General features: G+C 38.3%; 53 protein-coding genes, 1 pseudogene and 2 riboswitches (2 of these 56 only partly in view). Of the genes and pseudogenes, 15 read left to right on the plus strand and 39 right to left on the minus strand.

Translation table 11 applies throughout. The features are described from left to right. The 6 genes from RCG22_RS10930 to RCG22_RS10955 all read right to left on the minus strand — a co-directional run. A protein-coding gene (locus RCG22_RS10930) for a VOC family protein (protein WP_308106818.1) crosses the window boundary here: on the minus strand, window positions 1-341 show its 5' portion. 55 nt of this gene lie to the left of the window's left edge; 341 of the gene's 396 nt are visible here — the first part of the coding sequence; it begins with the start codon at window positions 339-341; its stop codon lies off the left edge, out of view. 121 nt (window positions 342-462) lie between these two features. After that, entirely contained in the window at window positions 463-3633 is a 3171-nt protein-coding gene (locus tag RCG22_RS10935) for an ATP-binding cassette domain-containing protein (protein WP_308106819.1), read from the minus strand. A gap of 148 nt (window positions 3634-3781) precedes the next feature. Then, window positions 3782-4348 (minus strand): DUF4256 domain-containing protein, encoded by a 567-nt coding sequence (locus tag RCG22_RS10940; protein ID WP_308106820.1) that lies wholly within the window; start codon window positions 4346-4348, stop codon window positions 3782-3784. 183 nt (window positions 4349-4531) lie between these two features. Next, window positions 4532-5698, minus strand: coding sequence for a D-alanyl-D-alanine carboxypeptidase family protein (locus tag RCG22_RS10945; protein ID WP_308106821.1), 1167 nt, complete (start codon window positions 5696-5698; stop codon window positions 4532-4534). Between the two features lie 113 nt (window positions 5699-5811). After that, window positions 5812-7401 carry an NAD(P)/FAD-dependent oxidoreductase gene (locus tag RCG22_RS10950; RefSeq protein WP_308106822.1) on the minus strand — a complete coding sequence of 530 codons (1590 nt, stop codon included), beginning with the start codon at window positions 7399-7401 and terminating at the stop codon, window positions 5812-5814. A 59-nt stretch (window positions 7402-7460) separates the two neighbouring features. Continuing rightward, a complete protein-coding gene (locus RCG22_RS10955; protein ID WP_308106823.1) occupies window positions 7461-8423 on the minus strand; it encodes a tRNA dihydrouridine synthase in 963 nt (320 codons plus the stop codon). 588 nt (window positions 8424-9011) lie between these two features. Between RCG22_RS10955 and RCG22_RS10960 the strand changes: the two genes are divergently transcribed. After that, a complete protein-coding gene (locus RCG22_RS10960; protein WP_098263527.1) occupies window positions 9012-10565 on the plus strand; it encodes an ABC-F family ATP-binding cassette domain-containing protein in 1554 nt (517 codons plus the stop codon). A gap of 63 nt (window positions 10566-10628) precedes the next feature. On the opposite strand, the gene RCG22_RS10965 is transcribed toward RCG22_RS10960, so the two are convergent. From RCG22_RS10965 to RCG22_RS10980, 4 genes are all read right to left on the minus strand, one after another. Continuing rightward, window positions 10629-11924: an NCS2 family permease gene (locus RCG22_RS10965; RefSeq protein WP_308106824.1), complete on the minus strand. Its 1296-nt coding sequence runs from the start codon at window positions 11922-11924 to the stop codon at window positions 10629-10631. Between the two features lie 278 nt (window positions 11925-12202). Beyond that, window positions 12203-12304: riboswitch (purine riboswitch) on the minus strand. A gap of 334 nt (window positions 12305-12638) precedes the next feature. After that, complete coding sequence (locus tag RCG22_RS10970; protein ID WP_308106825.1) at window positions 12639-13481, minus strand: CPBP family intramembrane glutamic endopeptidase; 843 nt, start codon at window positions 13479-13481, stop codon at window positions 12639-12641. A gap of 486 nt (window positions 13482-13967) precedes the next feature. Next, window positions 13968-14381: an NAD(+)--rifampin ADP-ribosyltransferase gene (gene arr, locus RCG22_RS10975; protein ID WP_308107133.1), complete on the minus strand. Its 414-nt coding sequence runs from the start codon at window positions 14379-14381 to the stop codon at window positions 13968-13970. 433 nt (window positions 14382-14814) lie between these two features. Beyond that, window positions 14815-14976, minus strand: a complete 162-nt coding sequence (locus RCG22_RS10980; protein ID WP_308106826.1) for a hypothetical protein — start codon at window positions 14974-14976, stop codon at window positions 14815-14817. Window positions 14977-15297: 321 nt separating this feature from the next. On the opposite strand from RCG22_RS10980, the gene RCG22_RS10985 reads away from it, so the two are divergent. Beyond that, on the plus strand, window positions 15298-15762 hold the full coding sequence (locus tag RCG22_RS10985) for a VOC family protein (RefSeq protein ID WP_308106827.1): 465 nt from the start codon (window positions 15298-15300) through the stop codon (window positions 15760-15762). Between the two features lie 787 nt (window positions 15763-16549). On the opposite strand, the gene RCG22_RS10990 is transcribed toward RCG22_RS10985, so the two are convergent. From RCG22_RS10990 to cax, 12 genes are all read right to left on the minus strand, one after another. Continuing rightward, a complete protein-coding gene (locus RCG22_RS10990; RefSeq protein WP_308106828.1) occupies window positions 16550-16861 on the minus strand; it encodes a hypothetical protein in 312 nt (103 codons plus the stop codon). Further along, the gene (locus tag RCG22_RS10995; RefSeq protein WP_308106829.1) at window positions 16854-17144 is read right to left on the minus strand and encodes a hypothetical protein; all 291 of its coding nucleotides are present in this window, start codon (window positions 17142-17144) and stop codon (window positions 16854-16856) included. Before RCG22_RS10995 ends, RCG22_RS10990 begins: the two co-directional genes overlap by 8 nt. 561 nt (window positions 17145-17705) lie before the next feature. Next, window positions 17706-19085 (minus strand): 23S rRNA (uracil(1939)-C(5))-methyltransferase RlmD, encoded by a 1380-nt coding sequence (gene rlmD / locus RCG22_RS11000; protein ID WP_308106830.1) that lies wholly within the window; start codon window positions 19083-19085, stop codon window positions 17706-17708. A gap of 111 nt (window positions 19086-19196) precedes the next feature. After that, window positions 19197-19508, minus strand: coding sequence for a hypothetical protein (locus RCG22_RS11005; protein ID WP_308106831.1), 312 nt, complete (start codon window positions 19506-19508; stop codon window positions 19197-19199). A gap of 159 nt (window positions 19509-19667) precedes the next feature. Next, a complete protein-coding gene (locus RCG22_RS11010; RefSeq protein WP_308106832.1) occupies window positions 19668-21035 on the minus strand; it encodes a rhodanese-like domain-containing protein in 1368 nt (455 codons plus the stop codon). 352 nt (window positions 21036-21387) lie between these two features. Further along, window positions 21388-22155, minus strand: coding sequence for a delta-lactam-biosynthetic de-N-acetylase (gene pdaA / locus RCG22_RS11015; RefSeq protein WP_308106833.1), 768 nt, complete (start codon window positions 22153-22155; stop codon window positions 21388-21390). A gap of 62 nt (window positions 22156-22217) precedes the next feature. After that, window positions 22218-23147 (minus strand): nuclease-related domain-containing protein, encoded by a 930-nt coding sequence (locus RCG22_RS11020; protein WP_308106834.1) that lies wholly within the window; start codon window positions 23145-23147, stop codon window positions 22218-22220. A gap of 452 nt (window positions 23148-23599) precedes the next feature. Then, the gene (locus tag RCG22_RS11025; protein ID WP_308106835.1) at window positions 23600-25141 is read right to left on the minus strand and encodes a fumarate hydratase; all 1542 of its coding nucleotides are present in this window, start codon (window positions 25139-25141) and stop codon (window positions 23600-23602) included. A 161-nt stretch (window positions 25142-25302) separates the two neighbouring features. After that, a complete protein-coding gene (locus tag RCG22_RS11030; RefSeq protein WP_308106836.1) occupies window positions 25303-25500 on the minus strand; it encodes an SE1561 family protein in 198 nt (65 codons plus the stop codon). Window positions 25501-25633: 133 nt separating this feature from the next. Then, a complete protein-coding gene (locus RCG22_RS11035; protein ID WP_374049469.1) occupies window positions 25634-26404 on the minus strand; it encodes a YfkD famly protein in 771 nt (256 codons plus the stop codon). Between the two features lie 127 nt (window positions 26405-26531). Then, window positions 26532-27149 (minus strand): YczE/YyaS/YitT family protein, encoded by a 618-nt coding sequence (locus RCG22_RS11040; RefSeq protein ID WP_308106837.1) that lies wholly within the window; start codon window positions 27147-27149, stop codon window positions 26532-26534. A gap of 383 nt (window positions 27150-27532) precedes the next feature. After that, a complete protein-coding gene (cax, locus tag RCG22_RS11045; RefSeq protein WP_308107134.1) occupies window positions 27533-28573 on the minus strand; it encodes a calcium/proton exchanger in 1041 nt (346 codons plus the stop codon). A 212-nt stretch (window positions 28574-28785) separates the two neighbouring features. Between cax and RCG22_RS11050 the strand changes: the two genes are divergently transcribed. Both RCG22_RS11050 and RCG22_RS11055 read left to right on the plus strand, forming a co-directional pair. Next, window positions 28786-29964: an MFS transporter gene (locus RCG22_RS11050; RefSeq protein WP_308106838.1), complete on the plus strand. Its 1179-nt coding sequence runs from the start codon at window positions 28786-28788 to the stop codon at window positions 29962-29964. A 173-nt stretch (window positions 29965-30137) separates the two neighbouring features. Next, window positions 30138-32051 carry a heavy metal translocating P-type ATPase gene (locus tag RCG22_RS11055; RefSeq protein ID WP_308106839.1) on the plus strand — a complete coding sequence of 638 codons (1914 nt, stop codon included), beginning with the start codon at window positions 30138-30140 and terminating at the stop codon, window positions 32049-32051. A gap of 242 nt (window positions 32052-32293) precedes the next feature. Here RCG22_RS11055 and RCG22_RS11060 read toward each other — a convergent pair. Next, window positions 32294-33129: pseudogene (locus RCG22_RS11060) on the minus strand (YihY/virulence factor BrkB family protein). 13 nt (window positions 33130-33142) lie between these two features. After that, window positions 33143-33514: a YtxH domain-containing protein gene (locus RCG22_RS11065; RefSeq protein WP_308106840.1), complete on the minus strand. Its 372-nt coding sequence runs from the start codon at window positions 33512-33514 to the stop codon at window positions 33143-33145. Window positions 33515-33743: 229 nt separating this feature from the next. Here RCG22_RS11065 and RCG22_RS11070 point away from each other — a divergent pair, with 229 nt between their 5' ends. Beyond that, entirely contained in the window at window positions 33744-33968 is a 225-nt protein-coding gene (locus RCG22_RS11070) for a DUF1128 domain-containing protein (protein WP_066251264.1), read from the plus strand. A gap of 36 nt (window positions 33969-34004) precedes the next feature. Here RCG22_RS11070 and map read toward each other — a convergent pair whose 3' ends face one another. Then, window positions 34005-34754: a type I methionyl aminopeptidase gene (map, locus tag RCG22_RS11075; RefSeq protein WP_098263563.1), complete on the minus strand. Its 750-nt coding sequence runs from the start codon at window positions 34752-34754 to the stop codon at window positions 34005-34007. Between the two features lie 292 nt (window positions 34755-35046). Here map and RCG22_RS11080 point away from each other — a divergent pair, with 292 nt between their 5' ends. Beyond that, complete coding sequence (locus RCG22_RS11080) at window positions 35047-35373, plus strand: helix-turn-helix domain-containing protein (protein ID WP_098263564.1); 327 nt, start codon at window positions 35047-35049, stop codon at window positions 35371-35373. A 98-nt stretch (window positions 35374-35471) separates the two neighbouring features. Here RCG22_RS11080 and RCG22_RS11085 read toward each other — a convergent pair whose 3' ends face one another. Then, window positions 35472-35603 (minus strand): anti-repressor SinI family protein, encoded by a 132-nt coding sequence (locus tag RCG22_RS11085; RefSeq protein ID WP_082797573.1) that lies wholly within the window; start codon window positions 35601-35603, stop codon window positions 35472-35474. 30 nt (window positions 35604-35633) lie between these two features. Continuing rightward, a riboswitch (cyclic di-GMP riboswitch) is annotated at window positions 35634-35723 on the minus strand. A gap of 609 nt (window positions 35724-36332) precedes the next feature. On the opposite strand from RCG22_RS11085, the gene RCG22_RS11090 reads away from it, so the two are divergent. Further along, window positions 36333-36536 carry a hypothetical protein gene (locus RCG22_RS11090; protein WP_098263565.1) on the plus strand — a complete coding sequence of 68 codons (204 nt, stop codon included), beginning with the start codon at window positions 36333-36335 and terminating at the stop codon, window positions 36534-36536. 50 nt (window positions 36537-36586) lie between these two features. On the opposite strand, the gene hutH is transcribed toward RCG22_RS11090, so the two are convergent. Next, window positions 36587-38104, minus strand: coding sequence for a histidine ammonia-lyase (gene hutH / locus RCG22_RS11095; RefSeq protein WP_308106841.1), 1518 nt, complete (start codon window positions 38102-38104; stop codon window positions 36587-36589). 310 nt (window positions 38105-38414) lie between these two features. Next, window positions 38415-40604 carry a DNA topoisomerase III gene (locus tag RCG22_RS11100; protein WP_308106842.1) on the minus strand — a complete coding sequence of 730 codons (2190 nt, stop codon included), beginning with the start codon at window positions 40602-40604 and terminating at the stop codon, window positions 38415-38417. 224 nt (window positions 40605-40828) lie between these two features. Here RCG22_RS11100 and RCG22_RS11105 point away from each other — a divergent pair, with 224 nt between their 5' ends. The 4 genes from RCG22_RS11105 to RCG22_RS11120 all read left to right on the plus strand — a co-directional run bounded on the left by RCG22_RS11105 (window position 40829) and on the right by RCG22_RS11120 (window position 44819). After that, window positions 40829-42097, plus strand: coding sequence for an MDR family MFS transporter (locus RCG22_RS11105; protein ID WP_308106843.1), 1269 nt, complete (start codon window positions 40829-40831; stop codon window positions 42095-42097). A gap of 343 nt (window positions 42098-42440) precedes the next feature. Further along, entirely contained in the window at window positions 42441-43673 is a 1233-nt protein-coding gene (locus RCG22_RS11110) for an aminopeptidase (RefSeq protein ID WP_308106844.1), read from the plus strand. 72 nt (window positions 43674-43745) lie between these two features. Beyond that, the gene (gene mscL / locus RCG22_RS11115) at window positions 43746-44135 is read left to right on the plus strand and encodes a large conductance mechanosensitive channel protein MscL (protein WP_308106845.1); all 390 of its coding nucleotides are present in this window, start codon (window positions 43746-43748) and stop codon (window positions 44133-44135) included. A 48-nt stretch (window positions 44136-44183) separates the two neighbouring features. Further along, window positions 44184-44819, plus strand: a complete 636-nt coding sequence (locus RCG22_RS11120) for a Bax inhibitor-1/YccA family protein (protein ID WP_308106846.1) — start codon at window positions 44184-44186, stop codon at window positions 44817-44819. Window positions 44820-44856: 37 nt separating this feature from the next. On the opposite strand, the gene RCG22_RS11125 is transcribed toward RCG22_RS11120, so the two are convergent. From RCG22_RS11125 to RCG22_RS11160, 8 genes are all read right to left on the minus strand, one after another. Further along, window positions 44857-46599 (minus strand): aromatic amino acid hydroxylase, encoded by a 1743-nt coding sequence (locus RCG22_RS11125; RefSeq protein ID WP_308106847.1) that lies wholly within the window; start codon window positions 46597-46599, stop codon window positions 44857-44859. A 41-nt stretch (window positions 46600-46640) separates the two neighbouring features. Further along, the gene (locus RCG22_RS11130; RefSeq protein WP_308106848.1) at window positions 46641-47198 is read right to left on the minus strand and encodes an RNA polymerase sigma factor; all 558 of its coding nucleotides are present in this window, start codon (window positions 47196-47198) and stop codon (window positions 46641-46643) included. A gap of 56 nt (window positions 47199-47254) precedes the next feature. Next, complete coding sequence (locus RCG22_RS11135; RefSeq protein ID WP_308106849.1) at window positions 47255-48589, minus strand: polysaccharide biosynthesis protein; 1335 nt, start codon at window positions 48587-48589, stop codon at window positions 47255-47257. Between the two features lie 119 nt (window positions 48590-48708). Beyond that, window positions 48709-49341, minus strand: a complete 633-nt coding sequence (locus RCG22_RS11140) for a response regulator transcription factor (RefSeq protein ID WP_098263578.1) — start codon at window positions 49339-49341, stop codon at window positions 48709-48711. Continuing rightward, a complete protein-coding gene (locus RCG22_RS11145) occupies window positions 49334-50389 on the minus strand; it encodes a sensor histidine kinase (protein WP_308106850.1) in 1056 nt (351 codons plus the stop codon). The genes RCG22_RS11140 and RCG22_RS11145 overlap by 8 nt, the downstream gene beginning before the upstream one ends. Continuing rightward, complete coding sequence (gene liaF, locus RCG22_RS11150; RefSeq protein ID WP_308106851.1) at window positions 50386-51120, minus strand: cell wall-active antibiotics response protein LiaF; 735 nt, start codon at window positions 51118-51120, stop codon at window positions 50386-50388. Before liaF ends, RCG22_RS11145 begins: the two co-directional genes overlap by 4 nt. 110 nt (window positions 51121-51230) lie before the next feature. Beyond that, window positions 51231-51875 carry a PspA/IM30 family protein gene (locus RCG22_RS11155; protein ID WP_308106852.1) on the minus strand — a complete coding sequence of 215 codons (645 nt, stop codon included), beginning with the start codon at window positions 51873-51875 and terminating at the stop codon, window positions 51231-51233. Between the two features lie 21 nt (window positions 51876-51896). Continuing rightward, window positions 51897-52244, minus strand: coding sequence for a lmo0954 family membrane protein (locus RCG22_RS11160; protein WP_308106853.1), 348 nt, complete (start codon window positions 52242-52244; stop codon window positions 51897-51899). A 184-nt stretch (window positions 52245-52428) separates the two neighbouring features. Between RCG22_RS11160 and RCG22_RS11165 the strand changes: the two genes are divergently transcribed. Next, window positions 52429-53709, plus strand: a complete 1281-nt coding sequence (locus RCG22_RS11165; protein WP_308106854.1) for a transposase — start codon at window positions 52429-52431, stop codon at window positions 53707-53709. A gap of 260 nt (window positions 53710-53969) precedes the next feature. Here RCG22_RS11165 and safA read toward each other — a convergent pair whose 3' ends face one another. Beyond that, entirely contained in the window at window positions 53970-54584 is a 615-nt protein-coding gene (safA, locus tag RCG22_RS11170; RefSeq protein WP_308106855.1) for a SafA/ExsA family spore coat assembly protein, read from the minus strand. A 132-nt stretch (window positions 54585-54716) separates the two neighbouring features. On the opposite strand from safA, the gene RCG22_RS11175 reads away from it, so the two are divergent. From RCG22_RS11175 to RCG22_RS11185, 3 genes are all read left to right on the plus strand, one after another. Next, entirely contained in the window at window positions 54717-55091 is a 375-nt protein-coding gene (locus tag RCG22_RS11175; RefSeq protein ID WP_308106856.1) for a DUF1360 domain-containing protein, read from the plus strand. Window positions 55092-55184: 93 nt separating this feature from the next. Continuing rightward, complete coding sequence (locus RCG22_RS11180; RefSeq protein ID WP_308106857.1) at window positions 55185-55325, plus strand: hypothetical protein; 141 nt, start codon at window positions 55185-55187, stop codon at window positions 55323-55325. 120 nt (window positions 55326-55445) lie between these two features. After that, window positions 55446-56981 (plus strand): FAD-dependent oxidoreductase, encoded by a 1536-nt coding sequence (locus tag RCG22_RS11185; RefSeq protein ID WP_308106858.1) that lies wholly within the window; start codon window positions 55446-55448, stop codon window positions 56979-56981. 55 nt (window positions 56982-57036) lie between these two features. On the opposite strand, the gene RCG22_RS11190 is transcribed toward RCG22_RS11185, so the two are convergent. Next, window positions 57037-57171 (minus strand): hypothetical protein, encoded by a 135-nt coding sequence (locus tag RCG22_RS11190; RefSeq protein WP_282599650.1) that lies wholly within the window; start codon window positions 57169-57171, stop codon window positions 57037-57039. A 78-nt stretch (window positions 57172-57249) separates the two neighbouring features. Continuing rightward, on the minus strand, window positions 57250-57671 hold the 3' end of the coding sequence (locus RCG22_RS11195; RefSeq protein WP_308106859.1) for a DEAD/DEAH box helicase. It continues 724 nt past the right edge of the window; the window shows 422 of its 1146 coding nt (coding positions 725-1146); its start codon lies off the right edge, out of view; its stop codon occupies window positions 57250-57252.

A 57671-nucleotide genomic window follows, 5' to 3' on the forward strand; every position in this document is an offset into this window, starting at 1 on the left:
ATATAGTATCCCTGCCAAGCCATACCAGGCAAAGCATATTTGGCCATTGCGACCTTGCCGCCATTCCCAATAATTTTGGCTTCCGTGACATCGTAATTTTCCACACCCATGGTACATGCAAATCCATTTAAAGGTTGGTTTGGTTCTGGGGGAGGACCTTGACGTTGCATTAAAGCACCATTGATCCCTGGCTCATTCTCATCGCCGGTCACCGCTCCAAAGTACGGCATACCTGCATATTCGCTCCAGTCTTGAAATGACCAACCGAATACCTCACCATAAAACTTTTTCGCTCGTTCCATTTCACTCACATGAATTTCAAAATGCACTAATCTTCCCATAATATCCTCCTATTTTTTCAAAAGCATAATGTGTAATTGACTATAATTGTCTATCATTATTATATCAATAGTGGAGTTATATTCAATTTCCACTAAAATATGGTGTTTGGAATGAAATACTTTAATTATTTTGCTCAAGGCATCGATAAACTGCCATCATATCCCGTTTATTTAACTCACGAATACGATTGTAAATTGGAATATCAGCAACAGCTTCTGTATACAAGCTTTCAGGAACAACATCCCTAACTTTACCCGTTAACCATGTTACTACTGGTATATCTTCAACCATTTCCTTGCGGCCTTCAGTATTGATACCACTTGCCTGACAACTCACACATGGTATCGTTAATTTAAACACGCCATCATGGAGATTCTCTTCTGTAATGACTTTCTTCCCTTTACAGAATCGACATGGATGACTTTTAATAATTTTATTCAATTGAGTGACTATTTTTTTGTAACCAAACGCTTCATAAACATACGTTAGTTTTTTGTATTTACCATTCGTGAAATACTTATCAATGATAGTTTCCCTTGTTTCATAGATAGTAGGAAAATCACAGATACTAACCTGATTATGGATGCTGATGGATTCGATATTGTCTTTAATGCATCCCCAGAATGGTAAGACATTTTGTAATACCATTTCATAACCTGTAAAGCTGGCGTGTTCCAATTCAAACATTTTCAATGCGACTTGTGTTTCCCTTGTCAGCAAGGAGACATCTTCCGTCAAAGTCATATCGCCACCAACAATAGACTTTAGCTTTACGAGTACAGGTAACTCACCAACTATTTGTAACACTTGATCGAGTGGCTGATTGATTATTTCACGAATATCTGTATCACCAAATATAAGTTGTTTATGATGATTAAGTACCGTTCCATGACAAATCGGACAGGTGATTTTTTCTTTTGATGCTTTCATTTTCTCTTTAATCACTGATTTTGAAATGACCATATACCCACCAACGATGGTATTAAAGCCTACCCAGGTCCTCTGTGTCTTGCCTGCTTTATCATAGAATGTCTTTTCAAAATATCCGTACCAAAAAATATGCTTTTCTTCTTCTGACATCTCGTTGTAACTTTTCGTCAGATCAAACCCGAGCTCATTCTTAATTTCCTCAAATAGAAACTCTATTTTTGGATATTGATAATATTTTAATACTTCCATCACTTCAGGATAAAATAGCCCATCCCAGAATGGAACGGTTTTGTCCTGAATGACAAGATCTTTATCAAATATTCCAATTTTAAGACGTCCTGAGCATGATGGACAATGATTGTCCTGTGAATAGAAATCGAAGCTTCTCGTATCTTTATTGGTCGGATGCGTCGCCACAATATGGTTGATCACACCGCCCAGTTCATAGAGAAAACTATATTGACTATACAAATGTCTTTCAAAATCTATAGCAATGACAGGTGCAATGGTGTCAGATTCGTATTCGCCGTAAATTAAACGAGCCATTGATGATAAGCTTTTTAAGATACCGCCCTTAAAGACATTTTCTGCATTTTTAAAATAGGCGATATGGTTTTCTCTTAAATAATTAATCCCATTTTGCGCTTTGAGTGTCGAAGTGATATGCGATGGAAGTGCAATAACTTCCTTATTTTTAAGCTGGAAATATTCGTTATGACTGACAACTTCAAGATGAGTGACAGGTTCAATCTTTCTTTTACCAAAATCAACGATAAAATCAGAGCTTTCTAACATATAGGGATTATGTTCAATCATCATGATAGAAACTGATTCATCATTTAGTATTCCCCTGGCACTATCAATGAATTGATTTAAAATATTTTGTGATAAACCTTTTGAAGGTTCATCAAAAATGAAAAGTGTATGTGGGTTTCTTGAGTTCGCAAACAACTCCGAAACTAAATGAACACATTGAAATTCACCAGTCGATAAGTCCCGAGTTTTTCTTTCTAATGTCAAATAACCTAGTCCCAGCTTAATCAGCAAACTCAACCGTTGATGTGCGATATCTTGATTTGGAAGTTCATCAATAATATCTTCAATCGAACGCTCGAATAGATCATCAATATCTTCACTATATTTTGTAATTTTCCTTTTAATATCAAGAAATGTCGCAACAGTTGAACGACTAGTAATCGATTGGTTCCGATCTTGCCCGACCATTACTAGTTTGTCTTTGGGATAACGCTTCTGAAAATCTTTGGCAATACATTCATTGACTAGCGTAGATTTACCACAACCGGATTCACCCGTAACGGTTACAAGTCTATTTTGGGGTATTTGAATTTCAGCCAGTTGAATATTACGGAAGTAAAGATCTTGAAAATGATAATAATCTGCTGGCACAGTCTTATTTCTTTCCCAAATGATTGGTTTGGGACGTGGTGATTCTTCTACAATTTCCCCGCCATATTTCCCACTGCCGGGGCCAAAGAATACTTGGTCATCCGTTGTATCTAGCACGGTGTCAGAATGATCAATGAACCAAATTTGGTTGTTATAGCCTAATTGTTTAATCTGTTCTAAAATTTTCAATAGTGTTTGGTGATCCAGGCCAACCGAGATTTCATCAATAATAATTACGGTATTTTCACTGGTTGCCATGAATTCTGCTAAGTATAGTCGCGTTAATTCTCCACCAGATAATGTACCCATGATTCGATTTAATGTTAAGTAGCCAATATTCATATTGATGATATTTTTGAGAATATGCTGTTTCGCTTCGCTAATATGTAAAACTTCTGCTAGTGATAAAATAGATTCCATGCTTAAGTTGTTGATATCGGAAATACAATGTGGTTGATCAAATAATTCAATACTATATTGTTCAACTTCTTGATTATAGCGCTTTCCCTTACACTTTTTACATTCGACATTTTTAGTAGTACCGCGTCCTTTACAATCCGGACACCAGCCTAACGGATTATTAAATGAAAAAACTTCCGGAGAAAGATTATACTTTTCAGCAAGAGCCACACGAATCTCTGTAAATACGCCAGTATGTGTACCAATTGTTGAACGCGGATTGGAAGAAATTGATGATCTTCCCAGAAAAAGTACAAGTGGCATTTCTTCCATTTTGATAGCACTAAAATTGGTTTCCATTATATTAGGAAATAAATACTGATAATCAGCCTTTGGCAATAAGGAAACGAGACGCTTCTTGGATTCTTCACCAATGGTTTGACAAAAAGTTGTCTTACCAGATCCGGACAAACCAGCAATTCCTAACGATTGATCAGCCGGAAGTGCTGCATCTAATTTGTTAATATTGTTCGCAATTAATTGATTTATTTTCATAGCACTCTCCTCCCCATTCTCTAACTCTAGTATTGCCATGTTAGCACAACTTAAAAAGTACCACTAATATAATTAGCGGTACTATAAAATCATTTTATAACCTTTGGAAAATCCAGCTTGGCAAATACAAATCTTTTCCAACCAAAATTTAGACTCTTAGCGAGCCTCGGAAACCCCTGGCAGCATAGTAGGATTCTGCTCCATTATGGTACACAAAGACAGTATCGTAGCGACGATCACAAAAGATAGCCCCACCTAGTTTTCTAATATTATCAGGCGTTCTCACCCAGCTTGATGTTTTAGTATCGAATTTTCCAAGTCTCTGCATCTCCCGGTATTGTTCTTCCGTTAAAATCTCAATACCCATGTCAGCAGCCATATCTAAAGCGTTGTTTTTTGGTTTGTGTTCTTTCCTTGACTCCAGTGCTTCACGATCATAACAAACACTTCTACGGCCTTTAGGACTTTCCGCTGAACAATCATAAAAAATGTATTCGCCCTCCTGTTTATCATGATCGATAACATCCGGTTCACCGCCTGTTCTTTCCATTTCACAAAGCGACCACAGTTTTTCAGTATTTGTTTCTAGCCTTGCTTGTATATTAGCCCATTCAAGGTCTTTATGGCGATCCATGTTTTTCTCAAAACGGGCTTTTAATATTCTAAGTATTTCTTCATGTTGTTCTGGTGACAACATCCTTTTTTCATTGTTCATACTAAACCTCCTATAGATTTACGGTGCCTGACACGGCCCGAAGTTTGATTATGTTTAATAACATTATATCCAATTAGTTTGCGAGAATATCAAACTTAGACGGAGAAAAAAAAGAAAGGGAGTGGGCACAAGCTCCACTCCATCTTTTAGCTTCGTATTTTAAAACAAACAGTTTTGAACACCTTATCTATAAATAGAATTCATTCGATTAATAGGAAGTTGACCGAGATACTCTTCCAAGGTTATGTTTCGACTAGCTATTTCCTTTGCTGCCTCTTTTCCTACATAACGAATATGCCAAGGCTCATATTGATACCCCGTGATACTTTCTTTTCCTTTTGGAAATCGTATAATAAAACCAAAATTAGGTGCGTTTTGTACTAACCACTTTCCTTCTTTTGTATCACCAAGGGATTGGCTGAGAGAATTACCTACTGATGGACTGGAAATATCTATGCTTAAGCCCGTTTGATGTTCGCTTTCGCCAGGTCGAGCACTAACTTGATTGGCGTTGGGATTCGCTTTTATATTTCTTGAGAAAAGATCGACTTGATAGTCGTAAGAACGGTAGCCCGAAACACCAGTTAAATTGATATTGTCCCTCTCCGCTTTAGCGAATAGAGCCTCAACCGCCTTAGCCGCTTCTGGTTGCATCAGTTTTTGTTGTCGGAATTCCGAAAAGTAAAATGGAATATCTGTTACAGTTAAATTTTTAGGGACATAAGAAGGAAGAAGAGCATTAAATTTATTTACTAACACCATTATATTGTCGGGATTTTGTACTACTTTATAGTTTGAAGATATAAGCTTTTGTAAAATTTCTTTTGTTTTGGGTCCATATACGCCATCAGCAACTAATACTTCCGGGTATTTTTTTTGTAAATCCAAGATAATATTTGAAGTGATAGGACCATAGACACCGTCCGGTTGAATATTAAAACCCATAGATACCAATGCCTGCTGTATTTTTACTACATTGGGACCATGGCTTCCAATACCGAATACTCCCTCCGGCAGGGTTATTCCAAGTGGTGCAGGGATTAATAATGTTTGTCCTGGATAAATTAAATCACTTGTTAAATGGTTTGCATTCTTTATATTCTGGACAGTAGTATTAAATTTATTAGCAATTGTATATAAGTAATCTCCTGGTTTTACAACGTAAGATATAGCTTCTGGAATAGTTAACGATTGTCCAGGATATATTGAATCGCTTATTAAATGGTTTGCATTCTTTATATTTTGAATGGTTGTATTAAATCTTTTTGCAATGGAATACAGCGTATCTCCCTTTTGCACAACATAATTTATGGTTCGATACCCTGCAGTCCAAGTGTGATTCCAAAACACATACCTCACTCCCTTAATAAATCCTACATAATAAGGTATGTATAATAAATGAGGGAGTGTTAAATTATTGAGATCCTCTTTGTAGCACAGAAAATCAATGTGTATATCAAAAACTAAACTTCAATCTCCATTAACGCTTCTGCACATTTTATCCCGTCAACAGCACTTGACGTGATCCCGCCAGCATAACCTGCACCTTCACCACAAGGGTATAACCCTTTGATGTTCGTCTCAAATGTCAGCGGATTCCGCTTAATTGTAACTGGTGATGAACTTCGGCTTTCGACAGCTGATAAAACGGCATCATGTTTGATAAAGCCCGCAAGTTTTTTATCCATGACTCGCAACCCGTCTTTTAAACTATCAACGATAAAATCATCAAGACATTCTCTTAAGTCCGTTGGTGTAACCCCCGGGGTATAAGTTGGAATGATATCGCCAAGTTGTTTACTACCCCTATTTTCTAAAAAGTCGCCGACCAATTGTACTGGTGCAAAATAATTACTGCCACCAAGTTCAAAAGCTTTTCGCTCAAGTTTTCTTTGAAACTCTATAGCCCCCAAGATATCTCCATTAAAATCATTTGGTGTGATAGAAACAAGCAATGCACTGTTCGCATTTTCACCACTTCTTGCGCTATAGCTCATACCATTTGTAACTACAGCATTTTTCTCCGATGCGGCAGCAACAACATGACCTCCAGGGCACATACAAAACGTGTAAACACCACGTCCATTGGGAAGATGGGCATTCAACTTATACTCAGAAGCACCAAGAAGTGGATTATTTGCAAAGCTACCGAATTGCTGTAAATCGATGTCTTTTTGGTGATGTTCAATACGCACACCTACAGCAAAAGGCTTCGGTATCATGTCTACACCTAAATCCTTTAACATATAAAAAGTGTCTCGAGCACTATGCCCAATCGCCAATACCACCGCATCGGTTTCTATTGTCTCAGACTCTCCTAGTCTTTCTAGCAGCACGCCTCTAACTTCACCATTTTCGATAATAAGTTCCTTCATTTTCGTTTCGAAACGCACTTCCCCACCCAGTCGTTCGATTTTTTTTCGAATATTTCTAACAACATTTATCAAAATGTCCGTTCCAATATGGGGCTTTGATAAATAAGCGATCTTACTAGGAGCACCCGCTTCTACGAATTCCTTTAATATTTTCGGAATTCTAGTATTTTTTACCCCTGTTGTTAATTTCCCATCTGAAAATGTTCCTGCTCCACCTTCACCAAATTGGACATTACTACTCGTTTCAAGTTCGCCGTTTTTCCAAAATTTATCAACAGCCATTTTTCTTCGATCGACATCCATTCCCTGCTCTACTACAATTGGGTTTAATCCATGTTCTGCTAATACTAAGGCACAGAAAAGACCAGCAGGTCCACTCCCAACTACTACAGGACGGGTGGTTTTTTGAGTTTTCTTGATCACATACTCTGATGGTTCAAAGGAAGAAACATTTTTTATTCCTACATACGATTTCTCGTTTTCAATTTCAACATCAACTGAATAAACAAGCTGAACAGTATTTTTTTCCCTGGCGTCAATCGACTTCTTAGATATACTGAAAAACGATATTTTCTCCTGTTTGACCTTTAGTATTTTTTGGATTTTCTGAGCTAAAAGATCCTTTTCCTTACTTGGGTCAAAATCAGCACGAAGCTTAATATTACTTATTCTTAACATGTTAAATTCCATCCTAAATTTATTTTTGCAGCTTTTATCATATCACTGTCCCCGTCCCATCAACATTCTTTTCCAAAGTTATCAAGCAATGTGCGCACTTCATCTGTTGATTTCGTGTTCATCAATTGATTTCTTAATCCACCAGCTCCAGGAAATCCTTTGACATAAATTTTGAAAAAGCGATGAAGCCCTGTGATTGAACGTGGCAGTACTTCCGCATATTGATCTTGAAGATCCAGCTGCAGTCTTAAAAGATCAAGGTATTCTTTACTGCTATGCTCTTTTGGCTCTTTTTCAAAAGCAAAAGGGTTTTTAAAAATACCTCGACCGATCATAACGCCATCAATACCATATTGTTCAGCAAGCTGCAGCCCAGTTTGACGGTCAGGAATGTCTCCATTGATCGTTAACAGCGTATTTGGTGCAATACGGTCACGTAATTTTTTGATTTCCGGAATTAGCTCCCAATGCGCATCTACTTGGCTCATTTCCTTTCTTGTTCGTAAATGAATAGAAAGGTTCGCAATATCCTGTTTTAAAATATGCGCTAGCCATTCCTCCCACTCAGTTAAATCCTTATCGCCAAGTCGTGTTTTCACACTGACAGGCAGTCCGCCCGCTTTTGCTGCTTGAATCAGTTCTGCCGCAACGTCTGGACGCAGAATAAGTCCACTCCCTTTCCCTCTCGATGCCACATTTGGTACAGGACAGCCCATATTAATATCGATGCCTTTAAATCCTAGTTCTGCCATGCCAATACTCATTTGACGGAAATATTCGGGATTATCCCCCCAAATATGTGCCACGATTGGCTGTTCATCTTCTGTAAAAGTCAAACGGCCACGCACACTTTTTATGCCCTCTGGATGACAATAGCTATCCGAGTTGGTAAACTCTGTGAAAAATACATCCGGTCGACCGGCTTCACTTACTACATGACGAAAAACAACATCTGTTACATCTTCCATTGGTGCTAGTATAAAAAAAGGTCGTGGTAAATCACGCCAAAAATTTTCTTTCATAGTAAATTCAAATCCTCCATTATGAGATACCAGGGCACCCCTTCTCTCAAAATTAAAAAAGCCGAAAGTCCTTGCTACCTTTACACTTATACCATGCTTTAGCACTTTTTATCAATCAGTTCGGGAATGTATATTATCACCAATTTCCTTCTTGATGCCCACACCATCCGAATTCCTGCAAAATATATATAGGTTAGCTAGATTTACATACAAAATAAACCAGTCTTAAAGACTGGGCCAGATCGGTTTTATTTAAATTAAAACTACAGGTGTAGAGTGTATGTGGACTCTTGTTTTAAAAAAAGTTCAAACTAGAACTGAACCAATTCTTTCATTTTTTGTACAGTTATTCCCACATGCGAATAACTCATACCTTCCCTACAGTTTGGGTTGTATAATAGACCTTTACCCAATTGTTAGATGTTCAAAAAATTTAATTCAATAATCTCATAGTATTAAGATGGGGCAGAATTCCAATTTAGCCCAAAAATCGAATGACATTTTTCACAAAAAATTACTTCAATATAGAAAAAGCAGCTAAAATCTAGTAAGATATCCACATGTGACATTAGATAAGGGGTTAGAAAAATGAGCGTATTAAACGTAAAGAATTTAAGTCACGGTTTCGGTGATCGTGCGATTTTTAATAATGTATCTTTTCGACTTTTAAAAGGAGAGCACATTGGACTAGTTGGAGCAAATGGTGAGGGTAAGTCTACCTTCATGAATATTGTTACTGGAAAGTTGCAACCCGACGAAGGGAAAGTTGAGTGGTCACGAAAAGTTCGTGTTGGTTATTTAGACCAGCATGCTGTACTTCAAAAAGGTACTACGATGCGTGAAGCTTTGAGTACTGCTTTTCAATATCTTTTTGATGCTGAATCAGAGATCAATGACCTTTATGCAAAAATGGGTGATGAAGGTGCTGATATCGATGCATTACTTGCAGAAGTTGGAGAGTTGCAAGAAACTTTAGATAGTAATGATTTCTATCGAATTAATTCAAAAGTGGAGGAAGTTGCTCGTGGTCTAGGATTAGATGATGTTGGACTCGATCGAGATGTAGATGACCTTAGCGGCGGACAGCGTACCAAAGTTTTGCTAGCTAAGCTTTTGCTAGAAAAGCCTGAAATCCTATTACTAGACGAACCTACGAACTATTTGGATGAACAGCATATCGAATGGTTGAAGCGCTATTTACAGGAATATGAGAATGCATTTATCTTGATTTCACATGATATTCCATTCCTGAACAATGTTGTTAACTTGATCTATCACATGGAAAATCAAGAGTTGAATCGTTATGTCGGCGACTATGATAACTTCTTAAATATATATGAAATGAAGAAGCAACAGCTAGAGTCTGCTTACAAGCGTCAACAACAAGAAATTGCTGATTTGAAAGATTTCGTTGCACGTAACAAGGCAAGTGTTGCGACACGTAATATGGCGATGTCTCGTCAGAAGAAGCTCGACAAAATGGACGTTATTGAATTGGGGAGAGAGAAGCCGAAACCAGAGTTTAACTTCAAAGAAGCTCGTGCAGCTAGTCGTTATATTTTCACGGCTGAAGATCTTGTTATTGGTTACAATGAACCCCTTTCTCGCCCTCTGAATTTGAAAATGGAACGCGGACAAAAAGTCGCATTCGTCGGTGCAAACGGGATTGGTAAGTCTACTCTTTTAAAAAGTATTCTTGGGTTGATTGATCCCATTTCGGGTAAAGTGGAACGTGGTGAGTATCAACACATCGGTTACTTCGAGCAGGAAGTTAAACAGTCCAACTACAATACTTGTATTGAAGAGATTTGGAGCGAGTTCCCAAGTATGAATCAGGCTGAAGTCCGAGCTGCTCTTGCAAAATGCGGTTTAACGACGAAGCATATTGAAAGTAAAGTTGAAGTCCTTTCTGGTGGCGAAAAAGCCAAAGTTCGATTGTGTAAAATTTTAAACACAGAAACGAATTTATTAATACTAGACGAACCTACCAACCACTTGGATGTTGACGCAAAAGAAGAATTGAAGCGTGCTTTAAAGGCCTACCGCGGAAGTATCTTGATGGTATCCCACGAACCTGATTTCTATCGTGAAATTGCGACCGATATTTGGAATTGTGAGGATTGGACTACGAAAGTGTTTTAAATAAAGAATAAGGGGTACCCACTGAATAAACATTCACTTGGGTACCCCTTTTTTAAAAAGGTTTTAAATCACAAATACAAAATAACCTATAAATGTTACACAAAGAACATACATAAACGGATGGACTTCTCTTGTTTTTTTCATTGCAATCATACTGATTGGGTAAAGGATAAAGCCAAGAGCAATACCTGTTGCGATACTATAGGTCAATGGCATCATAATAATCGTGATGAAACTCGGAATCACTATAGCCAAATTGCTCCAGTTAATTTTGCTTAATTGCGTTGCCATCATCGCTCCCACAATAATAAGAGCAGGTGCTGTTACCTCAGGAGTAACTATAGAAAGAACAGGTGAAAAAAATAACGAAACGATAAAACATGCTGAAATAATGATTGAAGTAAAACCTGTCCTGCCGCCAACCCCAATTCCAGCTGTGGACTCTACGAATGAAGCAGTAGTAGACGTACCTAAAATAGATCCAACAACGGCAGACATTGAATCTGCAAGAAGAGCTTTTCCTGCATTTGGAATTTGGTTATCTTTCATTAAACCTGCTTGGCTGGCAATGGCAATTAACGCACCAGCTGTATCAAAAAAGGCGACAAACAAAAAGATAAAGATAACAGCAAGGATTTTTGGATTGAAGATATCATCCAAATGGCCGAAAACTACCCCAAAGGTAGGATGAAGGCTAGGTATACTTCCCATAATGGCATGAGGGGCTTTTATGACCCCAAATACGATGCCAAGAATAGTTGAAAGCACCATCCCGTAAAAAATCCCACCCTTGACTCCCCTATTTAATAGAATAATCGTTATCATAAAACAAACAATCGCAAGTACTGTTGGTGCAGATTTTAAATTTCCGATTGTCACAAAGGTAGCTTCGCTGGAAGTAACAATTCCGGCATTCTTCAAACCAATAAATGCAACAAAGAAACCAATTCCACCGGCAATCGCATATTTTAAATCCTCCGGAATCATATTAATGATCTTTTCCCGAATTTTTAACAGGCTTAATATCATAAATAATACGCCCGCGGTAAAAACCCCAGCCAGCGCTGTTTCCCACGGTATTTTCATGCCCATGCATACTGTAAAGGTAAAGAAGGCATTAATTCCCATACTGGGAGCAATACCAATCGGATAGTTTGCGATGACTCCCATTAATAGGGAACCAATAATAGCCGAAAGAGCTGTTGCCGTGAACAACGCACCTTTATCCATACCTGTTTGACTTAAGACTACCGGATTGACAACCAGGATGTATGCCATTGAAAGAAAGGTTGTAATTCCAGCAATTGTTTCCTGTTTAAAGGAAGTTTTCCGCTCAGAAAATTGAAAGTAGTTTCTCATGATGCCCTCCGAATCTAGTAAAATAAGAAAAGCGCAAGCGCCCTGGTCAGCGGCGTATGGCCTGGAGCGCTCCAACTGAGATAAAGGAAACACGAAGAGCCGAAGGCGATTCGATGTTGACTTATCGTAGGGCGGAGAGCGAAGGACACTAGCCGCTAGGGCGCTGGAGCTAGACAGTAACCTAAGTTCAAAAACTTATACCTTCTTATACTATAAAAAATCCTCCGGCCAACTGCCGGAGGAATATTATCTACTAAGGTCAATAAAAAGCGCATGAATAGCCTAATTATCGCTCTTGTAGACAGGCTATTTACGGCAGCCGGGTAGAGACGTTCAATCCATATTATTGAACATATACAAGGTAATTCATTATTAATTTATTAAAAGAATAGTAGCAAGAAAAAAGTTTATAGTCAATATGAACTATCATATTCAGTTTATTAAGTTTATTAGCTGGATTTTCTCTCATACCTGTAAAAGCATAGTGCATGTTACATATTAAAAAAACAAGGTAGGTCATCCAAAAGCAAAAGATCAGTAAAAGCAATAACTAACCATAGTTGTAAACTTGAAGGCCACGGCCAAATGTGCTTTATTATTATTCTTGCCAGAGTTCAAGTTGATTTTTGCCGTGTTTTGTTCGATTTCTGCGGCAAAGGTCATAGCCAATCGTTATCCCGACAAAATTCTAGTTCATGCGGCGCACCTTCTCAATTAATTCTTAAATATTGATGCTTCGTATCGCTCGTGAGAGGATCGTAAATATCCTCTCAGTAATATTAATGAAGCTACCAGATACAGCGCGGTAAATACCACAAAGAAATAAGCATCATCCGGACAGAATACCATCGACAAATTAAAACAGAAGTGAACCCAGAAGGCATTAAAAAGGTTATCACACTTCTTCATAATAACTGCCATGATAAAGGTCAATGCTGTCAGGAGTACTAAATTTTCAATGATATAAAGAAGCAGCGACCATCCCATGTAATCGGTCGAGACAAACCAAAGAGGCGCGTGCCAGAACGCCCAGATTACTCCCAAGGTAAGGTTCCCTCTTATGAATCCAAATCGCTTCTCTAATTCAGGTCGTAAGTAACCACGCCAGCCTGATTCCTCGCCGGAAGCTCCCTGTAAAAGCGTAAACAAAAGAGCGCTCGGCAGTATGGACGAATCAAAGATAAGCTGCTCGTTGATGGACGTCTTTTGGGTTGCGGATATAATCAACGCCGATAATATGAGAACGCCTGATGCGATTACAAATACAAATAAAATATGGCCCATATGCAATTTCTCTTTAAAAGCCTTTTGATAAAACCCCTTTACTGTTATACCGGGCTTAAGCTTTTTCAACATCACAAGGAGCACAATCGTCGGGGACCAGCTACATATTACAACAACCCATTGCATCGCTGCGGGTGTACCGTGTAGTACCTGTGATACCAGCCCGCCAATCCCTAAGACCATTACCCAAAACAACAAGTATGCATTAATCACATACTTCCACATTTCATTAAACCTTTTCCCTTTCATGATACTTCGCCCTTTCTTTTTCATTTAAATTTTTATTTAAATTCTCTTTAAAGGGTTATTAAAAAATCATTTGGAGAACAAGCTTCGTGTATCCATATTTTACCACTTGTGTTGCATTATTCTAATTTTACTTATAAAAATACACAAAGTGTTCAACATTATTATTTTGTGAATTAGAATTGGATAAATGTTTTTTTAATTCAGTTGCTTAGCAACCAGCAGTATGCAATTTTTTCTATTTAACTCCCAATACGACCTCAAAAAGTTTGCATACAAAGTGCCAAGTTTTGTAACTTGGCTGAACGTTCTTTTTATTTTAAAACAAGCTGCGACACACACTCAACATATGCGGAGTGTATGTGGCAACTCATGGGGTGCTGGTGAAGATTCAGAGAGCTTAGAGATCTCATTCATTTCGATTCCGGACATAAATTCTAAGCTGAGTTGGTCACTAATCATTGTTATTCTATTTTCAAAAAGTCATTTGCATTGTACCATCTTGATTTGTGTTCAGTTTATAATTTCGCCTTTGTTTTTAGCTAAATTTTCGTGCCATTCGCGTCGCTCCATAGTTGTCAGTTTCGCCCATTCTGTTATTTCACCAATAATTCTTAAAGGTTCTTTTGAACGATAAGAACGTGTTAAGTTACCAGGAAATTTTTTGTCAGTAACATTTGGGTCGTTCTCAAATTCACCTGTTGGTTCTATTAGATATACTCGTTCACTTCCTTCTCCTTTTGCTAAAGCCGCTGCAAGTCCTGCGCCATTGGCATTAGCAGTGAAATAAATGTGGTTCATTTTAAGCCCAGATTGGTAATTTGAATTTCCACCTGCTGTTAGAAAATCACCAACCTTCAAATCTGCCTTTGTCCCATGGTAAAATGGTCCTGCATCAGAAGGAGCACCATTAAATGAATTTGACAATTCAAAATTTCTTTTTGCATTCTCAGTATCACACAACTCCTCATAACATTTGGCAATGTTTAAATATAACGTTGAGTATGCACTCTTCACATTATCATCATTTATTTTTAGTGCACACTGTAGAGATGTTTCCATCCATTTTAATTTGTCTGTAATACTCTTTTGTTGACGGGCTAAATGATAAGCTGCAATAAATCTTTCATAATCGTCTGTTGCTTCGTGCCATGCTTTATGAAACATCTTGACTGCATCTTCAATATTTCCACTATCCTCCAATCCCATTCCACTCATACAGAGTTTAATAACAACGTTATTTGGGTCAAATTTTATAATCATCTAATTACCTCCAAATTCATTGATTGTTATTATGGGTACACTCGGAAATTCAACTTCTCAAAATCTTTTCATTAGAAGAGTGATAAACAAAAGTTCCTTATTTTGCGCGAATGAATTCTTTGTTTGCGTTCTTTTCAGAAATAGTTCTTATTGGGGCTACTACATCGACAATTTTCTTGTCACCTTTTTCATGATAATCAAGAATTGAAACCAAAAGAAACTTATTTAGGAATAACTCCCTCGCTCCTTGCCATTTCATTATAGCCAGCCCCCCCTTACTTTTCCTTAAATTTATTATAATTGATTCAAAGGAAATATCATACAAAGCCATATAATACTTAGTTAATTGTCACACAAGCCCGAAATTATCACTCCTGTAATGTATGCACCTTTATAGACTAAAACCCAGTACTAAGACTGGGAATGAAAGTTCTTATCTTCAAAAAAATCGTTCTTCCATAATCGGACGCTTTAGTTTCACCACAATTGGGCTTTTTTGACCGTATCAATGGCAGGTTAAGAGGTGTTTGTATAAAATTGGAGAACTAGTAAAATAGACAAATAAATAGAGGTTCTATTTATGGTGAAAAATCGTTCTGTACCAACTGATCACATCCTTCCGCATGTTTATTATGAGAACGTTGCTGATGCCTTAGCTTGGTTAACTTCAGTGTTCGGTTTCGTCGAAGACTATCATTTCAATCTCCCCGATGGACAACTTCATGGCGTGATGATACATAAAGGCAATGCCTGGGTCATGCTTAAAAATTCGAGCCGAACAATGACAAGCCCTAGTAAACTTGGACTCCAAACGCAGTCCCTTATGGTATTCGTCAACAATGTAGATGAGCATTATAGGCATTCGATATCTTCGGGTGCACGCATTTTGGAGGAGATTTTCAACACGGAATACGGGGAGCGTCAATATTCAGCCCAAGATCTAGAGGGGCATGTATGGACTTTTTCGGAGCACGTTAAAGACGTTAGTCCTATTAGTTGGGGAGGGAAGATAGCTAACGAGAGGACAGAATCCACGAAGAAATAAAACTATTTTGGAAGATGGCATCATATATGATGCTTTAGCATTTTCAATAAGCTAAAGTAGCAATCAATAATTATCTTAATCTTCCGCAATCGGGCGCGTTTGTGGAGGTTCATTAGCCTAACTCTTCGCTAAAATACGGAGGGATAAGGCTTTTTTTTTACTTTTTAAACTCTTTAACGGTAACACATTTTCCAGACGATACCCATAGACAAATACATTAAAATTGGTGCCTGTCACGACCCGAAGTTTGCTAGATTTTGTCGAAAGTACAATATTTGAAAAAAAGTGCCTTTTCTATTTTTGAAATATACTCTTTGAATTTTTTTAATACTACTTTTGCTACACACTCCACATGCGTCATCACTTAGAAATGGGTGCCTGACACAACCCGAACTCTGACGCATTTTGTCGATAGAGATTCTTTTTAGGATATTTACTTTTAACAAACAGAAAAGGCTCAGCCCTAAAATGACTGAACCTGAAATTACTAATACTTATTATTTTAATATTAGCTGCGCCACACACTCCACGTGTGCGGATTGTATGTGGCAACACATGGGGTGTGGGTGAGTTTACTTGATGTCCGTTCTTAGATTAACAGTAAATGGTGTTAATTCCTTAACCTCGATATAGGTTAAAAGCTCAAATTGTAAGAATGTTTTTTCCGACTTAAAGTTTATAATCTTCTGTTCACTGTCTAGATTATACAGATTGAAAATAAGCTAATTCAGCATCGATTATTTTTACTTTAATTTAAGGGAATTTTTCTATACAATGTTACTTTTCACTATAGCGGATCATGCTCACCGTAGAAGGCTTTTAATGCCCAACCTGTGTTTGCGTGGTAGCATACTTCAATAAAAACAGCTGACTCTTGCCCAGAAATCCTATAGATTACAATTGTATTATGGATATAAGACCAATGATAACCGTTAAATTCGAAGTTTGGATAGTCTGCTGAACCAAAAGATTGACCATAAGGATTGCGTGATAATATTAACTTAGAAGACTTGTAAACTTTTTCATAATCTATGTTGTAAAGTTGACCCAACTGACGAAGTGCTGACCTCTCCCATTTGACAGAATAATCATTACCCATTTTTAGCCTCTTTAATAATTTGAATTGCTTCTTCATCGTTATCAACATAATTACGTTCAGTTGAAGCTTTTCGGAGTTGTTCTAATACATCTTGGTTAGAAAAAATTACTTTAGTTAATTTTCGCTTTTGGTCTTCAGTCGATTTTTCATAGTCGACCTTTTCCCTATATGGAATTAAAATGCCAAATTCTTTTTCAAAGAGCTCAGCAAAATCCTTCAATTCAATTACTGCTTTTCCCTTCACATATTTATCCAAAGTTTCCTTAGTTATGTATTCCATCATAACCACCGTCCTTTTCAATATTATACCATATGGTTTTAGCATAAAAAAACAAATCAAAAGGAAAGGTCACGACCAGAGGTTTTGCAAATTTTGTCGAAGCAATAATTTATTTCAGAAACTTTATCTATAATCAATCTTTTTTAAGATTCGCAAAAAGCCCATCAAAGATGGGCCTAAATTTAATTTAAATCACTTTAAATTTACCTCAATTTTATTCTCCACTGATTTTACCCTCTTCAAACCCGCATTCCTTCGTTCTCTAAGGTACATAAATGATTGAGTTGTAATTGGCGCCTGTCACGACCCGAAGTTTGCTAGATTTTGTCGAAAGTACAATATTTGAAAAAAAGTGCCTTTTCTATTTTTGAAATATACTCTTTGAATTTTTTTTATACTACTTTTGCTACACACTACACATGCGTCATCACTTAGAAATGGGTGCCTGTCTCAACTCGAACTCTGACGCATTTTGTCGATAGAGATTCTTTTTAGGATATTTACTTTTAACAAACAGAAAAGGCTCAGCCCTAAAATGACTGAACCTGAAATTACTAATACTTATTATTTTAATATTAGCTGCGCCACACACTCCACGTGTGCCGTATGCGGAAACATATCCACGGGTTGAATAAACTTCACTTCATATTTAGCACTCAAGGCCTGAATGTCCTTAGCCAAGGTTGACGGATTACATGAGATGTAAATGAGCTTTTTTGGTTCTGCCTGGAGGATGGTTTGGATTAATTGCCCCTCGAGGCCTGTTCTAGGTGGATCAACGACAATGACATCTGGCTTCCAACCCTTTTTGACCCATTTAGGCAGCACTTCTTCTGCTTTTCCTGGTACATATTTGGTATTCGTGAACCCATGACGCTTCGCGTTTTTCTTCGCATCCTCAATAGATTCCGTGATGACATCCATCCCACGGACTTCGCCTGCCTGGTCGGCAAGCCATAACCCAATAGTACCCACTCCGCAATACGCATCAACGACTTTTTCTTGACCCGTAAGTGCTGCTGCCTTTTTCACTTCGTTATAGAGCTTTACCGTCTGCACAGGATTTAACTGGAAGAAGGTCCTAGCTGAAAGCTCGAATTGCAGGTCTCCTAGTGTTTCCTGGATAAAATCTTCACCTGCTAACGGGAGTGTTTCCTCGCCAAAAATTAGGGAAGTTTTTTGCCCATTAATGTTCTGAACTATGGATTTCACATTCGGAAGACGTTTTTGGATTTCCTGAATAATGATGTCTTCTTTTGGAAGTTCCTTTTGCGTTGTGATGAGGACGATTTGTAACTCTCCCGTTTGAATGCCAACACGCGTCACAATAGTTCGAATGATACCTTTTCTAGATTTTTCATTATATATAGGTATTTTTAATTCCTCTAAAATCCGCTTCACTTCAGATGTTGCTTCATTTGTTTGGGCGTGCTGCACAGCACATTCGTCAATGTTAATTAATTGATGGGAATTTAGTCCATAAAGTCCAGCTAGTACCTTACCATCAACCGCCTTAAGTTGAAAACTGCTCTTGTTTCTATATCCCCATGGGTCTTCCATGCCAATGGTTTCGCGGATATCGAGCTTGCCAATGTCAACTTTTGTATGGCGCTCAAGTGATTGAATGATAATATCACGCTTTTCCTTAAGTTGTTGTTCGTATTTCAAGTGCTGCAACTGGCATCCTCCGCATTGATCATAAACCGGGCAAAGCGGCAGGACACGATGTGGGGATTTAATTCGGATTTTTTTTATTTTTGCCTCAGCAAATTTAGGGTTAATCTTTGTAGCCTCGACGACAACTTCCTCCCCTGGAAGAGCTCCTGGCACAAAGACAACCTGCTTTTTAAAATAGCCTACGCCTTCCCCATTAATCCCAAGCCTTTTGATCGTCAGCGGAAAGGTTTGATTCAGTTCAATTTTGATATTTTGATCAGTTTTCATCTATTTCACTCCAAATTATTCCATAAATTCATACAGATAGTTTCATTTTAATTTTCCCCGTATTATAGCATGTTTCACGCAGAAAAACCGAATTCCATCAGAAATTCGGTTTTACTTTACCTCCGGTTTTCTAAGGTAAAAGTAAGTAATCCAAACATATTGAATAGCTAGAACGATTAATATGCCAAGTATAAAAAAGTGATAGGCTTGCAGCTCTTTTTCAAACTGAATAAAAATGATTCCAATACTATTGACAAGTGCTGCAAATAAGACCACTCCGCCTCCTTTTTTTATCAACAGGAGGGCTAAACACACGATTGTCCCCAAAATCAAAAGGTACATTAAAAGATGCTCATTAGCAGGAGTAAATAGGGTCGATTCAAATTCTTGTTTTTTATAGGTTAGATATCTGGCAACTCCCATTTTTTTAGATGATAGATTTTCAAGGAAGATGGCTATGCAGATCTGAAAATTGAACGAGAATAACCAGAAAGTAGATTATTTTATTTATCATAGTAAGATCTCCTATTGTAGACAGAAAAAGACAATACCGACATACGGTTTGCCTTTTTCAATAAGCTATTATTTCTTGTTTGGTACACCCTTTTCAACTGGATTGGAGGAATCCATACTCCATTCATTCCAACCACCATCGTAAAGTGAAATATTTTTTAAGCCTAAAACGTCTGCATAAAATAATACTTCGGCAGCCCTCCAACCGGTTCCGCAATAAAAGGATAGCTTATTATCTGGATTAATTCCATCCTTTTCCCACATAGCCAAAACATCTGATCCGTTTCTCATCGTATGATCAATATTTCTGAAATCCTCAAGATTGCTTGAATCAGAACCGGCATGTCCCCAAACGGCACCGGCAGGACGCCCTTTTGGTTTAATATAATCATAACCTGATATTTTTCCGATGTATTCATCCCAACTTCTAATATCCACTAGGGTGCTCGTAGATTTATTAGCAAGAATCTCTTTTGCTTCTGGCAGGTCAATAATATAATCCGGATTTGCAGGAACCACAGCTCCAAATGCAGAAACGGATTCTTTAGCATTTACCTTTGTTTCAACATCGAAATTACTATTTTTCCAAGCAGTAAACCCTCCGTTTACAACTCGTACATCTTGCACACCCATATATTTCAAAATCACTGCAACACGAAATGCGGGCATGGAATCACTGCCATAGAGGACAACAGTTGTGTCTGTTGTAATCCCATTTTTTAATGCGAATTTTTCAAGCTCTTTATCTTTCAGGCGATTCCATACAGGTCCTTCTTCTACTTCATCCGTATTAATATGGACAGCCCCGGGAATATGGCCGATTTTATAATCCTTCGCTTCATCGCCCCAGCTGACTTCAAAAATTTTGTAAGGCTTTCCGTTATTTTTAGTCGTTGTTAGGTCGTTAACCCATGATGATGGAACTAGCATTTCGTAATTCGGATAGTTTTCCATTGCCAAGTCTTGATTGGCTGCCCATTCCTTCACATCATATTTATATAGGTTTTTGAATCCTTCACCTTTTAGATATTCTGCAACGCTTTGAGCATCTTTCCCATTGGCATCGTAAAGAACGACTTTTTTACCGGAAGTAATCCCTTTACTTTTCAGTGTATCTGATAATTTTTTATTTTTTTGATCAACTTCTACATTAAGCCAGTTAGCGGAGAAATCTACAGCACCCTTAATATGGCCGCCTCTTTTCACTCCATCTAACGCCCAACCATTAAATGCATCATTCGATCTTGTATCAACAATGACCCAGTCGTCTTTTCCAATATTCGCTTTTAAGTCTTCGGTTTTAATAGATTCTGCTAAATTGGTAGAATCCTTTTTATCAGGCTTTTCATTCATTGTCTTTGAAACATTAGAGCAGGCTGATAAGATTAAAAAACAGCTGAACAAAAGAAATATGATTGTTTTTCTATGAAGTACCATTAACGTTATTCCTCCTACAATTTACGTGTTACAAATATTGATTCCTTTACCATTATAAATAAATGAATTTCTTAAATAAATTCATTCTATCCATCAGACCAATGATAATTAATCGCTTTTATGATTAGAACTATGGCCGCGTTGTTTTCAATGCAAAAAATAAACCGAATTCCAGATAAGAATTCGGCCTTTATTTTATACAATTTACACTTTTCCCAAATAGCTTCGGGTGATATTTGGGAAGATAATTTGCCCGTTATTTCTATATTTCTCGCCCTCTTTTGGATAAAATTGTATATTATAAAATAAATCATTAAAAGGCAATTTAAATTATATTCACCTTTAGCTTTGATTATTTTTTTATCGGAAATTTATCCAGGCTTTTGAACTTGTAGCCTTTCTTCTTTAAATCCTGAATAACCTTTTCAAGGGCATCGGCGTTATCCTTTGAAACAGTGTGTAAAAGGATAATACAACCGGGATGGACCTGCTTCATGATATTGTCGTAAGAATATTGCCAGCCCTTTTGCGCGTTCACATTCCAATCGACGAAAGCGAGTGACCAGAAGACATGCGTGAAACCCTGTTCTTTAGCTATCTGCATTGTTCTTTCACTAAAAACACCGCGTGGCGGACGAAGGTATTTCATTTCCTTTTGACCCGTTAATTCTTTCGTTTTGACACGGACCTTTTCCAGTTCTTCCCGAATCCTTTCGTCGCTTACGGTTGTCAGATCGGGATGGTGCCACGAGTGGTTGCCGATTATATGTCCCTCTTTTACCATCCTTTTCACTATATCGCCTGCGGAAAGCAAGTAATGTCCCGTAACAAAAAATGTGGCAGGTACCTTTTCCTTTTTTAAGATATCAAGAATCTGAGGGGTATAGCCTTGTTCATAACCGTTATCGAAGGTAAGGTAAAGAATCTTTTTATTAGGGTCACTTTTATAAAAAGCACCATATTTTTCGATTACCTGATCAAGCTCAGACCCTGCTTCAGCTGGCTGTTCGTTTGCTCCTTTTTTAAAGCCCCAATGAATCGGCTGATTGGATACAGCCGCATATGTACTCTGAGATATTAATAAAAAAAGCATACTGAGGATGCACAATAATCTTCTCATCCATATTCCCCCTATTTAGTTTTTATTATTGTTTGTAATTGGGGAAAAAAGATTATTAGTATTTAAAGGTAATTTTCTGGTTGATAATAAATTCTGCCTTTTGTGGCTCCAGTAAAAGGAAAGTTTAAGGAAGAAATGAAATACGCGGTTTGTCTTGTCGATGGAAGATGGAGGAACGTTCGTATTTCCATGTTTGTAAATGATGGAGAGTATAGGAAGAAGTAATCTTTTATTGCATCTATATACGCATCTTGTGAAATAAATTGACAAGTCGGACATAGCCAGATTTTCCGCTTGTATTTCATTGCAAATTGGAGGCATTTAGGACATTGAACCCCAGTAATAATATCCGTTTTATGAATAGCAAACTTCTGAAGAAGGTCAGTAATTAGAGGCGTATGGTTCTTAATAAGGAGTTTTTTAATTTTTTCAATGGTTTTATGATCAAGAATGTTCTTATTATGTTGATGATAAAATTCATCTATTTTTCTAAGTATATCACTTACTCGGCAAACCTTTTTTTCAGCAACTGTGTATTCAGGACTAATACATACCTCTGTGGATGATTTACAAACAGCAACTAGGGAGTCAATTGGGACTGGAGGGATTGTGTGTTTTTCAAGAAAGTAAGTCAATAGTAGGTTGTGGCGGTGGGCTTGTGCGATTGGATTTTCATAAATAACTCTATTGCCTAAATAATCTTGAATCATCTGATTTTTTTCGATAGTCAGTATGCCAGAGTGGTTTTTTCCATCAATCATTAGAATACCTCTTGGTGAAAGCAGCAGCACGTCGATTTGAAAGTATCCTTTACCATATGGGAGACGCAAGTCGTGGAATATGAGATACCTTTTTGGGGGAATTTGTCCTAGATAATAATTTATATTTCTTTCACCATTATATCCAGATCGTAAGGTTTTGATAAATAGCTTTAAATCATTAAGTTTGGGGTGATTTGGGGGCATTCTTTTTTCCAAAGCTTCCGCTTTCATTAGATTAGGGGAATTGTTAGGTCTTTAACAAACAAATAAATACCTCCTTCATTAAAATAAGAATTCATTTCGCTTATTTATACCATATTTGCCCTAAAACTTGTATGGACTATTTATGAATTTTGTTAATTTTGAATTTTTTAAGGGGATAGACTTAATTTGAAGATGGAATTTTACAATTTAGGAGAACATTAGACGATAATAAAGATTTATTATACAATTTTTCAATTTATTTTACATAATAAGCAAGGGATTAAACAATTATTGTAAAATATTACCAACTTAAAGATTAAAGCTAGATTATTAGACCAAAACTCCAATTAATTTTACAAAAACGAGGATTTATTATACAAAAATTGGTATTTAACTTCCAGTTCATCATCATCCTCACCTCCTCCATACTCCAGAAACTAAAAAAGATAGACGCCATAAGCGCCTATCTCCAAAATACCCTATTTAAAAACCGGTTCCTTAAACTGGGCTAATTTCTCTAACGAAGATTTATCAACATCTGCATGCAAGCTGTTTCCATGAGAATCCATCGTAACAACGGCTGTGAAGCCCTCTACACGCAGATGCCACATGGCTTCTGGAATACCGAATTGCATTAAATCGACACCTTCAACTGCTTTGATGCAATCTGCGTAATACTGAGCCGCGCCGCCAATTGCATTTAAGTATACGCCCCCATGCTCTTCTAAAGCAGCCAAGGTCTTCGGACCCATTCCGCCTTTGCCGATAACAGCGCGGATGCCGAACTTCTTCATGATATCGCCTTGGTATGGCTCCTCACGAATACTGGTTGTCGGTCCAGCCGCTTTAACATGCCACTCACCGGCCTCATCCTTCAGCATTACCGGACCACAGTGATAAATAACTTGTCCATTCAAATCAATCGGTGCGTCGTGATCGCTTAAATATTTATGGATCGCGTCACGGCCTGTATACATCATGCCGTTAATTTGAACAACATCGCCAACTTTAAGAGAACGAATCTGTTCTTCTGAAATAGGCGCCTTAAGTGTGATAACATCCTCAGAAGTAGCCGCTGTTTCCTTCGCTGCCTCTCCCTCCGCAAAATCAATGAATTCCCCGTCTTGGTACATCCACTCATTAATTTCACCGGAAGCAGGATCCACACTCACGCCTAAACGGCGGAATGCCCAGCAATTGTAGGCCACAGACACATAAAAGCTTGCAGGAATACGATTCATGACACCGACTTTACAGCCTAAAAGGGTTGCTTCCCCACCGAATCCCATGGTGCCAATTCCTAATTTATTTGCATTTTCCATCACATACTCTTCTAACTTGCGAAGATCTTCATTTGGGTTCACATCTTCAACCGAACGGAATAGCTGTTCTTTCGCTAAATCGTATCCGGAGGAGCGATCGCCGCCAATACCAACACCGATAAACCCGGCGCTGCAGCCTTGTCCTTGAGCTTGATAGACAGAATGCATAACACACTTACGGATTCCATCTAGGTCACGACCAGCACGGCCTAGGCCGTCAATCTCACACGGCAGGCTGTATTGAATGTTTTTATTTTCGCAACCGCCGCCTTTTAAAATCAGACGAACATCGATATAATCTTTTTCCCATTGGTCAAATTTGATGACCGGCACACCTGCACCAAGATTGTCACCACTGTTTTCTCCAGTTAGTGAATCAACCGAGTTCGGACGCAACTTTCCTTCTTTCGTCGCCAACACAATGGCATGACGAATCGCTTCTTTAATTTCTAACTGATTCACACCAACTGGCGTTTTAATTTTAAAAGTTGGCAGCCCAGTGTCTTGGCAGATGGGTGACACTTGATCGTCCGCCATTTTAATATTGTTTGTAATCGTCGCAAGACTCATCGCTGCACTAGTTCCGGCATTTTCTATTTCCTTCGCCCTTTTAACAGCCCGGCGTACATCCTTAGGAAGTTTTGTAGAAGTTTCAACGACTAGCTTATACATACTTTCTTGAAATTTAGTAATATTCAATTCGAGTACCCCTCTCCCAATGTTCCCCAGTAATCTTTTTCAATTTTACAATTTTTTGCACGTTTATATTATACTCCTAAAACTACTTGAATTAAAGGATTAGCTTGGAATCGTTTACCTGTTTGCTACAGGAAATAAATACAATAAAAAGAGTCTGTTGATTAAACAGACTCACTCACTTCACGGTTATTAAATTCTCTGCATTTAGATTCCATATCATCTAACATTGAAATTAAGCGGTCAATATCATCGAGGTCCGTATCCTCTGGATCAATGGCATCGAGCACATCAATGAACATATTTAAGCGTTGTTTTAAAAAATTGACTTGTGAATTTTTATCTTCAATTGGACTACCCAAGCGGTTTCACTCCTTTTCGTTAACGTTCTCATCCTACCGAAAAATTGATACTTTGACAATCAATTAATCGTATTTTGCCCTATTTTTTAAAAATAAAAGGACTCCCACGATCAGGAGTCCTTTTAATTTAATTTCATCGTGGCCGTTCAGATGCTGCAAAGCCAAAGGAAACATAATCCTGCACTGGGATCCAAGCTCCTATTCCTTGCGAGGTGACATTTTTAATCACGATAAATTTTTTGCTTCCTTTTAGCATTAGGTATACTTCTCCGTAGGTTACTTTACCTTTTTCATTCACACCCGGAGCATAGGCATATAGATAGCCCAAGCGGTTTGGCGGGATGTTATAAATATGATCATTCTTCGTGCCTGCACCAATAATCGTATCGAATGAAAGGGGAAGATGCGTTTTTTCCATTGCCTTTAATAACATCATTTTTTTCACATCTTCGGGATTGGCGATTTTAGCAGTCAGCCCGCCTCTGATAATCTTTTGCGACTCCTGCACATATTTAATCTGATAGGGTGCTTTCCCGCCGCGATTATCAAAATAATTGGTGTTAATCTTTTGGAACTCCCAATTTGGGGAGGTCTCTGTGGATTCATAATTCAATGGCCACTGCCCCAAGTAGACGATGGCACGATAACCAATCGCAAATGGTGTGCTATTAATACTTGATTCATTCAGCATCCGGATTAAATCCGGGTTTTCAATTTTGACCTTTGAAGAATTAATCAACTTCTTCGTTAAATCACTGGGTTGTAATAATGGCAGGTCCTGGGTCGAATTCGGATAAGTATTTTCCTTCGTAATATTCCGAACCGAAGGCGGGACTTGATATTTCACCGAGACCTTTTTCACCGGGACCTTGTGGGCGTAGGCAGACGGAATAAAAGTTAACATTAATAGCATGGTGATTAGAACAGAAATATTTCTCTTCACGAGCGAAACTCCCTTCACTAAATAGCATTAATCAGTCTGCTACTAGTTTTTTCGGAGTTGATATATTTTATCCATCCTAGCAATAATTTCAATATTTCGTTTGAAGACGCACCATTAATTTTTCAAAAAATGGAAAAAATAATTGAATGGCAGGTCCAACCGTAAACGTGATAACTATGGTTCCATATGAAATAGGACCGTTTAGGAAAAATGCCGGAATTAAGGCGGTAATTTCCCCAATCGTTTTCGCGACCATTAAATTCACATGAAACCGTTCCTTTATCGCTAACATAAAATTATCAATTGGACTCTGTGGGAACTTGGCCTGAATATAAATAGATGCACCAAATCCAATGATTAAGATCCCCATCAATAACATCCCAATTTTCCCTATCATTTGGTTGACTTCAAATAATTCAAAAACAGTACCCAGCCAAAAATCAACCAGTGAACCGATGAAGATAATGGTAAGCAGCGAAAGCAAATCCGGTCTTTTTTTCAATAATAAAGACACAACGATGACTAAAACCGCCCCGTCAATCATCACCCATTTCCCTACGGATAACCCAACCTTTTCAGTTAGGCTTACATTTAAGGCATCCCAAGCTCCTACACCGATTTCTGCTACTTTAATTGTCATACAAACACCGAAAGTCATAATTGCTAAACCTAAAATGAAAAATAGAGCTCTAATAAGTAATTTCATGTGTCACTCCTTTATTTTTGAAAAAGTAACATAAATGTAATAAACAGAACATTTACAAAATTTTAATTTTAATTTATAATATACTTAATCTATCAAGTTAGGAGGGCCGTACTCAATTCGCTTACCATTAACCTATTTATTCATAAGGAGGTTGGGATTCCCGTCTTATATGAGATTCAACACTCGTGTTCATGTATCTAAATTAACATGAAGGATGGTGATTGATGGCCTAGAGAAAAGCGATTGATACTTAACCCTACAAAAAGCTATTTAACATTATATCACACGTCAAGTGATTTACTCTGTATATGAAGGAATTTAACATGTTATAGTTCAAAAGAGACTCCAAGCCATCAGTGGGCTTAGAGTCTCTTTTTTGTGTATTAGAGTAAGTAAAAGCCGATTCCCATTATCAAATAGGCAGCCAATAAAGTTAACCCTTCAAACCAATTGGATTCCCCGTCGTTGGAGATGACTACCATTAGAAGGACGGATGAAACCATTGCAATTAATTCCTGCCAGCTAAATAGAAGCGGCATCGTGGTTTCAAAGAATAGAGAAATAAGGACAAGTACGGGTAAAACAAACATGGCCACTTGCAAGGTAGAACCAATCGCGATTTCAACCGCAATATCCATTTTATTTTTAAAGGCCATGACAATCGCCGAGGCATGTTCTGCTGCATTACCAACAATCGCCACGATAATTACCCCAATAAACAATTCAGACCAACCGAGCGTCTTTCCAACATACTCAAACGTATGGACAAGGTGTTCAGAAATGTACGCAACTGCTATTGTGGCCACAAAAAGGACAGCAATCGCCTTCCCTTTACTCCATTCCGGTTCTTCTTCCTCATGTACCGGTTTTTCATTCCCGTGCTGATACACACCTCGATGGGTTACCAGTTTAAAGAATAAAGCAGCCAGATAAAGGATAATCAGAATGATTGAAATTCCGATACTTAACGAAAGAGTTTTCGTTTCATTCATATTCATCGAAAAAACTTCTGGAATGACAAAAGCAATAATAACAGCAAACATAAGCAGTCCCGAATTGTGTCGTGCATCGTATACATTAAAGGATTGTCGCTTAAATTTTATGCCCCCAATAAAAAAAGATAGCCCTGCTACAAGGAGTAAGTTTCCGAGCACGGAACCCGTTAATGAGGCTAGCACAATGCCAATAAGTCCGGCCTTCAATGAAAAGATAGAAATAATAAGCTCTACCGCATTACCAAATGTGGCATTTAATAGTCCGCCAATTCGCGGACCGGCCACGATGGCAAGACTCTCTGTTGCCCTCCCCATAAAACTGGCTAATGCTACAATCGTTAAACAATAAATGATAAATAAAATGATATTAGACCAATGCATAAGTGATCCAATCACTGAAAGTGGCACCCCAATAAGTGTCATAAGCATAAAAATCCTGTTCACTGTATTCCCTCCATAATCTATATGTAATTATTTAACATCTCTACCTATCATCACTTTTCCTTTTGTTCCTTAATTTACCTAAAAGATCTACAAATGTCTAGGTAAGAATTTTCGCTTGCAAATGGAAGTTTTTCTCGTTACCATCATTTAGGAAGTATTAAAAATAATGAATGACCTTACAGAATTGAGGAAGTTCTATGAATAAAAATAACCATCGTTTCTGGATTTTGGTTAGCATTGTGGCTATTTCCGGTTTTTCGCAAGGAATGCTGTTACCGCTTATTGCAGTCATTTTTGAGAAAAGTGGCATCTCTCCTTCATTAAATGGCTTAAATGCTACAGCACTCTATATCGGAATTTTACTCGTGTCCCCTTTTATGGAAATGCCGCTCCGAAAATACGGGTATAAACCAGTGATTATCTATGGGGGCGCGCTTGTCATTATCTCACTCGCTTTGTTTCCAATATGGAAGACCTTTTGGTTTTGGTTTGCTCTGAGGTTGCTGATCGGCATTGGCGACCATTCCCTCCATTTTGCCACACAAACGTGGATCACTTCCTCTTCTCCGGCTGCCAGAAGGGGACGAAACATTTCTCTATATGGCCTGTTTTTTGGGATTGGTTTTGCCTCTGGTCCACTAATGACACCATTAGTAAACGTAAATCAATCGCTGCCCTTTATTGTCTCCTCGATTTTATGTTTTATTGGCTGGGTGTTTGTTTTTACACTTAAAAATGAACTTCCTGAACAGGAAGCTGGTATCAATTCATTTTTAGCAACGATTAAACAGTTTAGAAAGGCATTAAAATATGGATGGGTTGCTTTTTTGCCGCCATTTTCATACGGCTTCTTAGAATCCTCCTTAAACGGCAGTTTTCCAGTCTATGCATTAAGAATGGGGTTAGACGTATCCAGTGTTTCCATGGTGTTATCGGCTTTTGCCGTTGGCAGTATTATGACCCAACTGCCATTAGGGATCATTAGTGATAAGTATGGGCGCAAAAATCTCTTAATGACTATTCTTTTTTTGGGATTTTTCAGCTTTACAGCTGCCAGCTTCCTGGAACACTCCTTTGTTGGGCTGTTTGTAGCTTTCCTCATTTCTGGGATGATAGTCGGTTCTACCTTCTCGCTCGGAATTAGCTACATGACCGATTTGGTTCCAAAGAACCTTCTTCCAACAGGAAATTTACTATGTGGAATCTTTTTTAGTCTTGGGTCTTTAAGTGGACCTATCATTGGGGGATTATTCATTAAATTCTCTGAAAATGTGAGTTTCTTCTTTATCATTAGCACAATGCTTTTAGCCTTATCTATCATCATCTTTGCTTTTGGAAAAAAGACTTTTTTGGCTTTCGAACAACAAAAATCTTAATCCATATTGTGGAGCAAATTCATATCCTAAGCATAAAATATGTGGTAAGATAAAGGAAAATAAAGTGAAATTTAAGAATGTTGCTGTCATCTCTATGATGACAGCTTTCGTGTTTTTTAAGGGGATTGACTTTGATTATTCTTATCAATTAGATCATGGGGAGGGGAGATTCATTGAATACCGAAGCAAAGACTCTAACAAAGAGTATAAACAAAGTGGGTTTCTTAGAAAAAATCAAACCGCACGCAGAATTAATTGCGGCTGGTTTAAGTGGTGGATTTATTGCGGCTGGCTGGATTTTTGATAAGTATGGAAATGGTGCGGATTCAATTATTGCTTACCTTCTAGCTTTTGTTATTGGCGGATTTGCGAAGGCAAAAGAGGGGATTGAAGCCACCTATGAAAATAAAGAATTAAATGTTGAAATGTTAATGATTTTTGCTGCTATTGGATCAGCCATTATTGGTTACTGGACAGAAGGTGCTGTGCTCATTTTCATTTTTGCTGTAAGTGGAGCATTAGAGACCTATACCATGAATAAAAGCCACAAGGAAATTTCTTCTTTAATGAAGCTTCAGCCTGAAGAAGCCTTACTAATCTCAAGTGGTTATGAAAAAAAAGTGCCGGTTTCCGTGCTTCGTGTTGGGGATTTAATTCTAATTAAACCCGGGGAACGAGTCCCATCTGATGGCCTCATCATCAAAGGACAAACGAATATCGATGAAGCGGCGATAACTGGCGAGTCCATGCCTGTCTCAAAAGGAACAGAAGAAACTGTATTTGCCGGAACGGTTAACATGACTGGCTCCATTACAGTCGAAGTCACAAAAGAAAGTCATGATACCCTTTTTCATAAAATTATTGAACTTGTTCAATCTGCTCAAAGCGAGAAATCTCCCAGCCAGCAGTTTATTGAACGTTTTGAAGGAACCTATGTAAAAGTGGTTCTATCAGTAGTGTTATTGATGTTCTTCCTTCCACACATTATATTAGGCTGGAGCTGGCAAGAATCCTTTTACAGGGCAATGATTTTATTAGTGGTTGCATCCCCGTGTGCCCTTGTTGCTTCCATTATGCCAGCCACTTTATCTGCTATCTCTAATGGGGCGAGACATGGGATATTGGTTAAGGGCGGGGTTCACCTTGAAAATTTAAGCCATCTCGGGGCCATTGCTTTTGACAAAACAGGAACACTGACTAAAGGAAAACCGGAAGTAACTGAAGTGATTGTTAAAGAAGGACTTGATAAAAACGATCTGATATGGAAAGCAGCTTCAATTGAAAGCCATTCAAATCACCCGCTTGCGAATGCAATTGTAAATTATGTAAAATCGAACATCAACAAGGAACTACTTTATCCAGAAAGCCTTGAGGATGTACCAGGCTGGGGTGTTCGAGCGACCATTAACGGGGAACAGTGGAAAATTGGAAAAGCTGCGTTTGTTGACAGTGAACATGTTGATACATTCGCTGAGGGTAGGGCAAAGGACCTTGCAGGTCTTGGCAATACACTTGTGTTTATTGAAATAAATGGTGATCTGAGCGCGATTATTGCCATGAAGGATGTCGTTCGTGAGGAAACAAAGCTTGCCATTGACCATTTAAAAAAGCAAGGTATCCGTACCATTATGCTGACAGGTGATAGTGAGAAAACAGCTCAAGCAATTGCCTCTGAAAGCCATGTCGATGAATTTTTCGCGGAATGCTTACCAGAGGTCAAAGTCGAAAAACTTAAGAATTTGAAAACAAAGTATACAACAGTGGCAATGGTAGGTGATGGGATTAATGATGCACCTGCATTGGCAATTGCTAATGTCGGTATTGCCATGGGCGGTGGTACGGATGTTGCTCTTGAGACTGCTGATATTGTCCTAATGAAGAATGACTTGCCGCGGATTGCCGAAGCGATTGATCTTTCGAAGCGTATGAATAGAATTATTAAACAAAATGTTATTTTCTCAATCACCATTATCATGCTCTTGATTTCATCTAATTTTTTTCAGATACTCGATTTGCCCTATGGAGTAATCGGTCATGAAGGCAGTACTATATTAGTTATTCTAAATAGCTTAAGATTATTAAAATAAACCATAAGAAGACCGGATGGAAATCATCCGGCCTTTTTTTATATGGGTTTTAACCCATTAGTGATAGCCATTTGAGCCGTTCGCAGAACCGGAAGTTTTATTTCCTTTACTTCCTTTACCTTTTTGTTTTGTACCGCCATCTTTTTTAGTCTTCTTTGTCATATTAGTGACCTCCTTGAAGTTAAATTAATTAGCCTTCTATCTTAGTTTGAACAGATGGGCTATTTTCATGAAGGTAACTATTAGCAGTTTTTACGGTTTTTTTCACTATAAAAGGCATTAATTTCTCCACCCAAAATAATAATAAATGCCGAAATGTACAACCAAACCATTAAGACAATGATTGCTCCAATACTGCCATAGGTTAGCGAATAGTTACTGATATTTCCCACATAAAATGTTAAGCCAAGCGAGGAAATAATCCATCCAATGGTTGCAAAAGCTGCCCCGGAAAGGCACTACGGCATTTTAATTTTACATTCGGTGCAATCCAATACAATCCTGTGAAAATAAGGAACAAAATAATCGCACTAACCAACCTGCTAAGCGTATCCCACAACTTAATAAATTCAGTGGTGTAGCCCATTCGAGAAAATAAAAATAGACCTATTTCTCTGCCGAATATCGGAAGAATAATTGCGAGAATTAGAACCAAAATCATTCCAAAGGTTAATAGGATAGCCATTCCCCTAGAGACAATAAATGAGCGGCTTTCTTTGACATTGTATGCCTTATTAAATGCCTTTACAATGGCCTCGATTCCGTTTGATGCCGACCAAATCGTACCGATGATTCCGAACGAAAGAAGCCCGCCATTCCGGTCGTCCATAATATCATGGACATTTTTCTCAATAAGGTCCATTGCCTCCACTGGTGCAAAATCTCTTATTAGCCCCAGCATATCTTGATGTGGTATCGGAATATAAGGCAGAAGTGTAAATAGAACAATCAGGAGCGGAAATAAGGACAAAAGAAAGTAATAGGCCAACTGTGCACTTAATCCAGGAAGATCATCTTCATCGATCCTATGCCAAAGTAATTTAAGTAAAGATGAGCGGACATTTCCCGCCTTTTCCATTTCCATCCTCCTTTTAATGAATTTTTTCTTCTTCTCCTACCACTTCTGCTAATAGGAGCTCTTCGTCACTTTTTGTGAAGGTATCCTTCGTTTCTTTCAAAATGTCAGTTACTTGAGGGGTTATTTCACGGAACTCCTCCACTTTATCTGTTATGTAAGAGATGTCTTCACTGACTTGCTTAACGGTCGTCTTTAATTTCTCTGCCGCCTCCTTTACCTTTTCAGTTACCTCTCCGGGATTTTTCAGAACATAGGTCACCTTTCTAGTAGTTTTTTGTACGTTCTCATACATCACTTCACGTGTTTGTTTATCTAATAGGCTAATGGCCCCTCCGGCAAGTGCCCCGAGTAACATTCCGCGCCAAAATTGATTTTTCTTTGTCATGTTAACGTCTCCTTTAATCATTATTATTATCATTTAATTACCACATGAAAAAAATACCAAACTTCCTCTTTCATTTATTTTGCTTCATAGCGGATTTCGACGCAAGTCCAGTTGATACTTTTATCCACTTTTTTGGCTAAACTAATTGAAGTCATTCAAGAAAGTTTATATTGACATATATTTTTCAACATGAAAAGATGAATATATTAATTCGAAAAGGGTGACCGAAATGAATTTATCTGAAAAATCGATTGAGAATGTCGAATATATGATTGAACAAATAAAGGAAAAACTTAAGGTCCTAAACCTTGGTGCCATAAAGCCTTCTCATTTTGATGAAGAAATGTACGAGGAATTAAAAGAGATATATGACATGGTACTTAGAAAGAATTCATTTAGTCCCAATGAAATGCAGGCATTAGTGGAAGAATTGGGAAGCCTTCGAAAAAAATAAGTCAAAAACCCGTTATTCCACATAACGGGTTTGTTTTTATTCTTGTTCAGTTAAGATAACAGTTCCATCTTTAGTAATTGCCAGAGTATGTTCGTATTGTGCTGAATATTTCCCATCGATCGTTCTTGCTGTCCAGCCATTAAGGTCCATCCTCGTTTGGTATCTGCCTACATTTACCATGGGTTCGATTGTAAAGACCATACCTTCTTTAATTCTTGCCCCTTTTCCAGGCAGCCCGTAGTGTGGAACGTCCGGTTTCTCATGGATTACTGCTCCAATCCCGTGGCCGATAAAGTCACGCACGACAGAAAACCCTTCCGCTTCCACATAGGTTTGAATTGCATGGCCGATATCCCCGATTCGATTGCCAACAATCGCCTGTTCTATTCCTTTATAAAGTGCTTCCTTCGTAACCTGTAATAATCGCTCCGTTTCCTCAGATACCTTCCCTACAGCATAGGACCAAGCGGAATCGGCCAAGGCGCCATTGTAGTTAACAACCATATCCACCGTTACAATGTCTCCTTCATTTAAAGGCTCCTTCCTTGGAAAGCCATGGCAAATTTCATCATTTATACTAGCGCAGGTTGCATATTCATAACCTTTATAGCCTTTTTGTTCTGGAGTTGCACCTTTTTTCTTAAGAAACTCTTCAACAAATTGATCGATTTCCCAAGTGGTTATTCCTGGCTTAATTAGTTTTCCGATTTCTTTATGACAAGCTGCAAGTATTTCACCTGCTTTTTTCATAGCTTCAATTTCACGTTGTGATTTAAGGACAATCATTTAGGAGGGTCCCCTTCCTTTTTGTTTATTTTTATGTATGCAATGCAAAAATGTTATTCAACTAATCGCAATACCTATAAGAGAATTATACAATAGTCCATTATTGGCAACACTTTTAATATTAACTCTTACCCGATAATTTTTCAAAATTACTTAACCTCCAATCAACTTTGCGGAGATTATTCTTAATGTTCATCTTTTTGTCATATTACTACGTTCTTAATATGGTACTTCTTAATTCTTTTTGATAGAATAAATATATATTTAATAATTTATTAGGTGTGTGAGGCTCATGATTGGTGATCGCGTTAAAAAATTTCGTTTAAATAAGAAAATGTCACTTTCCGAACTTGCTTCTCAAGCAGGGGTCGCAAAATCGTATTTAAGTAACCTTGAAAATAACAAACAAGAGAATCCTTCAATTAAATTTCTTGAGAAAATAGCTGCTGTCTTAAATATTCCTGTTGATCATTTAATTCATGAAGAAGTTAATAAAGAGGAATTAGATATCGATTGGATGAATCTTGTTAAGGATGCAATGAATTCTGGTGTTTCTAAGGACCAATTCCGTGATTTCCTTGAATTTAACAAGTGGCGGATCAATCAAAACGATAAGTAAGACGGGTTTGGAAATTCTTTTTTATATAAAAATAAAGCATTCTACAAAGAAACTTTTTGTAGAATGCTTTTTAATTTATGTACATAGTAGTCTCGCAATTAACTTATTACCTCTTTCTGGCTAAGAAAGTCACGAACTGCATTTATCGATAATCCCAAGTCCTTTGCTTCTAAAATAAGTTCCATCCATTCTTGGTCAATAACTTCAGCTTCATTTTTTGTAATTATCATTGTTATCACTCCTAAAATACATTATGTATTCCAGGCAGCCCGGCCATCATAACAAGTAATACCTGCCTTAGATCCTCGGCTTTGCGTCCCTGCTTTTCAACAGGTTTGCCTTTTTCTGTGACTCATACAACTTAAGTAGCAATGTATAAGCTATTTATTAAAATTAGATAGGTCGATTTACTTAATCCATACTGCTATTATAACTAGTGCTATTATAGTAGGGTGTTGTAATTTGTCGGATTATTAAAATTTTCTCACAATTTTTTCTAACAAATTATCCCATGAATCTACAAAAAATTTCCAATTCCTTTTTACAACCTAAAATTTCTTTTTGTCAAAGGCCTAGAGAATTAGGTGGAACTTCCAATCAATTCAGGAAAAATTTATGCCTCAAACATTTGTCTAAATTGTGACAATTAGCATATAATGTAAACAATATAAAAATAAACTTAATATTATAAATATTACAAATATGGTGGTGAAGCAATGCGATGACCCTTATTCATGTATTAAACTTTTCCATTCCGATTGCGTTTATTGTGTTTGCTGGGTACTTTTTAGACCGCATGTGTAAACCAGATCCCACCCCACAAAAAAAGCTGGTGAAGAGTGAACCAAGTTATTCGGTTCACTTTACCAGCCTTTTCTTTTTTAAGGGAAGATCAAAAAAGTATTTAATTTTGCTCCAATCAGGGAATGCTACTTGCGAGGACGAAAGGAGTGTTGAAAGTGGCACGTGGTGAACATTTTGAACATAAGAAGAAGAACCATCCTGGGAACTTCCCAGAAGACAGTTTAACGGAAAAACATGTGAAAGAAGCTGTGGGTGACGAAGAATTTCTAGTTGTACGGGAAGCATTTAAAAATCGAGTCGAAAATGAGGATGAGTATCGCGGAGATACAGCTCGTTTGCTCAATGATCAGAATGAATAAAAGCAGGCGTGAGTTCCTCACGCCTGTTTCCTTTTTCATACTTCAAATTTTCATTTTTCTATGCTTAATTTCCTAATAAACTGTGAAAATTCAATTGCTTTTAACCAATCAGCTGCTTTTTCAATATCCTTGGAAAACACCCTGTCTTGTTTAATGGAAGCCACTTGTTCACGGCCCTTATCGTAAAACTCTCTTGTTTGCGTGGCCATTTTTTCTACCCCGCGTATTTCTACTGCCTGCATGGCACAAATCAATTCAATCGCCAAAACTCTTCTTGCATTCTGGATTATTTGATAAGCATGCCTTGAGGCAATCGTCCCCATACTAACATGATCCTCCTGATTAGCAGACGAAGGAATCGAATCGACACTGGCTGGATGGGCGAGAGTTTTATTTTCCGAAACCAGTGCCGCCGCTGCATATTGCATGATCATCGCACCCGATTGTAAACCAGGCTCGGGACTTAGGAAGGCTGGTAAATCATTAAGCTGCGGATTGACTAATCTTTCAATCCGTCTTTCTGAAATATTTGCCAGTTCCGCTACGGCTATTTTCATAAAATCCATCGCAAATGCAATGGGCTGTCCGTGGAAGTTTCCTCCTGAAATAACCTTTTCTCCATCATCAAAAATTAATGGGTTATCAGTCGCTGCATTCATTTCGATTTCTAATTTTTCTTTCACATAATCCAATGCCTGCCATGATGCACCGTGAACTTGCGGAATGCAGCGAAGAGAATAAGCATCCTGAACACGCAACTCCCCCTGCTGGGTTGTTAATAGACTATCACTTAAATAACGACGGATTCTTGCCGCAGTGTCAATTTGCTGTTTGTAGCCCCTTGCAATATGAACCTCTTCCGCGAATGCATCGATAATTCCATTTAACCCTTCCATTGTCATCGCAGCGATCAGTTCACTCTCATGGGCCAGCTGCTCTGCCTCCAAGTAGCCGATAACACCCATTGCTGTCATCGCTTGGGTCCCGTTAATTAGGGCTAGACCTTCTTTTGCTTCCAATGTAACTGGTAAAATCCCTTCTTGCTGAAGCGCATCAAAAGCATCCATTTGCTTACCTTTGTAAAATACCTCTCCTTCCCCAATTAAAACTAGGGCAAGGTGAGATAGCGGGGCTAAGTCACCGCTCGCACCAAGGGAACCTTGCTGTGGGATAACAGGAATGATATCTTTATTCACTAACTCTAATAACTTTTCAATAACAATCGGCCTGACCCCTGAAAACCCTTTAAGGAGTGCATTCGCACGAAGCAGTACCATTGCTTTAGAGACAATTTCCGGAAAAGGGTCGCCTATCCCGCATGCATGGGAGCGAATTAAATTAAGCTGCAGGTCTTGAACATGATTCTTATCAATCAGGACGTCGCTAAATTTACCAAATCCAGTCGTAATCCCATAAACTACCTTTGATTCTGAAACAATTCTTTCTACGGCTTCGCGACTCTTCTTGACTGCTTCCATGCTCTTATCTGAAGCATGGACCTTTTGCTTGCGATATAATACATCTTTCATCTGTTCTAATGTTAAACTTCCACCAGTAAGTGTGATCATAACGTCTCTCTCCTCTACCACTGTAGTATAATAAAGAAAGAGGCTGGATTCCGAATCTACATGATTTGGAGTCCAGCCTCTTTTATAATTAAATGATTGAATATTTTTAGATGCCTCATGGGATCATTCCATTCTATAACTATCTTATTGATAATTATTGTATGAGATGAATAGCTAATCTGTCAATCAAATTTTCAGAATTTTAGCACGATAACACTTTAGTGGGATAACAAATGAAAGATGAAACGTTCATGTTACAAAGATATCTTGAGCTTCCGTTATACTATTTAACTAAATCCTTTTTGAAAATCTACTTCAAATTAAGTTTCTTTAAAGCATCTGCCAATGCTGTATTAATCGGCTCTTCTTCCTCGTTTTGGTTTTTCAAATATTTTTGCACTGTCCGTTTATCCACTTTACCAGTCGATTCTTTTTTACGTCGCGCTTCAAAAGCAGATAGTTTCTCACGATGACCGCATTTACAAGCGAATATTTGTCCATCCCCTTCACCGCGAAGCTCCAGTTTTTTATGGCATTGTGGGCAGCGCGCATTTGTGACTCGCGAAACATTTTTTCGATGTCCACATTCACGGTCTTGGCACACAAGCATTTTGCCTTTTTTCCCATTTACTTCAAGCATTGGTTTCCCGCAATCTGGACATGATTTTGTTGAAATATTGTCGTGCTTATACTTTTTATTACTTGCTTTAATATCCGCAACGATTTGTTTTGTGTAGTTTTTCATTTCGCTAATAAACACTTCTTTTTTCAACTTGCCATGTGCAATTTGATCAAGCCTTTGTTCCCACTCAGCTGTTAAAGTCGGGGATTTAAGCTCCGCAGGAACCAAGTCAAGCAATTGACGTCCTTTTGAAGTAATATGAATGTCTTTTCCCCGCTTTTCGATAAGAAATGAATTGAAAAGCTTTTCAATGATATCTGCACGTGTAGCAACAGTACCTAGTCCACCCGTTGATTTTAAGGTATCTGCCAATTGTTTATTATTCGTATCCATATACTTCGTTGGATTTTCCATTGCCGACAACAAGGTCGCCTCATTAAAGCGGGCAGGCGGCTTCGTTTGACCTGACGTTTGGGCGATTAATTTAACGTTTAAGGTATCGCCTTTTTCAATCCGAGGTAGAATCTGTTCCTTCAGATCATCACCTTCATCATCTTCATCAAGTCGATTATTGTATACTTCTTTCCAACCAAGAGATAAAATGGTTTTGCCTCTAGCAACAAAGTTTTCCTCACCGATTCTAGCTCGTAGCGTTAATTGCTCGTACTCGAATGCCGGGAAAAGGACAGCTAAGAACCGTTTAATAACCAAATCATAAATTTTCCTTTCCTTATCTGTAAAGGCTGAAAAATTTACATATCCTTCAGTTGGAATTATGGCATGGTGATCGGATACTTTGCTGTCATCAACAAAAGATTTAGAGGCTTTGATTGGCTTTTTTAAAACTTTGCTTGTTAGTAAACGATATTCGCCAATTCCACACGCCTTAAGACGCTCAGGTATAGTTGGAACAATATCCGTTGAAATAAACCGCGAGTCTGTCCGCGGATAGGTTAAAACTTTATGCTGCTCATACAGTTTCTGCATAATGTTTAATGTTTCCTTTGCAGAGTACCCAAAGATTTTATTCGCATCACGTTGTAGTTCTGTTAAGTCATATAGACCTGGTGAATAAGATTTCTTCGGTTTCTTTTCAATTTCTGTTACTTTAGCATTTTGGTTCCCAATTTTTTTTACAATCACATCAAGTTTCTCTTTATCAAAGCTGCGGCTGTTGCCTTTTACATCTTGCCAAGTAAGCTTTAATTGATCTACTGTTTGTGCTTCAATGCCGTAATAGGTTTGTGCTTTAAAGTTTCTAATTTCGTCCTCACGGGCTGCAATGATCGCAACAGTAGGTGTTTGTACACGGCCACAGTTTAGTTGGGCATTGAATCGTGTTGTTAACGCACGGGTTGCATTAAGACCAATATACCAGTCAGCCTCGGAGCGGGCGACAGCTGAAAAGTAAAGGTTTTCATACGCTTTTCCCGGCTTCAAATTATTGAATCCATCTTTAATGGCCTTATCCGTAACAGAAGAAATCCATAGACGTTTTATTGGTTTGTTTATTTTCGCTTTTGCAATTATCCATCGAGCAACTAATTCACCTTCACGACCACTATCGGTTGCAATTATTATCTCCCCTACATCAGAACGAAGTAATTGGCTTTTTACCGAATTAAACTGCTTCCCTGTTTGCTTAATAACTACAAGCTTCAAATCATTGGGAATCATAGGTAAATCTTCAATTTTCCAGGCTTTATATTTATCGTCGTAAACTTCTGGGTCAGCAAGAGTAACTAAATGCCCAAGCGCCCATGTGACTATATATTTATCTCCTTCAAAAAAACCGTTACCTTTTTTATTACAATTTAATACTCGTGCTATATCCCGAGCAACTGAAGGTTTTTCGGCTAAAATTACACTTTTTTTCACTGTATTTAAACATCCTTTCAGTAAGCCATTGAACTTTTAATATAACATACAAATTCGTGAAATGCAGAATAGTAACGTGTGGTCATTGATTCTGGCTATAGGAAAAAGACTAGGAATAATCATGAATGGTAAGCACGATTTAATGTGGATACCATTTATGTTGTAAGTTTCTCAATTAAGATAGTATGATAGTATCGTCAAAATACTAGAAACGAGGACAATTTATGAGAATTAGGGATTGGGATCCTAATTTAAAAGTTCGCTTATTTAGCGAAGCAATGATGAACATAACTTTCTGGATGTTTTTTCCGTTCTTAACGATTTATTTTGCTGAAGAGTTCGGTAAAAGCAAAGCAGGTTTATTATTAGTTTTTTCTCAGATCTTTTCAGTAATGGCTAATCTGATGGGTGGTTACTGTGCGGACCGTTTCGGACGGAAACGAATGATGGTTCTGTCGGCTATTGGTCAAGGGCTCTCGTTTATTGCCTTTGCCTTCGCTAGTTCACCTTGGTATCAATCCCCATGGATGGGTTTTACCGCATTTGCAATTGCCGGAGTATTCGGTTCCTTTTATTGGCCTGCCAGCCAAGCAATGGTAGCGGATGTAGTCGATGAAAAGGATCGTAGTAATGTATTTGCCATTTTTTATACATCAATCAATATTGCCGTTGTCATTGGCCCAATTCTAGGTGCTATCTTTTATGTTCCCTATCGCTTCCAACTCCTTTTTGTAGCTGGCGTGGTGTGTATTTCGTTAGGGCTTATCCTAGCCAAATGGACACGTGAAACGGTTCCGGTCAAACAAAACACTTCCTCGCCTGACGGGAAATGGTATTATTTTTTAAAAAATCAATTAATGGATTATTCACTAATTGTTAAAGATAAAACCTTCCTGTTATTTATCCTTGCAGGTGTTTTGGCTGGGCAAACGTTTATGCAATTGGACTTGTTGATTCCTGTCTATATTAAGGATGTTTTCAAATCTCAAAGTCTTTTTTCACTTGGAAATTGGTCGTTTTCGGTTAATGCTGAGCAAGCATTCGGATTGGTGCTCGCAGAAAATGGCTTCCTCGTTGCCCTGCTGACCGTAATCGTCACAAAGTGGATGAGTAACTATTATGAAAGAAATGTATTCGTTCTCTCGTCTGTTGTTTATGCCATTTCAATGATTCTATTCAGTCAAACCACTTGGATTTGGGGATTAATGTTCGCCATGGCGATTTTCACTTTCGCAGAATTAATGGGGGCTGGGCTCCAGCAAAGCTTTGTATCAAGACTCGCTCCTGAGCAAATGCGCGGTCAATACTTCGCCGCCGCAAGCCTGCGTTTTACCATTAGCCGGACCATCGCACCGCTTGCGATTCCAATGACGGTAATGCTCGGCTATGGGTGGACGTTTTTTGTCTTAACGATCCTTGCCCTTTTAAGTGCGGGAATATATTGGGTAATGTTTTATTCGTTTGAAAAACAAGAAATGGATTCACAAATGTAAAACTTGTCAATAAATAATTAAAATTTGTACTAAATTGTTCACATTTGCCTAATTTGTATTATAATTAACTTATAAAGGTAATTAATATAAGGGCGGTGGAATCAATGGAATTATCCCAGTTTATGTCTCCAACTTCATTGTCAGGTATTATTACATTCGTAGTCCTCTTTTCCGCAGGTGTTTATTTTAATATAAAGGTATACGGCAGCAAGTTGCAGTAGAGATGAAAATCTTTACTGTTTTTTCTATTATCAAGTGTCCTTTTGCTTAATGTGCTATCAGTTTCTTTTTACAATAGAAAACGCTACAATTAAGGAAGATTCAGAAAAAAGGAGACGTACATATGAGTGAATTTCAAAAAAAACTTGAAAAATATGCTGAACTTGCCGTTAAGGTCGGCGTAAATGTTCAAAAAGGCCAAACCTTAGTTGTGAACACCACCCTAGATGCTGCAGAATTTGTTCGTCTGATTGTTAAAAAAGCATACGAAACTGGTGCACAGAATGTCATAGTCAACTGGAACGACGATACTGTTACGAAAACAAAATATGATTTAGCACCAGAAGATGCTTTCCTTGAGTACCCTGTTTGGCGTGCCAAAGAAATGGAAGATTTAGCAGATCAAGGTGCTGCCTTTATGTCGGTTATTTCGACTAGTCCTGATTTGCTGAAAGGTGTGAATCCGGAACGAATCGCCAATTTCAATAAAGCTGCCGGGAAAGCACTTGCGAATTATCGAAAAGCAGCCCAATCTGATAAGGTGAGCTGGACTGTTATTGCTGCCGCTACGCCGGCATGGGCTGCTAAAGTATTCCCGGATGAGCCTGCAGAAAACCAAGTGAACAAGCTGTGGGATGCCATTTTCAAAGCTGTCCGTGCAGACCTTGATAACCCGGTTGAGGCATGGAAAAAACATGATGAAACCCTTCATGAAAAGGTTCATTATTTAAATGAAAAAAGATACCAAAAGCTTCATTACACGGCGCCTGGTACTGACTTAACGATTGAACTTCCCGATAAACATATTTGGGTCGGGGCGGGCAGTGTGAATGAAAAAGGCTTTGAATTTATGGCCAACATGCCGACAGAAGAAGTATTCACTGTTCCTTTACGAACAGGTGTGAATGGCACAGTTGCCAGCACAAAGCCATTAAGCTATGGCGGAAACATCATTGACCGTTTTTCAATTACGTTTGAAAATGGAAGAATTGTTGGCGTGAAAGCAGAAGAAGGTGAAGAAATTCTGAAGCGTCTGGTCGATACAGATGAAGGATCGCATTATCTTGGAGAAGTGGCCCTTGTACCAGTTAACTCACCTATTTCACAATCAAATGTACTTTTCTTTAATACATTATTTGACGAAAATGCATCCAATCATTTGGCAATCGGCAGTGCCTATGCTTTCTGCATTGAAGGCGGCAAGAAAATGTCATCTGAAGAATTGAAAGAGAACGGATTGAACGAAAGTATTACCCACGTTGACTTCATGATTGGTTCTACTGAAATGGACATCGACGGAATTACTGCCGATGGACAATCAGAACCTGTATTCCGAGGCGGTAACTGGGCTTTTTAATGTAAGCACAAAAAGAGCAGGACTCCCTGCTCTTTTTTCTAAAAATAACATAATAGTTTGGAGGATGTTTTTATGTGGAATGAATTTAAACAGTTTGCCATGAAAGGCAATGTGATTGATTTAGCTGTCGGGGTTATTATTGGCGGTGCTTTTGGGAAGATAGTTGCTTCACTTGTCGGAGATATTATTATGCCTTTGTTTGGATTACTTATGGGAGTAAAGACCTTTTCTAAACTTGCCTATGGAAGTATAAAATACGGTCTGTTTATTCAAACAGTTGTTGATTTCTTTATAATAGCATTTTCTATTTTCCTATTTATAAAGTTCCTTAACCGCTTTAAAAAGAAAGAAGAACCAGCTGAGGTTGTTGTAAAAGCAGACCCATCAGTAGAATTATTAGCAGAGATTCGCGATCTTCTAAAAGAAGATAGAGATTTTTTTAGAAAAAATGAAACATCTTGACCCATTCATCGTATATTCTAGTAACAAATAATTTTTGAGGTGAAAAAATTGTATACACAAACATCTAGTGAATTTTTGCCTTCTGTTATACGTACGTTTGCCCTTTCCCTTGCGATTGCTTTCTTAGGCACCATGGCAGGTGTGTTTGTACCAGATAGTTTATTTATGCCGCTTGCGATTCTAGAATTTGTGATGCTCATGATCGCATTCTTTTTCAGACGTAAAAAGGCTATTTCCTATTCATTCCTATACGTCTTTACATTTATCTCAGGAATTACACTTTACCCCATCGTCGCCTATTACACAGCTGCTGCAGGTGCGAATGTGGTCGTCATGGCCTTTGCTAGTACAACCGTTGTTTTTACCGGTGTTGCTATTTATGCCACTAAATCCAAACAAAACTTCACCTTTTTAGGTGGATTTCTGCTTGCCGCTTTACTTGCCTTAGTGGTGATTTCCATTTTTAACATCTTCTTTCCATTAGGCTCGACAGCTATGCTTGCCTTCTCTATTATTGGAGTGATCGTATTTAGCGGTTATGTTCTCTTTGACTTCAGCCGAATGAAGCATTACGGTGTCAGACCTGAAGAAGTACCATTGATGGCCTTGAACTTATACTTGGATTTTATTAACCTATTTATTAGTATCTTGCGAATCTTGGGGATTATTTCTAGTAGAGATTAATGGAGAAAGGAGCTTGGAATTCCAAGCTCCTTTTCCTTTAACTATTATTTAGTAAGATGAATCCGCGTTGAATCACTTGATTGACTGATTTTCCCCAGTTTTTATTTCCTAAGTTCTCAGTAATACTTTTTACATTAGGGTGGCTGTTATTTCTCAACTTATAGAGTTCTAGTATTTCTAATCTCAGCAACCACTCATCTGGATAGTTCTTATCGAGGGTCGCAATCACCTGATCCATTCTAGACCAACTCTGTTCATTCCACACCGAATCCTCACGTAAACTGCGGATTTCTACATAAAGGCTTTCTAATTCATTCAGTTGCTCATCTACTGAATCCTCGATACTGTCTATTTCATTTGTTGGCCATTCAAAATAAGCATCCGGATCTGCCGCGCCTGCAAATACAGAGGTTATGCCTGCGCCTACTGCCATATCATACGTCCCCCACGATGGCTCAAAAAGGACCTGATTCTTATATGTTACTTGGCAATCCTGAAAAGAGATTAAGATGGGCTTACCAGCTGATAACAAAATGGTCTTCACGACACCCGTTACATTGATACCACTTTCAAATTTCAACATACCTTCGCTGCCTTCAATTATGCCTAAAGCCTTTAATTGAACAGACGAGCAATTTTCTAATACTATTTTCCCATCAAGGCTCCCGATAGGTGTCCCAAAGCCTTTATGATGGGTATCCCTACCATGATCGACTAATTGCTTTTGTTCGAAAGATAATGCGGTCGGCCCTTTTGTTCTGATATAAATTGCTTCTCCCCTCTCATCCTTTACAATGGTTGCCAGTGTCCCCGTCACTTGCAATCCAGACGAGAATACAAACGTTGCAAGATTATCAGATTGCAAGGCTTTTTCCAGACTTTCGGTGCCGCCTTTCATAAATGCCATGGTCGAAGCAAATTGATTAATAGCGGAAGCCAATTCACCAAAATCTTTACAAACAAATAATTGCGGCTGCGGCTTGGTGACATCATATGGAGTTTGAATACATTCTTCAACTGAAAATGGAATCTTCTTTACATCATCAGCTAAACAGCTTTGGCTCTCCCCAACGGATGAGAGTAAGCCCGCTCCATAAATTTTCGGATGATTCAAATCTCCAACTAATCCATATTCTACCGTCCACCAGAAAAGTCTTGAAACCATATCAGCCTCGGATAACCCTTTCACCTTTTTTCTAGCTTCTGCTACCAGGTTCTCTGCCTCTTTAACCTGCTCTGTAGTTGACTTAGGATCCTCAGCTACAATGGTTAAATGGCGTACCGCCATAAACACCTCTAACTTCTCTTTACTGGAAAGTGCCTTTGCTCCCATCTCACCGATTTTCTGAACAAATTCCCGATAAGATTTATCTAATAAAATCGGAGCATGACCAGCTGCCTCATGAATCATATCCGGTGCAGGGGTATAGGCAATGTTTTGGATGTTTCTTATTTCTGTGGCAATCGGTAAAATCCCATTAGCCAAAAATCCATAAAATACGGACCCGGGAATTAACCCATCAATCGTAACGGCACCCCAGCCGATTTTGGCCAGACTTTTATTCATATCATCTACCTTTGGAATCGATTCTGTTTTAATACCTGAATCCCGCAGACCGTTTACGTAAGCAGGATGGGCAACATCTTTTAAAAAGTAATGATTTTGCTTCATAACGAATCTCCACACCGCGTGATCAATGGGCGTATAGCGATGGTAGTACTGTTTTGAAATATAGGGCTGTAAGTGCGCCTTGCTTCTTTTTGCTCCTTTTCCAGTCATGGTGAACATTCTCCTTCACAAAGAATATTTTACTGGTATTATCATGCGAGTGAGTGCATTTTTGGTCGGAGTCTTTCCTTTGCCCTTCTCATCCTTGTTTTGATCGTAGACATGGGCAGGTTACTTTTCTTCGCAATTTCGATGAGAGAATAATCTTGATAGTAATATAGATAAATAGGATTCTTATAGATATCTGGTAATAGGTTAATCTTTTCAGCCATTTGTTGTGCAGAAAATTTATGTAAGACTTCCTCTTCCGGGATTACAGTTGGTTCGAATGAGGCTGAATAGGAATAAACCTCTTCCCTCCAAAATTGCTTTGACTTATTTTCTTTCCGCCAATAATCACGACATTTATTGATGGCAATCGTAAAAAACCATCCTCTATATTTGGATTGCTCCTTTATTGAAGGATATGCTAAATAAGCAGCGAGTAATACCTCCTGATAGATATCCTCAGCAAGTTCTTTATGCTTCACCAAAGATAAAATATATTTATAAATAGCCCTTCCATGTTCGATGACAACTTCTTCAAATGATGGGGAGCATCCACTTTGCATAGTTACAATCCTTCCTTTTTTCGAAATATAATTCCTCATACTAATAGACGGAATGGATGGAAAAAACCCCTACACTTCTGAAGTTTTTTTACAAATTATCGCTCAGTGGAGTTTTGAATGATCCCCTTCATAAAAAAACTGACCCCGATTTTCCTACAAATCGTTAAGTAATGCATAAGCGCTAACAATACAGCTCCAGTATTCATCCCAATAATCACGCCATTCATTCGCCATTCAGGCATCGCGGCAAGCAAGAGGATGAGTGCAAAAGAGATGATAGTCGACCAAATGATATGAAAAAATGTCTCTTTTAGTAGATTAAGTCCAAACAAAAAGGCCTGCATCGGCATGATAAAGAAGTGAAATAAGAAAAATGGCCAGAGTAATTGTAAATACAGAGCTGGTGTTTCTGATTTAAAAAATAGCGAAGTTAATTCCGGTGCAAAGAAGTAAAAAATGGCCACGGCTGCGACACCATATACAAAGGTGAGCTTCATCACCTGTTGAAGCATTTTTTGGAGCCGATGATAATCGCCCTGTGAGTAGGTCTTGGATACAGCAGGAATGAGAACGACCATAAGCGAATGAGCAATAAATGCCGGGAAAAAGCCAATGGACATGGCAACTCCCATCAGTAGCCCAAATTGCTCGGTCGCAACGACTTCACTCATGCCGGAACGAATTAACGCTGCCTTAATTATAAAGGGCTGAATCGCACCACTGAATGCTGAAAACAGACGAAGACCCGTTGTTGGAATCGATACTGCCATTAAATTCTTCTGAACTACCTTTTGTTTCAAATTAGAAAATGGCTGCCGTTTCAATTGCTGAAACTGGATTATGAACATGTAGAATAAATAGAGGAACACAACAATCTCGCTTCCAATAAATGTCCCAATGGCGATTAACAATGACTCGGATGTATCAAAGGCAAACAAACGAAAGAGGAGAAATAATCCAGCGAGTTGAATGGTTTTCCTTAAAAAATTAGAAACGGCGATTTTCCCCATTTGTTGCTTGCCCATAAAATATCCCCTTGCGACGGACGTGAAGGAAATGATTGGGATTAAGATTAAAACAAGCCATCTAACGTAGGGATGGTATTTATCAAACACAGGAATAAACGGAATGATCACTGTAGCTGCTAAAAAAAGTACAGCTGAGAACACAATCGTAATCGAAATGGCATGATGAAGGATATTTCGGTGATAACGGTCTTCCCTTTCTGCAATAAATTTTGAAATCGATACGGGCAACTCAAAGCTGGCTAGTAGAACAATAAAAAATATCGATGGCAAAATAGACATATACAGTCCCAGACCGTGTGGTCCTAACTCTCTAGCAAGAATCATATTTACAAGAACTTCAATCCCTTCCCCCAAAAAAGCTGCAGCAGCTAAAAAGAATATTCCCTTATAATAAATTCCCAATTTTTTCTCCTCCATACTAATCTCACTTTTATAAACTTATGAGACAAGTTCCTTGATTAGTAGGAGAATTTTTTTTGATGCGCGAAAAAAAGGGCTCGAAGCCCTTTTTATACCTGGGTTTATTTTATTAATGAATGCTTAAATGCATAGATGACTGCTTGGGTTCGATCTTGTACGTTGAGCTTGCTCAAAATATTGCTTACATGGGTTTTGACCGTTTTAAGGGCTATAAATAGATCGTCGGCAATGTCCTGATTCGTTTTTCCTTCTGCCATCAAAAGTAATATTTCAATTTCACGTGTTGTAAGGTCTTCATGTGGCAGATGCGTATTCTTTTGGCGCATTTTCACCATCATTTTTCCGGTTACTTCCGGCTCTAGGACCGATTGCCCATGGTATGTAGCACGAACAGCATTGGCAATTTCACCCGCTTTAGAGGTCTTCAACATGTAGCTGGTCGCCCCCGCTTCTAGTGCAGGGTAAACTTTTTCATCATCCAAAAAGCTTGTGACAATAATAATCTTCGCCTCAGGCCATTGTTCAATAATTTGCCGTGTCGCTTCAATCCCATCCATTTCCTTCATCACTAAATCCATGAGAATAATATCAGGACGAAGTTCGAGGGCAAGCTCTACACCTTTTTTTCCATCGTCTGCTTCCCCAACTACCTCAATGTCTGGCTGCGCTGATAAATAAGAAGAAACACCGATCCTCACCATTTCATGGTCATCAACAAATACAACCCTAATCATTGGCACCATCTCCATTAATCATCACCGGAACCTTCACTTCTAGCCTTGTTCCTTGATTTTTTACACTTACCACTTTTAACGTCCCGCCTACTTCAACTGCTCGCTCATGCATATTTTGCATTCCATAGGAGCCTGCTTTCATTTCATTTACATCAAAACCAATTCCGTCATCCACAATTCTCAGGATGACAAGGTCATCCCGTTTGACCATTAGCACCTTGAGCTTGTTTGCCTTCGCATGCCTTAACGTGTTAGAGATAGACTCTTGCAGGATACGGAAAAGATGATCTTCCACACCTTTATCTAACGGAAATGCCTCGGTTTTCCATTTAATATCCATCTCAACCTTTTGAGATAATTCGATTAATAACTCTTCAATTCCTTCTTGCAGTGTTTTATTTTTTAAAGCAACAGGCCGTAAATGTAAAAGAAGAGCGCGCATCTCTAACTGTGATTGGTGGATCATCTCTTCAACTAATTTCAATTGCTTTGCTTCACGATCATTTTCTAATTCAGACTGTTGCTTTGTTTCATTGATTGCTGACATCATCATTGAAGCAGCAAATAATTGTTGACTGACAGAATCATGCAGTTCACGGGCGAGTCGGTTCCGCTCCTGTTCAATTATTTCTTGAATTCTTCCTTCCAGGTCTTCCACTTTTTCAGTAGCTAACCGTTGTGAAAGTTTGGCTTGCTCAGACATTTGTTTGCCGATTTTATCAATTCGATTGGCAATCAGTTGCATTTCCGAGATCACAGGTTTCTCCTTGACTTCCAACTGTTTTCCTTCCTCTAATAAATGCAAGGAATGTTCAACCGCTAGAAACTGACTTCTCCAATACATCCCCGAGACTGCACCTAAAAGAATTCCAACAGCAATACTAAAGGCAGGGATAAAGATCACAAAAGGTATATTCATGAAATGTTTACTCCACAATTCCGCCCAACTGTTTAGTGGGAAAACATAGATAAAAATGGCACCGACTATGAGGGCAATGAGGAAGGAAAAGCTGACACTCCAGAAAATTTGCCGCTGGGTTGTGCTCATATCCGGCTCACCTCTAAATTTCCAACAACGAGCGAGGTGAAAATTTTCACTTGGTGCTCTGCTGTATCATAACCAGGTGTTTTTAGGTGTAACACCCGATTGAATAGTTTAGAGTCATGCTCCTCGAAAACCGTTGATGAACCTACGATGCAAGAATGCCGGATACTTATATCAATATCATAAGGAACAAGGATTTGTATATTCCCGATGAGATTACGAATAAAGATGACTGTTTCACCTTTTGGCAGCATCGTAAAGCTCAAATCAATAATCGTATCACCAATACCTGCCTGGATATTAATATCATTCCATTCATAAGGACCCGGCGGGGTTTTTTGTTGACCAAGGACGATATTTTCAAACAACGGCTCCGTTCTAATCATTGTTTCTTCATGGAAAGTTGGTTCCGTTGGAGTGAACTCAGGCGTGAGCTTCTTAGGACGCTTTTTGGCATATAAAAACTGAATAAAAAAGTGCAGTAAAATCGCAATCAACAAAAATTTAAAGGTCATCATATTTACGATACTAAGGACAAAGAAGATAATCCCGCCGATAAAGAGGATCTTCCCCGTCTTTTTCCCGGCTCGCTTCCGTCCGAGATATATCATGCCGCCAGAGATAAAAAGAGAGAAAATAAGCCCACTATTGAAAAATAAGATTTCCATGACAAGGATAATCGCACCGAGAATGAACATCCAGCCAACATAATCATTTTTAGTATTTTTAAACATGGCCAACCCTCCCTTTTTATTTTCTGGCTTTCTTATATCTTTTCACGTTTTTTTAGTTTATGGTCAAAAGGCGTAGAAACCTACGCCTTTTTAGAATACCATAATAGTCATTAAATGGACTTGCTTTCTTCCAATTTCATTTCTTTTTCTAGCTGTGCAACACGAGCATCAATCGTATTTCGGTAGTATGAGCTATTCACTTGATGCTCTAAACGGTCAAGATAGTTTTCAATGTCCTTAAACTTTGAGTAGGATTTATCCGAATAGTTATTAGCATCAAGAACCTGATTAATTTGGTGGTTCGCACGAGTGACATTTTCACGACCCATTAGTTCCATCCTTCTTAGGTGCATATCTTTTAGCTTGTGCTTCATTTCTTCATATTTTCTTTCTAAGTCTACTAGCTGACCCTTAACTTGTTCAAGCGATGAACTTAAGCGGTTGGCACGGTCTGCATATTGCTGATATTCTGTTTGAGCAAACTGATTAAGCTCTGATTCACCTGCTTTCGAAGCAACTTCAGCTTGGTACTTTCTCTTTTCTGCTAACTGGCCAGCTTGGTGATATTCTCTTGTAAATTCATCTTTAAGTGTGTACTGGCGTTCCAATAGCTTTCTAACTTTCTCTGTCTCTTGCTCACATTGACGCAGGTATTGGTTTAATAAAGCAATCGGATTTTGTTTATCCTTTTGATCAAGCGCCTCATGTAAATCTGCTGTAATCGTATTTTTAATTCGTGTAAATAAGTTTGTCATGATTATTCGCTCCTTTTAAGTTTAATAATTTTTTAATTCATTCCACTGTTTTTCAAAGTTAACAAATGGGTCAGATTCTTCCTTGACGGCCACGTACTTTTTCTCGTTCCATTTTTTATAAACGAGGTATAAAACATACGCAGCAGCTACTCCAATGATGGCCGGAACGTTATGAATAGAAGCAATCAGGACAATAACTCCGATAATCCCCAGCCCAATTTTTTTACCCATAGATTCAGCTTTTAAAAACATTTTGAGTATGAAATAGAGGAGCACCAGACTTACAAGTAATCCCACCATTGGACCAATAGTTGAAAGCAAGATCATCGCTGCAATTCCGCCTGCTAACAGTAAACCAAATTTTTTCATTTTGTTTTTCTCCTTTCTTTATCTTGATTTCATCTTACCTTTTTTTTTGTTCTTCATAATTGCGCTTAAGCTTGATTTTTATATCGGTCCTAAGACGTAGAAAAGGTCAGCCCCTAAGCATGATGCTTAAGAAACTGACCAAAACTAACAACCGCAGGCCCCTGCATAAATGTATGGGGAAAGGTTGAAAAGGATTAAGGCGATTCAAAACACTGAATTATATAAGGAAACCGTCCGATTATCTAAAACTTCGGAAATAGACATAGAAAAGCGTAGAGCTAACTTTAAACATCTTAATGCGACATTTAGTTTTACAGATTATTCTATTCAATCCTTTGGGACAAAAACGAAGAATGCATCGAAGTTTATTGCGGGACATTTAGGGACGCACATCTGTCAAAAACTCGCAACAAGAGCCTTTAAGGCGGTGCAAAAATTTGCTTTTAAAAAGGCGAAAAAGGTAAGGTTTAAACGAAAAGGGGAGTTTGTTTCCTTAGAAGGAAAAAACAATAAAACATTTCTAACTTACTCCAATGGTTATGTTTATATCGGGAAAACTCTATCGTTAAAATGCCTAATTGATCCCAAGGATCAATGGATGCAGCATGCCTTAAAGCATAGAATAAAATACTGTCGAATCATAAAAAAAGAAGTGAAGGGAAAAAATCGGTTTTATGTTCAATTAATACTTGAAGGACACCCCCATCGTAAATATGAATTAGGAAAAGAAGAGATTGGGCTGGATATCGGTCCTTCCACGATTGCAATCGTAGGGGAATCTCACGCCATATTAAAAGAATTTTGTGAAGAAGTTGTATTATTCGATAAGGAAAAAAGAAAGATCAATCGTAAACTGGACCGGCAGCGACGAGCAAACAACCCCAATCATTATCAAAGCAATGGCGTGATGAAAAAAGGTAAAAAGAGGTGGGTTAACTCCAAAAGATACATAAACACACGTTCAGAGCACAGAGAATTGGAACGTAAGATTAAAGAAGTTAGAAAACAGCTCCATGGTCGAGATACCAATCAAATACTTCAACAAGCCTCTTCCATTCAAACAGAAAAACTCTCTTATAAAGCATTTCAGAAAATGTTTGGCAAAAGTATTGGTAGAAAAGCACCAAGTATGTTTTTGAACATGTTACAACGAAAAGTAGGATCGCAAGGTGGACGGTTCCGAGAGTTTCCAACCTACTCCACTAAGTTATCCCAAACCTGTCATTGTGGTGCCATAAAGAAAAAGAAACTCAAGGACCGCTGGCATAGATGTGAATGCGGGGTCGTGGCACAACGGGATTTATACAGTGCATTTTTAGCCAGATATGTAACCAAATCAAATCAAGTGCATCTTCAACAGGCTGAAAACGAGTGGTTTCAACTTTCCATTGTTTTAAATGAATGCATCTTAAATTTGAAAAACATGAAATCACATAGAAAATTCATCTCAACATTTGGTGTATAAATCCCTTAGAGATTATTAGGTCAAATCTCTCGGTGCAGACATACCCCGAAACAGTCAATAAGTTGTGAGTGGCAAGGGAATCCAAGCCCATGTAAATAATCATGTTTCGATTATGTGCATTCGAACGATTTCGGCTGTCGAAGCCTTTTAGACCAAAGTGAAGTCCATTTTATATATTCATTATAGATTTGGAAGAGCCAAGGTTGTTTAAGGGTGGAACCCCCTCCATTTATGGATGGGGGAGTGTCGGCCTGATGTGCTTACTTAGATATAAACATTTGGACCCAATAGTGTCGTTTTGAACCACCCTGTGAGTAGCCCACTCCAATATAGGTTGATCTGGTGCTTAAAATATTCGCTCGGTGACCGGAGCTATTCATCCAAGCTTGAACCACGGATGCTGGTGTGGTTTGCCCTGCAGCAATATTTTCCGCGGCAGAACGATAAGAAATCCCAAAGTTTTTCATCATATCAAACGGACTGCCATAGGTTGGACTTGTGTGACTAAAATAGTTTTTATCTCTCATGTCATTGGCTTTATAACGAGCGACTCTTGAGAGCTCCCAATCCGGTGTTAATGCCTTCAAACCATTCTTTGCACGCTCTTGATTGGTTAACTGGATGACCTGGCTTTCGATACTCTTTACCGTATCAAAACTCGGGATGGTCACCTTTTGACCTGGATAAATTAAATTCGGATTCGCAAATTGTCGGTTTGCCGAAATAATTTCAGAAATACCAACCTGATACTTGACCGCGATTTTCCAAAGTGAGTCCCCCGGCTGTACGGTGTAGATTTGCTGGGCAAAAGACACACTCGGAATACACAATAGTGATAATAAAAACAGAAAACTAAACCAAAAAGATTTTTTCATTTTTTCGCCTCCTCCGAATATATAATTTTGATTTCAGGCTCAAAATATACAATGGATTAAAAAATTAATTATTTGCTTTGAATTTTAATTTTTTCAGTCTTAAATCAATGCAGATTTATTGGAGGACATAAAGTGAAGGATATTTCTTGGATAACCTATATCATGTTAATTTTAGCGAGCTACCGATTAACTCATTTAATCGTCTTTGATAAAATTACTGAATTTATCCGTAAACCCTTTGTTAAAAAAGTAAAGGTAGAAACTGATGATGGCGTGAAAACCAAGGAAGTACCCACATCAATGTTTGGATATTTATTAAAATGCTATTGGTGTGCAGGCGTTTGGAGTGCCGTCTTACTTGGTGGTGCCTATCTATTATTTCCTCGCATTACTTTTGTCGTTATTCTAATTCTCTCAATTGCCGGGGGTCAGTCGATTATTGAAACCTTTGTCGGCGTAAATATAAAAAAAGTCGATTATTATTCTGAGCTGAAGAAAAAGGATTAATTCGTTTATTTGGCAAAATCCATCCCTTTTGTGCATATACCTTTAGAAAAGCATCCGAACTATTTATGTATTAAGCACAAAGGGGGATTTATCATGGCAGCTATTTGGTGGATTACAACCATTGGTTTTGTCCTTTGCCTTGGTTTTGTAGGAGGTACCTTCTTTCATTTCCTTAGGAACTCCCTTGATTCAGGGGATGCCAAAAGAGTCGATAAAATCGATTCCGATAAATAACGTTTGGAACCCTGACGCGGCAGGGTTTTTTTTATCTTTTGAAAAGTTTCTACCCCGACCACATTATTTTCTCACTTTAGGAAAAATTAAACATAATCACATTTATTATGGAGGGTACATATGAGTTCAACTGAGAAAATGCCTAAATTCCCAAAAACGTATTGGCGGGAAATAGAATTACCTGCTTTTAATCCATTAGAACAAGATCTTTCTGTCGATGTTGCGATTGTTGGTGCCGGGATCACTGGAATTACCGCTGCTTATTTGCTTTCCAAAGAAGGCTTAAAAGTGGCCCTCTTAGAAGCAGGCAGTGTCTTGAATGGTACTACCGGCCACACAACGGCGAAATTAACGGCACAGCATGACATTATTTATGATGAATTAATCAATCACTTTGGAAAAGAAAAAGCACGGCTTTATTATGAATCACATCTAAATGCCATTCGGTTCGTAGAAAACAGTGTGAAAGAAAAGGGAATTTCATGTGATTTCAGCAAGCAAGATGCCTTTGTTTATGCAACGACGGATGAGAATGTTGAAAAGCTTAAAACGGAATGGGAAGCGTATCAAAATCTTGATATTGATGGAGCTTTAAAGGATACGATTCCCTTTAATATTCCTGCTAAAGGCGCTCTCGTCATGCACAATCAAGCCCAGTATCACCCACTAAAATTTCTAAAAGCTCTTCTAGATGAGGCGGTGAAAGCGGGCTGCTCTGTTTATGAGAATACCGTCGCTTCAGACATTGAGGACGATGATACCGAACCAAAAGTTGTTACAAAGTCAGGGTATAGGGTCACATGCAAACAAGTAATCATTGCCTCCCATTTCCCTTTTTATGATAAACCAGGGCTTTATTTTGCGAGAATGTATACGAGCAGGTCTTACGCAATCGGAATTAAAACAGATAAAGACTACCCTGGTGGTATGTATATAAGTGCAGATACCCCTCCTCGTTCGATTCGTTATACACCGCTTGATGGTGAAAAAGAAAAGATCTTAATTATCGGCGGTGAAAATCATAAAACCGGGCAGGGTATGAACACGCTGGAGCATTATGAAGCGCTCCAAGCATTTGCTGAAGAGGTTTTTGGGATTAAGGAGTACGATTACCGCTGGTCTGCCCAGGATATGGTTACATTAGACAAACTCCCATATATTGGACATTATACGGAAGGTCGTGAAAATGTTCTTGTAGCCACGGGTTACAAAAAATGGGGGATGACAACAGGGATTCTTGCGGGTCACTTGCTAACGGATTATATTATGAAGCGGGACAACCCCTACATGGAGCTCTATGCACCGTCCCGATTCCAAGCTGACCCTGACTTAAAGAGTGTCATTACAACCAATGCAGACGTGGCTAAACATCTAATTAAAGGCAAGCTTGAATATACAGATAAGTCCCCGGATGATTTACAGGCGGGCGAAGGCTCCGTTGTCATGTATAACGGAAAAAGAGCAGGTGCCTATAAGGATGAGAACGGTAAACTTTATGTTGTCGACACTACCTGCACCCATCTTGGCTGTGAATGTGAATGGAATCATGCGGAAAAATCTTGGGATTGCCCATGCCATGGGTCCCGTTATGCTTACTCAGGCGATGTGATTGAGGGTCCTACTAAAAAAGCGTTGGAATTACTAGCAGAAGAGTGATTTGATAACCGGCAATTCAAAAGCGCCTCCTTACTCAATAAGGAGGCGCGCTTTCTTATTTACTATTTGGTCGATTGTGTTTTAATGCTTCACCCGTTGTAAATTCAACCAGTTCTTCACTATCTCTCATTGGCTTTTTGCGATTATTATTTCGCTGAGCATTTTGATTACCTAGCTTCTGTCTTCCCATACCATCAGCTCCTTATTGAGAAATACATTGTTAGTATGAGTGAAAATAATTAGTCTTATTCTTTTTCAAAGATAGGCACTACTTCCGTAATTTCTGGTCCCTTTGTCCCTCTTCAGCAATTAGACCTTTGTAAAACACTCTTTTATGCAAAGGAACATTTAGCTCACGGCAGTATTGTTTCAGCTCTCGTTCTTCCCTTTCGGTAACAAGCGAGATTACAACCCCATTTGCACCCATTCTTCCCGTTCTTCCCGCTCTGTGCACATATTGCGATATATCCTTTGGAGAATCGATATGGACCACATGGGTAACCCCTTGAATATCAAGTCCTCTTGCCGCCACATCCGTAGCAATTAGCATATTCATTTTTCCATCACGAAACGCCTTTAATGCAGCTTGCCGTTCGAGCTTTTTCATGTCGCTATGGAGAATTCCAATCGATAGATCTTTAAAATGTAATTTTTCCTTGAATATCTCAATTTCGCCGATATCATTAATAA

The sequence above is a fragment of the Neobacillus nitrireducens genome (genome assembly GCF_030915405.1).
Classification (GTDB): Bacteria; Bacillota; Bacilli; order Bacillales; family Cytobacillaceae; genus Neobacillus.

Coding starts and splice junctions, on each gene's coding strand:
- RCG22_RS10935 (WP_308106819.1), bottom strand. CDS start 3,633: ATGAAAATAAATCAATTAATTGCGAACAATATTAACAAATTAGATGCA.
- RCG22_RS10940 (WP_308106820.1), bottom strand. CDS start 4,348: ATGAACAATGAAAAAAGGATGTTGTCACCAGAACAACATGAAGAAATA.
- RCG22_RS10950 (WP_308106822.1), bottom strand. CDS start 7,401: ATGTTAAGAATAAGTAATATTAAGCTTCGTGCTGATTTTGACCCAAGT.
- RCG22_RS10955 (WP_308106823.1), bottom strand. CDS start 8,423: ATGAAAGAAAATTTTTGGCGTGATTTACCACGACCTTTTTTTATACTA.
- RCG22_RS10960 (WP_098263527.1), top strand. CDS start 9,012: ATGAGCGTATTAAACGTAAAGAATTTAAGTCACGGTTTCGGTGATCGT.
- RCG22_RS10965 (WP_308106824.1), bottom strand. CDS start 11,924: ATGAGAAACTACTTTCAATTTTCTGAGCGGAAAACTTCCTTTAAACAG.
- RCG22_RS10970 (WP_308106825.1), bottom strand. CDS start 13,481: ATGAAAAAGAAAGGGCGAAGTATCATGAAAGGGAAAAGGTTTAATGAA.
- RCG22_RS10980 (WP_308106826.1), bottom strand. CDS start 14,976: ATGAAATGGCAAGGAGCGAGGGAGTTATTCCTAAATAAGTTTCTTTTG.
- RCG22_RS10985 (WP_308106827.1), top strand. CDS start 15,298: ATGGTGAAAAATCGTTCTGTACCAACTGATCACATCCTTCCGCATGTT.
- RCG22_RS10990 (WP_308106828.1), bottom strand. CDS start 16,861: ATGGGTAATGATTATTCTGTCAAATGGGAGAGGTCAGCACTTCGTCAG.
- RCG22_RS10995 (WP_308106829.1), bottom strand. CDS start 17,144: ATGATGGAATACATAACTAAGGAAACTTTGGATAAATATGTGAAGGGA.
- rlmD (WP_308106830.1), bottom strand. CDS start 19,085: ATGAAAACTGATCAAAATATCAAAATTGAACTGAATCAAACCTTTCCG.
- RCG22_RS11005 (WP_308106831.1), bottom strand. CDS start 19,508: ATGGGAGTTGCCAGATATCTAACCTATAAAAAACAAGAATTTGAATCG.
- RCG22_RS11010 (WP_308106832.1), bottom strand. CDS start 21,035: ATGGTACTTCATAGAAAAACAATCATATTTCTTTTGTTCAGCTGTTTT.
- pdaA (WP_308106833.1), bottom strand. CDS start 22,155: ATGAGAAGATTATTGTGCATCCTCAGTATGCTTTTTTTATTAATATCT.
- RCG22_RS11020 (WP_308106834.1), bottom strand. CDS start 23,147: ATGAAAGCGGAAGCTTTGGAAAAAAGAATGCCCCCAAATCACCCCAAA.
- RCG22_RS11035 (WP_374049469.1), bottom strand. CDS start 26,404: ATGTTAACTTTTATTCCGTCTGCCTACGCCCACAAGGTCCCGGTGAAA.
- RCG22_RS11040 (WP_308106837.1), bottom strand. CDS start 27,149: ATGAAATTACTTATTAGAGCTCTATTTTTCATTTTAGGTTTAGCAATT.
- cax (WP_308107134.1), bottom strand. CDS start 28,573: ATGCTTATGACACTTATTGGGGTGCCACTTTCAGTGATTGGATCACTT.
- RCG22_RS11050 (WP_308106838.1), top strand. CDS start 28,786: ATGAATAAAAATAACCATCGTTTCTGGATTTTGGTTAGCATTGTGGCT.
- RCG22_RS11065 (WP_308106840.1), bottom strand. CDS start 33,514: ATGACAAAGAAAAATCAATTTTGGCGCGGAATGTTACTCGGGGCACTT.
- RCG22_RS11070 (WP_066251264.1), top strand. CDS start 33,744: ATGAATTTATCTGAAAAATCGATTGAGAATGTCGAATATATGATTGAA.
- map (WP_098263563.1), bottom strand. CDS start 34,754: ATGATTGTCCTTAAATCACAACGTGAAATTGAAGCTATGAAAAAAGCA.
- RCG22_RS11080 (WP_098263564.1), top strand. CDS start 35,047: ATGATTGGTGATCGCGTTAAAAAATTTCGTTTAAATAAGAAAATGTCA.
- RCG22_RS11085 (WP_082797573.1), bottom strand. CDS start 35,603: ATGATAATTACAAAAAATGAAGCTGAAGTTATTGACCAAGAATGGATG.
- hutH (WP_308106841.1), bottom strand. CDS start 38,104: ATGATCACACTTACTGGTGGAAGTTTAACATTAGAACAGATGAAAGAT.
- RCG22_RS11105 (WP_308106843.1), top strand. CDS start 40,829: ATGAGAATTAGGGATTGGGATCCTAATTTAAAAGTTCGCTTATTTAGC.
- RCG22_RS11110 (WP_308106844.1), top strand. CDS start 42,441: ATGAGTGAATTTCAAAAAAAACTTGAAAAATATGCTGAACTTGCCGTT.
- mscL (WP_308106845.1), top strand. CDS start 43,746: ATGTGGAATGAATTTAAACAGTTTGCCATGAAAGGCAATGTGATTGAT.
- RCG22_RS11125 (WP_308106847.1), bottom strand. CDS start 46,599: ATGACTGGAAAAGGAGCAAAAAGAAGCAAGGCGCACTTACAGCCCTAT.
- RCG22_RS11130 (WP_308106848.1), bottom strand. CDS start 47,198: ATGAGGAATTATATTTCGAAAAAAGGAAGGATTGTAACTATGCAAAGT.
- RCG22_RS11140 (WP_098263578.1), bottom strand. CDS start 49,341: ATGATTAGGGTTGTATTTGTTGATGACCATGAAATGGTGAGGATCGGT.
- RCG22_RS11145 (WP_308106850.1), bottom strand. CDS start 50,389: ATGAGCACAACCCAGCGGCAAATTTTCTGGAGTGTCAGCTTTTCCTTC.
- liaF (WP_308106851.1), bottom strand. CDS start 51,120: ATGTTTAAAAATACTAAAAATGATTATGTTGGCTGGATGTTCATTCTC.
- RCG22_RS11155 (WP_308106852.1), bottom strand. CDS start 51,875: ATGACAAACTTATTTACACGAATTAAAAATACGATTACAGCAGATTTA.
- RCG22_RS11160 (WP_308106853.1), bottom strand. CDS start 52,244: ATGAAAAAATTTGGTTTACTGTTAGCAGGCGGAATTGCAGCGATGATC.
- safA (WP_308106855.1), bottom strand. CDS start 54,584: ATGAAAAAATCTTTTTGGTTTAGTTTTCTGTTTTTATTATCACTATTG.
- RCG22_RS11180 (WP_308106857.1), top strand. CDS start 55,185: ATGGCAGCTATTTGGTGGATTACAACCATTGGTTTTGTCCTTTGCCTT.
- RCG22_RS11185 (WP_308106858.1), top strand. CDS start 55,446: ATGAGTTCAACTGAGAAAATGCCTAAATTCCCAAAAACGTATTGGCGG.
- RCG22_RS11190 (WP_282599650.1), bottom strand. CDS start 57,171: ATGGGAAGACAGAAGCTAGGTAATCAAAATGCTCAGCGAAATAATAAT.